At 64.1% G+C, this 57,671-nt stretch carries 49 protein-coding genes (2 of these 49 only partly in view); 19 read left to right on the top strand and 30 right to left on the bottom strand.

Translation table 11 applies throughout. From position 1 onward, the window contains the following. Together LMTR21_RS09920 and LMTR21_RS09915 are read left to right on the top strand one after the other, a co-directional pair. On the top strand, positions 1-256 hold the final stretch of the coding sequence (locus LMTR21_RS09920; protein WP_065756659.1) for an SUMF1/EgtB/PvdO family nonheme iron enzyme. Its footprint begins 1,364 nt before the window's first position; only the last 256 of its 1,620 coding nucleotides appear in the window; its start codon lies off the left edge, out of view; it ends in the stop codon at positions 254-256. 18 nt (positions 257-274) lie between these two features. Beyond that, positions 275-700 carry a DUF4399 domain-containing protein gene (locus tag LMTR21_RS09915; protein ID WP_065756660.1) on the top strand — a complete coding sequence of 142 codons (426 nt, stop codon included), beginning with the start codon at positions 275-277 and terminating at the stop codon, positions 698-700. Between the two features lie 18 nt (positions 701-718). Here the strand turns inward: LMTR21_RS09915 and LMTR21_RS09910 are convergent, their stop codons facing one another. Genes LMTR21_RS09910 through LMTR21_RS09900 form a run of 3 tightly spaced genes read right to left on the bottom strand, consistent with a single transcriptional unit; the run spans position 719 to position 3,078 of the window. Then, entirely contained in the window at positions 719-1,576 is an 858-nt protein-coding gene (locus LMTR21_RS09910; RefSeq protein ID WP_065756708.1) for a crotonase/enoyl-CoA hydratase family protein, read from the bottom strand. A gap of 10 nt (positions 1,577-1,586) precedes the next feature. Further along, entirely contained in the window at positions 1,587-2,399 is an 813-nt protein-coding gene (locus tag LMTR21_RS09905) for a crotonase/enoyl-CoA hydratase family protein (protein WP_065756661.1), read from the bottom strand. A gap of 13 nt (positions 2,400-2,412) precedes the next feature. Beyond that, positions 2,413-3,078, bottom strand: coding sequence for a TetR/AcrR family transcriptional regulator (locus LMTR21_RS09900; protein WP_065756662.1), 666 nt, complete (start codon positions 3,076-3,078; stop codon positions 2,413-2,415). Positions 3,079-3,169: 91 nt separating this feature from the next. Between LMTR21_RS09900 and LMTR21_RS09895 the strand changes: the two genes are divergently transcribed. The 5 genes from LMTR21_RS09895 (at position 3,170) to LMTR21_RS09875 (ending at position 8,566) form a co-directional block, all read left to right on the top strand. After that, positions 3,170-3,820 (top strand): TetR/AcrR family transcriptional regulator C-terminal domain-containing protein, encoded by a 651-nt coding sequence (locus LMTR21_RS09895; RefSeq protein ID WP_065756663.1) that lies wholly within the window; start codon positions 3,170-3,172, stop codon positions 3,818-3,820. Continuing rightward, the gene (locus LMTR21_RS09890; protein ID WP_141688659.1) at positions 3,813-5,462 is read left to right on the top strand and encodes an acyl-CoA dehydrogenase family protein; all 1,650 of its coding nucleotides are present in this window, start codon (positions 3,813-3,815) and stop codon (positions 5,460-5,462) included. Before LMTR21_RS09895 ends, LMTR21_RS09890 begins: the two co-directional genes overlap by 8 nt. 6 nt (positions 5,463-5,468) lie before the next feature. Continuing rightward, on the top strand, positions 5,469-6,284 hold the full coding sequence (locus LMTR21_RS09885; RefSeq protein WP_065756664.1) for an enoyl-CoA hydratase: 816 nt from the start codon (positions 5,469-5,471) through the stop codon (positions 6,282-6,284). Between the two features lie 213 nt (positions 6,285-6,497). Then, positions 6,498-7,898 (top strand): selenium-binding protein SBP56-related protein, encoded by a 1,401-nt coding sequence (locus LMTR21_RS09880; RefSeq protein ID WP_065756665.1) that lies wholly within the window; start codon positions 6,498-6,500, stop codon positions 7,896-7,898. Positions 7,899-7,900: 2 nt separating this feature from the next. Further along, positions 7,901-8,566, top strand: a complete 666-nt coding sequence (locus tag LMTR21_RS09875) for a hypothetical protein (protein ID WP_065756666.1) — start codon at positions 7,901-7,903, stop codon at positions 8,564-8,566. Positions 8,567-8,689: 123 nt separating this feature from the next. On the opposite strand, the gene LMTR21_RS09870 is transcribed toward LMTR21_RS09875, so the two are convergent. The 9 genes from LMTR21_RS09870 to LMTR21_RS09825 form a co-directional block, all read right to left on the bottom strand. Beyond that, entirely contained in the window at positions 8,690-9,061 is a 372-nt protein-coding gene (locus tag LMTR21_RS09870) for a hypothetical protein (RefSeq protein WP_246175426.1), read from the bottom strand. A gap of 249 nt (positions 9,062-9,310) precedes the next feature. Further along, positions 9,311-9,766 carry a MarR family winged helix-turn-helix transcriptional regulator gene (locus LMTR21_RS09860; RefSeq protein ID WP_065756667.1) on the bottom strand — a complete coding sequence of 152 codons (456 nt, stop codon included), beginning with the start codon at positions 9,764-9,766 and terminating at the stop codon, positions 9,311-9,313. A 28-nt stretch (positions 9,767-9,794) separates the two neighbouring features. Further along, positions 9,795-10,499, bottom strand: coding sequence for an ABC transporter ATP-binding protein (locus LMTR21_RS09855; RefSeq protein ID WP_065756668.1), 705 nt, complete (start codon positions 10,497-10,499; stop codon positions 9,795-9,797). Next, the gene (locus LMTR21_RS09850) at positions 10,496-11,287 is read right to left on the bottom strand and encodes an ABC transporter ATP-binding protein (RefSeq protein ID WP_065756669.1); all 792 of its coding nucleotides are present in this window, start codon (positions 11,285-11,287) and stop codon (positions 10,496-10,498) included. Before LMTR21_RS09850 ends, LMTR21_RS09855 begins: the two co-directional genes overlap by 4 nt. Continuing rightward, positions 11,284-13,173, bottom strand: coding sequence for an ABC transporter permease (locus LMTR21_RS09845; RefSeq protein WP_065756670.1), 1,890 nt, complete (start codon positions 13,171-13,173; stop codon positions 11,284-11,286). The genes LMTR21_RS09850 and LMTR21_RS09845 overlap by 4 nt, the downstream gene beginning before the upstream one ends. A 249-nt stretch (positions 13,174-13,422) precedes the next feature. After that, on the bottom strand, positions 13,423-14,625 hold the full coding sequence (locus LMTR21_RS09840) for an ABC transporter substrate-binding protein (protein WP_065756671.1): 1,203 nt from the start codon (positions 14,623-14,625) through the stop codon (positions 13,423-13,425). Between the two features lie 24 nt (positions 14,626-14,649). Then, a complete protein-coding gene (locus LMTR21_RS09835) occupies positions 14,650-15,234 on the bottom strand; it encodes an amino acid synthesis family protein (protein ID WP_057833511.1) in 585 nt (194 codons plus the stop codon). Between the two features lie 20 nt (positions 15,235-15,254). Further along, the gene (locus tag LMTR21_RS09830) at positions 15,255-16,163 is read right to left on the bottom strand and encodes a UPF0280 family protein (protein ID WP_065756672.1); all 909 of its coding nucleotides are present in this window, start codon (positions 16,161-16,163) and stop codon (positions 15,255-15,257) included. After that, complete coding sequence (locus LMTR21_RS09825; RefSeq protein ID WP_065756711.1) at positions 16,160-17,605, bottom strand: 6-hydroxynicotinate reductase; 1,446 nt, start codon at positions 17,603-17,605, stop codon at positions 16,160-16,162. The genes LMTR21_RS09830 and LMTR21_RS09825 overlap by 4 nt, the downstream gene beginning before the upstream one ends. A 287-nt stretch (positions 17,606-17,892) precedes the next feature. Here LMTR21_RS09825 and LMTR21_RS09820 point away from each other — a divergent pair, with 287 nt between their 5' ends. The 5 genes from LMTR21_RS09820 to LMTR21_RS09800 all read left to right on the top strand — a co-directional run bounded on the left by LMTR21_RS09820 (position 17,893) and on the right by LMTR21_RS09800 (position 25,412). Continuing rightward, on the top strand, positions 17,893-18,375 hold the full coding sequence (locus tag LMTR21_RS09820; RefSeq protein WP_065756673.1) for a (2Fe-2S)-binding protein: 483 nt from the start codon (positions 17,893-17,895) through the stop codon (positions 18,373-18,375). Continuing rightward, positions 18,375-21,920 (top strand): molybdopterin cofactor-binding domain-containing protein, encoded by a 3,546-nt coding sequence (locus LMTR21_RS09815; RefSeq protein ID WP_065756712.1) that lies wholly within the window; start codon positions 18,375-18,377, stop codon positions 21,918-21,920. Before LMTR21_RS09820 ends, LMTR21_RS09815 begins: the two co-directional genes overlap by 1 nt. Before the next feature lie 61 nt (positions 21,921-21,981). Then, positions 21,982-23,286, top strand: a complete 1,305-nt coding sequence (gene pncB, locus LMTR21_RS09810) for a nicotinate phosphoribosyltransferase (RefSeq protein ID WP_065756674.1) — start codon at positions 21,982-21,984, stop codon at positions 23,284-23,286. A 44-nt stretch (positions 23,287-23,330) separates the two neighbouring features. After that, on the top strand, positions 23,331-24,626 hold the full coding sequence (locus LMTR21_RS09805) for an O-acetylhomoserine aminocarboxypropyltransferase (protein ID WP_065756675.1): 1,296 nt from the start codon (positions 23,331-23,333) through the stop codon (positions 24,624-24,626). Positions 24,627-24,629: 3 nt separating this feature from the next. Beyond that, positions 24,630-25,412, top strand: a complete 783-nt coding sequence (locus LMTR21_RS09800; RefSeq protein ID WP_065756676.1) for an alpha/beta fold hydrolase — start codon at positions 24,630-24,632, stop codon at positions 25,410-25,412. Here LMTR21_RS09800 and LMTR21_RS09795 read toward each other — a convergent pair whose 3' ends face one another. The 4 genes from LMTR21_RS09795 to LMTR21_RS09780 form a co-directional block, all read right to left on the bottom strand. After that, positions 25,413-26,438 (bottom strand): S1C family serine protease, encoded by a 1,026-nt coding sequence (locus tag LMTR21_RS09795; RefSeq protein WP_065756677.1) that lies wholly within the window; start codon positions 26,436-26,438, stop codon positions 25,413-25,415. Positions 26,439-26,726: 288 nt separating this feature from the next. Next, positions 26,727-27,182 carry a hypothetical protein gene (locus tag LMTR21_RS09790; RefSeq protein ID WP_065756678.1) on the bottom strand — a complete coding sequence of 152 codons (456 nt, stop codon included), beginning with the start codon at positions 27,180-27,182 and terminating at the stop codon, positions 26,727-26,729. Positions 27,183-27,189: 7 nt separating this feature from the next. Beyond that, on the bottom strand, positions 27,190-28,791 hold the full coding sequence (locus tag LMTR21_RS09785) for a GMC family oxidoreductase (RefSeq protein ID WP_065756679.1): 1,602 nt from the start codon (positions 28,789-28,791) through the stop codon (positions 27,190-27,192). A 109-nt stretch (positions 28,792-28,900) separates the two neighbouring features. Next, complete coding sequence (locus tag LMTR21_RS09780; protein ID WP_065756680.1) at positions 28,901-30,124, bottom strand: cytochrome P450; 1,224 nt, start codon at positions 30,122-30,124, stop codon at positions 28,901-28,903. 166 nt (positions 30,125-30,290) lie between these two features. Here LMTR21_RS09780 and LMTR21_RS09775 point away from each other — a divergent pair, with 166 nt between their 5' ends. Both LMTR21_RS09775 and LMTR21_RS09770 read left to right on the top strand, forming a co-directional pair. After that, positions 30,291-31,919 (top strand): flavin-containing monooxygenase, encoded by a 1,629-nt coding sequence (locus tag LMTR21_RS09775; RefSeq protein ID WP_246175425.1) that lies wholly within the window; start codon positions 30,291-30,293, stop codon positions 31,917-31,919. 132 nt (positions 31,920-32,051) lie between these two features. Next, positions 32,052-33,212, top strand: a complete 1,161-nt coding sequence (locus LMTR21_RS09770) for an IS110 family RNA-guided transposase (RefSeq protein WP_148635948.1) — start codon at positions 32,052-32,054, stop codon at positions 33,210-33,212. A gap of 443 nt (positions 33,213-33,655) precedes the next feature. Here LMTR21_RS09770 and LMTR21_RS09765 read toward each other — a convergent pair whose 3' ends face one another. After that, complete coding sequence (locus LMTR21_RS09765) at positions 33,656-36,976, bottom strand: carboxyl transferase domain-containing protein (RefSeq protein WP_065756794.1); 3,321 nt, start codon at positions 36,974-36,976, stop codon at positions 33,656-33,658. Between the two features lie 226 nt (positions 36,977-37,202). On the opposite strand from LMTR21_RS09765, the gene LMTR21_RS09760 reads away from it, so the two are divergent. The 3 genes from LMTR21_RS09760 (at position 37,203) to LMTR21_RS40765 (ending at position 39,700) form a co-directional block, all read left to right on the top strand. Further along, positions 37,203-38,417 (top strand): mandelate racemase/muconate lactonizing enzyme family protein, encoded by a 1,215-nt coding sequence (locus LMTR21_RS09760; RefSeq protein ID WP_065756795.1) that lies wholly within the window; start codon positions 37,203-37,205, stop codon positions 38,415-38,417. A 303-nt stretch (positions 38,418-38,720) separates the two neighbouring features. Beyond that, positions 38,721-39,110 carry an IS110 family transposase gene (locus LMTR21_RS40770; RefSeq protein ID WP_246175424.1) on the top strand — a complete coding sequence of 130 codons (390 nt, stop codon included), beginning with the start codon at positions 38,721-38,723 and terminating at the stop codon, positions 39,108-39,110. A gap of 140 nt (positions 39,111-39,250) precedes the next feature. After that, entirely contained in the window at positions 39,251-39,700 is a 450-nt protein-coding gene (locus LMTR21_RS40765) for a transposase (RefSeq protein ID WP_246175423.1), read from the top strand. Positions 39,701-39,918: 218 nt separating this feature from the next. Here the strand turns inward: LMTR21_RS40765 and LMTR21_RS09750 are convergent, their stop codons facing one another. The 12 genes from LMTR21_RS09750 to LMTR21_RS09690 all read right to left on the bottom strand — a co-directional run bounded on the left by LMTR21_RS09750 (position 39,919) and on the right by LMTR21_RS09690 (position 55,499). Next, positions 39,919-41,148 (bottom strand): ABC transporter substrate-binding protein, encoded by a 1,230-nt coding sequence (locus LMTR21_RS09750; RefSeq protein ID WP_148635947.1) that lies wholly within the window; start codon positions 41,146-41,148, stop codon positions 39,919-39,921. Between the two features lie 810 nt (positions 41,149-41,958). Beyond that, a complete protein-coding gene (locus LMTR21_RS09740) occupies positions 41,959-44,001 on the bottom strand; it encodes a hydantoinase/oxoprolinase family protein (protein ID WP_065751189.1) in 2,043 nt (680 codons plus the stop codon). Between the two features lie 2 nt (positions 44,002-44,003). Next, the gene (locus LMTR21_RS09735; RefSeq protein ID WP_065751190.1) at positions 44,004-45,668 is read right to left on the bottom strand and encodes a hydantoinase B/oxoprolinase family protein; all 1,665 of its coding nucleotides are present in this window, start codon (positions 45,666-45,668) and stop codon (positions 44,004-44,006) included. A gap of 23 nt (positions 45,669-45,691) precedes the next feature. Beyond that, a complete protein-coding gene (locus tag LMTR21_RS09730) occupies positions 45,692-47,008 on the bottom strand; it encodes an aspartate aminotransferase family protein (protein WP_065751191.1) in 1,317 nt (438 codons plus the stop codon). Positions 47,009-47,028: 20 nt separating this feature from the next. Then, a complete protein-coding gene (locus tag LMTR21_RS09725; protein ID WP_065751192.1) occupies positions 47,029-48,261 on the bottom strand; it encodes an MFS transporter in 1,233 nt (410 codons plus the stop codon). Between the two features lie 66 nt (positions 48,262-48,327). Further along, positions 48,328-49,173, bottom strand: a complete 846-nt coding sequence (locus LMTR21_RS09720; RefSeq protein ID WP_065751193.1) for a CmcJ/NvfI family oxidoreductase — start codon at positions 49,171-49,173, stop codon at positions 48,328-48,330. Between the two features lie 192 nt (positions 49,174-49,365). After that, positions 49,366-50,307: an ABC transporter substrate-binding protein gene (locus LMTR21_RS09715; RefSeq protein WP_065751194.1), complete on the bottom strand. Its 942-nt coding sequence runs from the start codon at positions 50,305-50,307 to the stop codon at positions 49,366-49,368. Further along, the gene (locus tag LMTR21_RS09710; RefSeq protein ID WP_065751195.1) at positions 50,304-51,404 is read right to left on the bottom strand and encodes an LLM class flavin-dependent oxidoreductase; all 1,101 of its coding nucleotides are present in this window, start codon (positions 51,402-51,404) and stop codon (positions 50,304-50,306) included. Before LMTR21_RS09710 ends, LMTR21_RS09715 begins: the two co-directional genes overlap by 4 nt. 25 nt (positions 51,405-51,429) lie before the next feature. Further along, positions 51,430-52,614, bottom strand: coding sequence for an acyl-CoA dehydrogenase family protein (locus LMTR21_RS09705; RefSeq protein WP_065751196.1), 1,185 nt, complete (start codon positions 52,612-52,614; stop codon positions 51,430-51,432). After that, entirely contained in the window at positions 52,608-53,405 is a 798-nt protein-coding gene (locus LMTR21_RS09700; protein WP_065751197.1) for an ABC transporter ATP-binding protein, read from the bottom strand. Before LMTR21_RS09700 ends, LMTR21_RS09705 begins: the two co-directional genes overlap by 7 nt. Continuing rightward, on the bottom strand, positions 53,399-54,427 hold the full coding sequence (locus LMTR21_RS09695; protein WP_065751198.1) for an ABC transporter permease: 1,029 nt from the start codon (positions 54,425-54,427) through the stop codon (positions 53,399-53,401). Before LMTR21_RS09695 ends, LMTR21_RS09700 begins: the two co-directional genes overlap by 7 nt. Then, positions 54,405-55,499, bottom strand: a complete 1,095-nt coding sequence (locus LMTR21_RS09690; protein WP_065751199.1) for an ABC transporter substrate-binding protein — start codon at positions 55,497-55,499, stop codon at positions 54,405-54,407. The genes LMTR21_RS09695 and LMTR21_RS09690 overlap by 23 nt, the downstream gene beginning before the upstream one ends. Before the next feature lie 284 nt (positions 55,500-55,783). Between LMTR21_RS09690 and LMTR21_RS09685 the strand changes: the two genes are divergently transcribed. Further along, entirely contained in the window at positions 55,784-56,563 is a 780-nt protein-coding gene (locus LMTR21_RS09685) for an SDR family oxidoreductase (RefSeq protein ID WP_065751200.1), read from the top strand. Positions 56,564-56,814: 251 nt separating this feature from the next. On the opposite strand, the gene LMTR21_RS09675 is transcribed toward LMTR21_RS09685, so the two are convergent. Further along, positions 56,815-57,114 carry an HU family DNA-binding protein gene (locus LMTR21_RS09675; protein ID WP_028347431.1) on the bottom strand — a complete coding sequence of 100 codons (300 nt, stop codon included), beginning with the start codon at positions 57,112-57,114 and terminating at the stop codon, positions 56,815-56,817. A gap of 429 nt (positions 57,115-57,543) precedes the next feature. Between LMTR21_RS09675 and LMTR21_RS09670 the strand changes: the two genes are divergently transcribed. Then, positions 57,544-57,671, top strand: the start of a protein-coding gene (locus tag LMTR21_RS09670) for an ABC transporter substrate-binding protein (RefSeq protein ID WP_065751201.1). Its footprint extends 1,489 nt past the window's final position; only the first 128 of its 1,617 coding nucleotides appear in the window; its start codon is at positions 57,544-57,546; its stop codon lies off the right edge, out of view.

Here is a 57,671-nt window from a genome sequence, read left to right as displayed (position 1 = left end):
CCTGAAGCCAAATCCTTTTGGGCTGTTTGATATGGGCGGTGCCGTTGACCAATGGGTCGAGGATTGCTGGCACAAGAATTATCAGGGCGCGCCGGCCGACGGGTCAGCGTGGGTTGAGAATGATTGTGCCTCGCACGTCATTCGTTCCGGATCCTGGAGGAAAGACTCCAATTATGCCCGGACGTCAAACCGCGGCAGCTATGACACCAACGTGCGATATCCCACCCACGGATTCCGCGTTGCGCTATCCCAATGAGGAAGTTGCGAGGCAGTCATGAAGGTGTTGCAGTGGATCGCTCTGTCAGCAGCACTTACTTGCCTGCCGTTCGCCGCCTACGCTCAGGGAAAACCCGCCGCAAAGGACGCGCGTCTCTATTTCGTTTGGCCGCAGAACGGCGCCGTCATCAAGGGTGCATTCTGGTGTCGCTTTGGTCTGCGCAACATGGGCGTAACCCACGCGGGCGACAACTACCCGAACAGCGGCCATCATCATCTTCTGGTCGACGTGAATGAACCGATCAATCCGAACGAACCGATCCCGCAAGACAAGTCACATCTGCATTTCGGGGCGGGTCAGACCGAAGCCCGGATCGAACTTCCGCCCGGCAAGCACACGCTTCAGCTCGTGCTGGGCGACGCCGAGCACTATCCACATGTCCCTCCGGTCATCTCCGAAAAAATCACCGTGACGATCAAGTAGAACCCGCCGGCTTGCAGACTACCTGTTCTCAGTGATCGGCTGATTGGTGGTCCAGTCGAAAGTCCCTTGGTCGCGTTCGTCGACGGCGCGCTTCCAACCCATCTCTTCCGACCGCCGCTTGAAATTCAGTCCCTCGGGCGAATGCCGGGTGATGCCGTCGAAGATGGTTGCGATCATCTGCGTACCCATCAGGCCCATATTGTAGAGCGCCTGGTTCACCATCAGCTTTTGCATCATGAGCTGGTTCTGCGGCACGGTGGCAATCCGGTGCGCCAGCGCATCCACCTCCTCATCCAGCCTGTCGGCTGGAACGGCCTTCAGCACAAGGCCGAGCGCCGCCGCTTCGACGCCGGTGATCTTGTCGCCGGTAAACAACATGCGCTTGGCCTTCTCGGCACCGAGCCGATAGACCCACATGGCCGTCGTGGGGCAGCCCCAGACCCGGACCGGCGGATAGCCGATGCGTGCATCTTCGGCCATGACAATCATGTCCGAGCACAATGCAATGTCGGAGCCGCCGGCGACCGCAAAGCCCTGCACCTTGCAAATCACCGGCCGCTTCGAGCGGAACAGGCTCATGAACTTGCTGGTATTGTCGGACATCGCCGCATAGTCCTTCATCGGATCCCACGGCATTTCCTGCGTATAACGGTTGGCCTTGTCGCCGGAGGCGTAGGCGGTGAGGTCGTATCCGGCGCAGAAGGCGCGGCCGGCGCCGGCCAGCACGATGACATGCGCGCCGGGATCATTGTCGGCGCGCGCCACTGCCTCGGCAAGCGCGCCGGGCAACTCGTCGTCGATCGCATTCATGACTTCCGGCCGATTCAGCGTGATGCGCGCGATACGGCCGTCGCGTTCGTAGAGGACTTTGGCCATCATGAACTCCTCAGATTTTTGCAAAATCGCCGTGGCGGCCTCTGCCGCCCGCAAAGCGCGCGGCGCCGCTGGCGCCTTCCTTGAAAATCGCTTCGACACCGTTGGCCCATTCCTGCCGCAGGGCATCGCGGACCGGCAGGCCGTAGGTTTCCACCACCGAGCGACGGTCGGCCCGCACGGCCGCTTGCGGAAACCGCGCGATCTCCCGCGCCATCGCTTCGGCCGCGGCGCGCGCGGCGCCGCTCTCAACGACCTGCTCGCACATGCCGATGCGCAAGGCTTCGTCGGCCGGGACCTTGCGACCCGTCAGAATGATTTCCATCGCACGTCCCTGCCCGACCAGCCGCGCCAGACGTACGCTGCCGCCGTCCAGCAGCGGAATACCCCAGCGCCGGCAATAGACGCCGAAATAGGCGCTCTCCGCCATCACGCGGATATCGCACCACAGCGCCAGCTCCATGCCACCGGCCACCGCGGGCCCCTCTACCGCAGCAATCACCGGCTTCGACAATTCCAGCCGCGTCGGTCCGAGCGGGCCGCGCGGCGCGGGGTTTGCGCCGGTCGGGAACGCCAACCCATCGACGACGTGGCGCTGAAAGGCGTCGCGATCAGACAGCGTGCTGGCGAATTTGAGATCCCAGCCGGCGCAGAATGCGCCGCCCTCGCCCCAGAGTACCGCGACGCTTGCGCTGTCGTCGGCGTCAAATTCCTTGAAGGCTGCGACCAACGCTTCCGCACTGTCGGGGTCCATCGCGTTGCGTGCCTCGGCAAACCGGCTGTGAATCACGGTCCACACTGCATCCTGCTTTTCGATCCGAACCATTGCGCCTACTCCCTTACTGTTTCTTGTTGCGTGATACCTTCCTGCCCTTCGGCGCAGCACCATCAGGAAGGCATTGCGCCAGCATCATGCGAAGCAGCGTCTGCGCGCCGGTATCGAGAAAATCCAGCCGGCCGGCGATCTGCAGCACCAGCGCGCCAATCATCTGGCTGGTGAGCAGCGCGACCCACGGCCGAACCTCTGATGGCTTGAGGCCGCGCACGTCGGTCAGCGGCACCGCAATCCGCTCCAACACCTTCCAGAGCGCCTGGTCGAGTTCTTCATCCGATGGCTTGCCGACGCCGAGACGCTTGAGGCCGCGAAAGGCATAGAGGCCCAGATTTATCTCGAAGCGATGATCGAGATAGTAGTTCAGGAATGCTGCGCAGGCGGCCTGGACCCGGGCCTCCGGCGTGCGTGCAGCCGCCACGGCATCGGCAACGTAAGCATCGAGCGCGGTCAGCGACTGCTTCAGCAACTCGGCGTAAATCGCCTCCTTGCTGTCGAACAGCGGATAGATCGCGCCCGTCGTGCAGCCCGCGCGAACGGCGATGCCACGCATGGTGGCCCCTTCCAGCCCCTGTTCGGCAAATTCATCGCGCGCGGCGCGCAGCAGAAGCTCGCGCTTCGCGCCCCTGACGACGTCGGACCAGTCCTTGGCGGCGGTTGCGGGCTTGCTCATGATAACAATGTTATCAATCCATTTCTAACGGAGTCAATGGTAACAATAGTTTTTTGTTTGTGTCACAAAAAATAAGTATAGGCTCCGCGCCATGTCGATGCCCGAACGTGCTGTCCGCGCGGGTGCCCAGCACACCCGAAGAGAGATCCTTCTGACCGCAGCGCGCCTGTTCGCGGAGCGCGGCTTTGCCGAGGTCTCGGTGATTGAGGTCGCCGCGGCGGCGGCCGTCTTTCCCAACCAGGTGACGTATTATTTCGGCGGCAAGGACGGCCTGTTCGTCGAGGTCGCCGGCCGCCTGATCCTCGAGGCGGGCCAGGCGGCCGAGACCGAGGCGAGAAAGGCCAGATCGGTTCGCGAATACACGCGAATGCTGGCGGCCTCCGTGCTTGGCCCCGGCCTTCCCGCCGTCCTCGCTTTCATCGAAGCGATGCTGATCGCGCGGCGCCGCGCCGACCTGGCGCCGCAGATCAAGGCGACGCTCGAGCGGCTGCATGAGCAAGGCGCGCGGGCGACGTCAGAGATCACAGCGCAAAGGCGCTGGCAGATAATGACGAGCCCGCAAGTCGCCGCACAGAACTTCTGGGCCACCATCACCGGCGTGGCGCTGCAGATGGTCGCGAGCGGCACACGCGAAATCGGCAGCGGCGTCGACGCGCTGGCGCTGGTCGAACTCAATCTGGTCGACCGGCAAAATCCCGGCTGCAAGAATTCAAGGCCCAAACGGAGTACGCGTGATGAGTGAGTCCGCCGCCAGAATCCTGCCTACCCATGAAGTGACGAACCAGCCTCCCCCGCTGCCGTCCATCAACCTCTTCGAGGGCGACATCGCGCTGGTCGAGGCGGTCAGGCGCTCGGGCGCTGGCGGTGCGGAGCCGCACCTGAGAAACTCAGGCAGGCTTGCCGGCGACGAGCGCGTGCAGGATCTCGCGCGTCTCGCCCATCGCTATCAGCCGGAGCTGCGCGCGTTCGACCGGTTCGGCCATCGCAAGGACGCGATCGAGTTTCATCCGGCCTATCACGAGCTGATGCAGCTCGTGTTCGGCGATGGCGTCCATTCGCTCGCCTGGACCGCACGCGAAGGCGGTCATGCGGCGCGCACCGCACTGAGCTACGTCTGGAACCAGGCGGACCAGGGCGTGAACTGCCCGACCTCGATGACCTACGCCTCGGTGAAGGCCATTCGCAACAATCCCGCGCTGGCCTCGGCGCTCGAACCAAAGATCCTCGCCAACGCCTACGATCCGCGGCCGATCCATTTCAGGGACAAGAGCGCCATCACCATCGGCATGGCGATGACGGAAAAGCAGGGCGGCTCCGACCTGCGCGCCACGGCGACGGTCGCCGTGCCGGCCGGTGACGGCGAATTCGGCCCGGAATATCTGCTGACCGGCCATAAATGGTTTTGCTCGGCGCCGATGAGCGATGGATTCTTGACGCTCGCAAGAACCGAGGAGGGCGTGACCTGCTTCTTCCTGCTGCGCTCGCTGGCGGATGGAACGCGCAATCCCTTCTTCATTCAGCGCCTGAAGGACAAGCTCGGCAACCGCTCCAACGCTTCATCCGAAATCGAATACGCAGGCACGCGCGCCATTCAGATCGGCGAGGAAGGCCGTGGCATCCCGACCCTGATCGAGATGGCTCACCTGACGCGGCTGGAAACCGCGATCAGCTCTGCCGCGATCATTCGCCGGGCGCTGATCGAGGCCATCCACCACACACGCTATCGCCGCACGTTCCAGCGGCCGCTGGTCGATCAACCGATCATGCAGGGCGTGCTTGCCGACGTCGCCGCGGAGAGCGAGGCCCATCTCGCGCTGACGATGCGGGCGGCGCAGGCGCAGGACCTCGCCGCAACCGATGGCACCGAGGCCCTGCTCTCGCGCTTCCTCGTGCCGCTGGCAAAATTCTGGGTATGCAAGCGCACGCCGCCGCTGGTTGCGGAACTGCTCGAATGCTTCGGCGGCAACGGCTATGTCGAGGAAGGCCTGCTGGCCCGGCTCTACCGCGAAGCACCGTTGAACGGTATCTGGGAGGGTTCAGGCAACGTCATCTGCCTCGATCTCGTGCGCGTGCTCCGGCGCGAGCCGCAGGTACGCGATGCGCTGCGCGGTGAAATCCGCGTCGCGGGGTCTGCTGCGCTCAGCGCGCTGTGGAACGAAATCGATGGCCTGATCGACCAGGTGATCGCCGACGAACAGGGCGCAAGGTGGCTCGCCGAACAGATCGCGATTGCCGTGCAGTATTCGCTGCTGTTGCGCCATGCACCGGACTTCGTGTCGGACAGTTTTAGGGCAAGCAAGATCGACCGGCCGCATCTGGCGATGGGATCGCTCAAGGCCGGCGCCTCACTCCGCCGTGTCGTCGAACGCGCGGCGATCGGCTGACGCGGCATGGACGACGAGATCGCAGGTATAGAGGCGCGCCAGGTCTGCGTCACGCTCGACGACTTCAGGGAAGGCCAGGTCGCGACGGTTACGATCTGCAACGCCAGCCGGCTCAACACGATGAACAGTGCCATGATGGACGAGTTCATTGAAGAACTGGCGGCGCTGGCTGAGAACAATGAGCTGCGCGCCGTGGTTCTCACCGGCGACGGAGAGAAGGCCTTCATCGGTGGCGCCGATATCAAGGAGATGGCCGCCCTCCGCGATCCCTCTCGCGCACGTGCGTTCATTTCACGCGTGCACGCCTGCCTGGCGGCGGTGCGCGACATCCAGGTTCCGACCATTGCCCGCATCCAGGGCTACGCCTTCGGCGCGGGTCTGGAAATGGCGGCCGCCTGCGATTTCCGCGTGGTATCCGATAGCGCCGTGTTCGGCATGCCGGAAGTCAGACTAGGCATCCCCTCGGTCGCCGAGGCCGCGCTGCTTCCGATGCTGGTCGGCTGGGGCCGCACCCGCCAAATGCTGCTGCTTGGCGAGAGCTTTACAGCCGCGCAGGCCCTGGAATGGAAATTCGTCGAACAGGTGACGCCGCGCGACCAACTCGACGACGCGGTGCAAGCCCTCGTCCGTCAGGCGCTTGACTGCGCGCCGGCAGCGGTGCGCCTGCAGAAATCGCTGATCCGTGCCTGGGAAGACCTGCCGCGGCGTGCCGCCATCGCCGCCGGCATCGATACGTTCGCGAGCGCCTACAACACCGACGAGCCGCAATCGAGGATGCGCGAGTTTCTCGCCATGCAGGCACGGCGCAAGGCGCGCGGCTGATACGTCTGTGATTTCAAGGGCCGGCAGCGCGTGCCGCAGCCGAACCGGTAGCACCATCGTTATTTTCGCCGACCCTATTGCGGTGTATTGTCGGTGGCGCAACCCCCGGCCGGCGGCGCTCGCGAGAGGAACTCTACGAGCCGGGTGATTTCTTGCTGCTGCGTGCCGCTGAGCCGTGTCGCTGACCATCGAGGCAAACAGGGAGGCAGTACGATGAATATTCGGCCCGATCCCACGTTTCACGCTTCGCCAAAGCTTGCCATGGAAGCTCCGCCGGAGAGCTTCGCCTATACCGTGCTGCTCAGCCCGGACTTCTCAAAACCGGATGCGCTTGCCGTGATCGACGTCAAGCCTGGCTCGTCGAGCTACGGCCAGATCGTTCATACCGTGACGATGCCCAACAAGGGCGACGAGTTTCACCATTTCGGTTGGAACGCCTGCTCGTCATCGCTCTCGCCGCTGACCGGACACGCCTTCCTCGAGCGCCGCTATCTCATCATTCCCGGCATGCGCTCGTCCCGCATCTACATCGTCGATACCAAGCCGGATCCCACCAAGGCGGCGATCCACAAGATCATCGAGCCTGAAGAGATATTCAGGAAGACCGGTTACTCGCGGCCCCACACCGTTCATTGCGGGCCGGAAGGCATTTACATCTCAACACTCGGCGGCGGCGGCAAGAACGGCACCGACGGACCGCCCGGCGTCTTCATCATGGATTGCGAGACGTTCGAGGTGCTCGGCCGCTGGGAGCTCGATCGCGGGCCGCAAACATTGCATTATGATTTCTGGTGGAACCTGCCGCGCGATTACATGGTGACGAGCGAATGGGCGCTGCCGCCGCAGTTCGAGAACGGCATCGTGCCGGAAGATCTGCTCTCCAACAAATACGGCCACCGGATTCATTTCTGGGATCTGCGCGCCCGTCGCAATGTGCAGACCATCGATCTCGGCGCCAACCATCAGATGGCGCTGGAAGTGCGTCCTGCGCACGATCCTATCAGGGAATACGGCTTCCTCGGCGTCGTGGTCGACACCACCAACCTCGAAGGCTCGATCTGGACCTGGTGGCGCGAGGGCGGCAAGTTTCATATCGAGAAAACCGCGACGATCCCGCCCGAGCCCGCGGCGAAGGAGCAACTGCCGCCGCTGCTGCAGGGGTTCGGCGCCGTGCCGCCGCTGGTATCCGACATCGACCTGTCGATGGATGACAAGTTCCTCTACGTCGCCTGCTGGGGCACCGGCGAGATGCGTCAGTATGATGTCCGGGAGCCGCGAAAGCCGAAGCTGGCCGGCTCGGTGCACATTGGCGGCATTGCGCGCCGCACGAAGCACCCGAACGGCAAGGCCTTTGCCGGCGGTCCGCAGATGGTCGAGATCAGCCGCGACGGCAAGCGGGTGTACTGGACCAACTCGCTCTACTCGACCTGGGACAATCAGTTCTATCCCGATGGTGTCCCGGGAGCCATGGTGATGGCCAACGCGAAGCCGGACGGCGGCCTCGAACTGGCTGGGGATTACTGGGTGAATTTCCCCGACGGTTACCGCTCACATCAGGTCCGGCTCGATGGCGGCGATTGCTCGACGGATTCGTTCTGCTATCCGTCGGTCTGAAATTGAGCGCAGGAGACTGGACACTCGCCTCGCTCTGGCTGGCGGTGATCGCGAGCGGCCTCTATCACGGCGTCAACCCCGGTATGGGATGGCCGCTCGCCGTTTCGGCTGGATTGATGGAGAAGAGTCCGCGGGCGCTGGTGGCCGCGCTTGGGCCGCTCACGGCCGGCCATCTGCTCGCGATGCTGCTCGTGCTCCTTCCCTTCGCACTGCTCGTCGCCGTCGTCGAATGGCAGCGGACAATCCAGATCGGCGCCAGCCTCCTCGTCGTCGGCTTCGGTCTGTTCCGGCTGGCCAACCGGCGCCATCCAAGGGTTTTGGCGCGGATATCGCCGGCACAATTGGCGCTGTGGTCGTTTGCGGTAGCGCTTGCGCACGGCGCGGCGCTGATGCTGGTGCCGATCTATCTCGGGCTCTGCCGCGAAGCCGAGCTCGACAGCGGCCACGCCGCCGCGGGCGCCCTCATTAACACAAATCTCGGCATGGCCGTTCTGGTTGCCACCGTCCACGCCGCTGCGATGGTCGCCGCCGGCGGATGTTGCGCCTGGCTTGCCTATCGCTATCTCGGCCTCAAATTCATCTCGCAGAGCTGGTTCAACCTGGATACGGTCTGGGCGGTCAGCCTTGTTCTGGTGGGCGCAATCGCGCTGGCGCTCAGCCTGGTTTAGGACGTGTACTCATAGAGGTCAGACGTCGGCTCTGGGGGTCTTAAGCAGAAATTCTCCTCAATCAGGTGTAGCACCGGTTTTGACCCGTAGCGGCCACTTAAAGGCCTCCACGTTGCAACTCTTTCAACCTGCGAAGAGCAACCGGTAGACGGATTTGAATCGAAAGGATTGCTTGCCAGCTAGTGCCGTGGCTTCGAACTCGGCACCGTCATCCCAATAGGTCCCGGTAAATCCAATGGTAAGAACCTTTCGTGCCCATGGATACGTACCAGAAATAGGTGAATGCTCTCGGCTCGTCATTTCACCTTTCCACTTGCCGCCAGAACAGGTGTAGCTTCCGACGGTATAGTAGAATCCTCCGCCTCCGTGCATCGTGCCATCGTGCAGCACCATGACATGTCGGTTGTAGGCTTCCACGCCGTCCAGAAACCTTGTCTCAGCTAGATAAAGTCCGTTCTGAATCATGATTTGATGCCGCGCAATCGAGAGCATCATCAGGCCCAGACTGCCGGGAGGGGCCCCACGCAGACTAGACTGCGCGTCCTTCAGCGACTTTACAAGCCAGCAAAAACTGCGAACTGGCGGTCATTCTCCGGCGGCGTCGCTGGCTTCGCCAAAGGCGGAGCAAAGGTCGACTTGGCCGAAAAGGATGGCGGTACACTGCTGAGCTAGCGATGATGACAAACTACAAGGTGCTCTTTATCAGCGATGCAGGCGCAGGCTTTATGAGTATACGCCCGGCCCTCAACGCAGTCTGTCGAGCAGCGCAATCAGCGTCTCGCGCTCCTTGGCGTCCAGCGGCGCCAGCGTTTCCCTGGAGATCGCCAGCGCGTTCGGCGCGGCCTTCTCCGCCAGTTGCTGGCCGGCACGCGTGAGGCTCACGAGCAGGCGGCGGCCGTCCTCGGGGTCCGGGCTGGTCTCGGTCAGGCCCCGCGCGGTGAGGCGGTCGATCACGCCCTTGATGGTCGCGACATCCATCGCCGTCAATCGTCCAAGTAGATTCTGCGAGCACGGCCCGGTCTCGACGAGCTTCGAGACGGCCGCCCATTGCGTCGGCGTCAGATTGATGCCGATCTCGCGGGCGAAGATGGTGGCATGGCGCTGCCAGACCTGGCGCAGGACGAAGCCGATCTGCTCGTCGAGAATATAGGACGGCCGCGCCGGCTTGACGGCCCGTTTCGGCGAAACACTCCTTCCCATCTGCCTCCCCCGCCCTTTCCTTCGCCGATCACAACGACAAATGCGCGTCGCGGATGTCGGGCCGCGCGTCGAGTTCAGCCATCGTGCCGCCGAAGCAGATCTTGCCGCGTTCGATGATATAGGCGCGGTCCGAAATCAGCCGCGCGAAATGCAGGTTCTGCTCGGATACCACGATGCTGACGCCCTCTTTCTTCATTGCCAAAATGGCGTCGACCATCTGCTCGACGATTTTCGGCGACAGGCCTTCCGAGGGCTCGTCGAGCAGCACCAGCGACGGATTGCCCATCAGCGTTCGCGCGATGGTCAGCATCTGCTGCTCGCCGCCGCTCATGCGCCCGCCCGGGCGGTTGCGCATCTCGCCGAGATTCGGAAACAACGTGAACAGTTTTTCACGCGTCCAGTATGGTGCATTCGGCCGTTTCGGCTGGCGGCCGACTTCGAGATTTTCATCGACCGTCAGGTCCGTGAAGATGCGGCGCTCTTCCGGCACGTAACCGAGCCCGCCGCGCACGATCGCATGCGTCGGCTCGCGCGAGACGTCCTTGCCTTCGAACATGATCCGGCCCGAGCGGTTCTCGACCAGCCCGACAATGGAACGGAAGGTGGTCGACTTGCCGGCGCCGTTGCGCCCGAGCAAAGCTACCACTTCGCCCTCGCCGACCTCGAGCGCGATATCGAACAGGATATGCGCCGGGCCGTAAAAGCTGTTGAGATCGGCGACCTGCAATTTCATGCGCCGGCTCCCTCGCGATGACGCGCGTCGTAGACCAGGCCCTCGCCGAGATAGATCGCACGCACCTGCGGGTTGCCGCGAACTTCCTCGGGCGAGCCCTCGGCGATCAGGCTGCCGCGGTTCAGGACGAGGATGCGATCGGCATGTTCGAACACCACGTCCATGTCGTGCTCGGTGAAGAGCACGCCGATCGACTGTTCGCGGGCGATGCGTGCGGTGAGCCGCATCAGTTCGATCCGCTCGCGCGGCGCCATGCCGGCGGTCGGCTCGTCCATCAGCAATAGCCGGGGCTGGTTGGCGAGCGCGATCGCAAGCTCCAGCCGCTTGAGATCGCCATAGGCGAGTTCCCCGCACGGGCGCTCGGCATAGCCGCCCATGCCGACGAGATCGAGCAGCCGTCCCGCCTCATCGCGCGCGAACTGCGCGGTCGAGCCCCAGAGATTGAACAGTTGCCTGCCATACGACACCAGCGCCACCTGCACATTCTCGCGCACGGTCATGGTCGGGAACGTCGCGGTGATCTGAAACGTGCGCCCGACGCCGAGCCGCCAGATCGCGCGCGGCTTGCGGCCGATCGTGTCCTCGCCCAAGAGGGTGATGCGGCCGCTGTCCGGCGTGTTCTGGCCGTTGAGCATGTCGAAGCAGGTGCTTTTGCCGGCGCCGTTGGGCCCGATCAGCGCCAGGATTTCACCGGCGCGCAACTCGAACGACACCGCGCGCACGGCATGGACGCCGCCATAGGATTTGCTCAAGGCTTCGACCTTCAGCAATGTCGGAACCATGCTCATTCGGCTACCTCCACGCGGGAGGTGGCGAGCGCGGATTTCTTGTCTTCGGTGGACCGCCGGCGATTCCAGATCGTCTCCAGCGTGCCGACGATGCCCTTCGGGAATGCCACCACCATCAACACGATGAAGCCGCCCAGTACCAGTTTCGAGAGATCGGTCTGGCTGACCAGCCAGATATTCGCCGCCTTGAACACGATGGCGCCGATGACCGCGCCGGAAACCGTCTCGACGCCGCCGAGCAGCACCATCACCAGTGCGTCGACCGACAGCGAGATGCCGAGGCTATCGGGGAAGACACTCCCCTTCAGATAGGCGAACAACGCGCCGCCGATGCCCGCGACCGTGCCTGCTATGACGAAGGCCGTCCATTGCACGCGCTTGCCGTTGATACCGATCGCTTCACTGCGCAGCGGCGAATCTCGCGTCGCGCGCAGCGCAAAGCCGAACGGCGAGAATACGATCACCCGCAGCACGGTGACGGCGACTGCTGCGATTGCAAGCGACAGCCAATAGAATGCGGCCGGGCCCGCGGCCCACTTGTCCGGCCAGACACCCAGAATGCCGTTGTCGCCGCCAGTTACTGAGACCCACTGGAACGCGATCGACCAGACGATCTGCGCAAAGGCCAGCGTCAGCATGGCGAAATAGACGCCGGAGAGTTGCACGGCGAAGAAGCCGAACACGGCTGCGCCCAACAATCCCAGCACCGGGCCCAGCAGCAGCGAGATGATCATCGGCAGTCCCGCCGCCTTGGCAAGGAACGCGACGCCATAGGCGCCGAGCCCGAAATAGGCGGCGTGGCCGAACGAGGCCAGCCCGCCGACCGACATCAGGAAATGCAGACTGGCGGCGAAGATCACGAAGATCGCGATTTCCGAGCCGACGGTGAGCGCGTAATTGCCGGCGAACAGCGGCAGCATGGCCGCGAGCGCCAGCGCGCCGACCGACATCAGCCGCTCCGCCGAGGTCAGCGGCCGCCACGGGTTGACGGTCAGCCCCGGCGTACGGCGTGCAGCGGCCTCTGGCTTGCCGAACAGGCCCCAGGGACGCACGATCAGCACGACCGCCATCACCAGGAACACCAGGATGATGGAGATCTTCGGGAAAATGAGGATGCCGAACGCGTTGAGCTCGGACACCAGCACGGCGGCGACGAAGGCGCCAATGATGCTGCCGAGCCCGCCGATCACCACCACCACGAACACTTCGACGATGATGCGCAGGTCGAGCGCATGATGCACGGCATCGCGCGGGATCTGCAGCGCGCCGCCGAGCGCTGCGAGAAACACGCCGAGCGCAAACACGCTGGTGAACAGCCATTTCTGATTGACGCCGAGCGCCGCCACCATGTCGCGGTCCTGCGTCGCCGCGCGCACCAGCACGCCCCAGCGCGTGCGCTGGAACAACAGCCAGAGAATGCCGAGCACGACCGGGCTGAGCCCGATCAGGAACAGGTCATAGCTCGGGATGTTCTGGCCGAAGAAATCGACCGCGCCCCTGAAGCCGGGCGCGCGGCGGCCGAGCAGATCGTCCGGCCCCCAGATCATCACCACGATATCCTGAACCATCAGAGTGAGGCCGAACGTCGCCAGCAACTGGAACAGCTCCGGCGCGTGATAGATCCGCCGCAGCAGCACCATCTCAACCAGCACACCGACGACGGCTACGACCAGCGCCGCAACAACGATGCCTCCCCAGAACCCGAGCGCGCCGGAGAAGCGCTCGGTCAGCGTGAACGCGACATAGGCGCCGAGCATGTAGAACGCACCGTGCGCAAAGTTCACGATCCGCGTCACGCCGAAAATGATCGACAGGCCCGACGCGACCAGGAACAGCGACGCCGCGCTGGCGAGGCCGGTCAGGAACTGAACGAAATAGAAGGCCATGGGCGGTCCGGCGTTGGTGAAATATCGGGGCCTTCATCCTTCGAGACGGCGCTTCGCGCCTCCCTCAGGATGAGGGGCTTCGGTCTTTACCTCTCCCGCTTGCGGGGGGAGGTCGGATCGCCCTTGCGATCCGGGTGAGGGGGTACAGGTCCGTCAACTTGCGCAACTTGCGGAGAGAGCCCCTCACCCCAACCCTCTCCCCGCAAGAACGGGAGAGGGAGTGACAGAGCCCCTCTCCCGCAAGGTTCGTCAATCCTTCGGACGCAGCTTGGCCACTTCGGCATCGCTCGGGAGATAATCCGCGCCCTTGCGATAGACCGAACCAACCATCACGCCCTTGCCGTCCTTCAGCGCGGTCTTGCCGACAAAGGCGCCGAGCGTCGACTGATGGTCGATCTTGCGGAAGGTGATTTCGCCGAATGGCGACGGCATCGACAGGCCTTCAGTCGCCGCGATCAGCTTCTCCGGATCGGTCGAATTGGCCTTGGCCAGGATCGCGGCGGCCGCCTTGATGGTCTGGTAGCCGACGATCGAGCCGAGCCGCGGATAGTCATTGAACTTAGCCTGATACGCCTTCAGGAACTTGTCGTGATCCGGCGTCTTGATGTCGTACCAAGGATATCCCGTGACGATCCAACCTTCCGGCGTCTCATCCTTCAGCGGATCGAGATATTCCGGCTCGCCGGTCAGGAAGGAGACCACCGAGCGGTTCTTGAACAGGCCGCGGGTATTGCCTTCGCGCACAAGCTTTACCAAATCGGCGCCGAAAGTGACGTTGAGGATGGCTTCCGGATTGGCAGCGGCAACCGCCTGCACGACCGGACCGGCGTCGATCTTGCCTTGCGGCGGCCACTGCTCGTCGACCCACTGGATGTCCGGCCGCTTTTCCGACATCAGCTTCTTGAACACCGCGACCGCCGACTGGCCGTATTCATAGTTCGGCGCAATCGTCGCCCAACGCTTGGCCGGCAGTTTGGCGGCCTCTTCCACCAGCATCGCCGCCTGCATGTAGTTGGAGGGACGCAGGCGGAAGGTATAGCGGTTGCCCTTCGACCAGGTGATGGCGTCGGTCAAAGGCTCCGCCGCCAGGAAGAACACCTTCTTCTGATTGGCGAAGTCGGAGACGGCGAGACCGATATTGGACAGGAACGTGCCCGTCAGCATCGCGACGTTCTCGCTCGACACGAGCTCGTTGGCCGCCGTCGTCGCATCCGCCGGCTTGCCGCCGTCGTCCTTGGAGACGACGACGAGCTTCTTGCCGTTGATGCCGCCCGCCGCATTGATCTCCTCGACCGCGAGCTGCCAGCCCTTGCGATAGGGCTCGGTGAAGGCCGGCAACAGCGAATAGCTGTTGATCTCGCCGATCTTGATTTCGCTTTGTGCCATGGCGCTGCCCGCCATGCCGGCGACCGCGATCGCCAGCCCCGCGCCCAGTAAGTGTCTCCGTCGCATCCCTACCTCCAATGTGACTGTGAATTATCTCAAACCGTCTTCGCCTTTGACTTCCGAAACCGTCAATCCGCCGACGCGCGGCAACGGCCTGCCGCTGTCAGTAACCGCGACCGCGACCATGATCTCATTGGCGCGCGGCGCGTCGTTGATCTGCACTTCCATGCCGTCGAAATGGCTGCGCACAAACGCTGCATCCTTGTGGCCGAGTGGAATGTCGAGCGTTGTTCCCGGACCACTGCGTTTCTTCGACGACGGGATCAGCGCCGCGCCCTTGCTCAGGACCTTCCGCACCGGCGCGCCCATCTTCGGATGCAGGATCGCGGCCGCATGTTCGAGCTCGCCGTTCTCGCCGACCGCCGCGGCCTTGCCGTAACTGTGTGCCTTGGCGCCGTCGATGCCGAGTGCTGCCACCGCTCTTTTCGAAAGCAGGTCGCCGAGTTCCTCGCCGATTTCGATCAGCGGCGAGAGATCCTCGACGTACCGGCCAGCAAACGGATTCTCGATCACAGCGATTGCGGCGGCCCGCCGGGTCGGCGGCGCAACCTTCTGCCCCATCTCCAGATGGGTCTCCTCGACCACCGTGACGATCTTGCGAATGATCGCGCTCATTTTACTCGCCTCGCTCCCGATCAACCATGCGCCACACTCTCTATCGCGCTTCGATGAAGCGCTGGCAACGCTTCCGCCCTGCTCCCAATTGCTCCCACCATCACGGTCTCGCCAAGTAGACGCAAGGCCGCACCTTCGATCAATCCTGCCACAAGCAATTGCTGCGCCCGGCTCGCCCCGGCCTGCAGCGCATCGTCAACTTCACCTTCGTGCAGCGCGCCGACGTCACGGGTGACGAGGCGCGCGCCGAGGTCACTGTCAGGCTGCAACTCGTTCGCCGGACAACGGATAATGGCAGGATGGCCGGGCAGATCGACAGCATTAGCAATGATGGTCGCCGCCGCATCCGCCTGCGAGGCCGTTCGCGCCAGCACGGTGACGGCGTCCGCGATGCCAAGCGAAAAGCTGCGGCCGTGGCGACCGCTGGTGGCGATGCCTCGCGCGGGATCGTCGGCGTGAATGTTCATCGGTTGCATCAGGCCGTGACGATCGGGGCGGTCCATCAGACCGATAGTGAACTCCTCGCCATCGGCGAGATGCAGCGCGATGTCGCCGCCATTATTAACGTAAGCGCGGTCCAGTCTGGAAACCCGCAACATCGCGCCGAGAATTTCTTCCGCGACGCTGCCCGCCACCGCGGCCATGGGCGTGATGAACGCCTCGGCCGAGAACGGCGCCACTGCCGCATGCATGCGCCGCGCGACGACACCGTTCAGCGCACATCGAACCGGATCGGCGGCCGTTCGAAGTTCCACCAGTTCCGCGCAGAGTTCATCCAGCAGGCCGGTGAAGCGCTGCGCCGCAGCCTCATAAGCGGCACGCAGGTCACCTTCCCTACCCTTCGCCTCGACGATCAGATCGATCGGACCGTCCTGCAAATGCAGCCGCTTGCCGTCGGGAAGAAGCGCGATTTGCGGGAGTCGTTTCATGCGCGCCGTCCGGGGATGTAGGGCATCGGGCGGAAATCGCTGTTTTCCCGCAAGGACGCCAGCGGACGGACATGATCCATGTGGCCGCCGAGCGCTGCATAATCGGACAGTTTCAGCGTGAACTCGATCGGCGCCACCAGCGCCGGCGTCGGCACATAGCCGAACGCGCCCGCCGGCATCTGCGTAACATCGACCATGAAGGTGATGCCGCCGCCGGGCCAGACATAAACCGGGGCGCCGCCGCTGGTGACCCGCGTCAGCGCGTCCTTGACCGACCGCGTCAGCCGCACCGGATTGTCGGTGACGCCGGCGCGCAGCGAGCCACCGGCGCCGCCCATAAACAGCACCGTGCACAGCGCCGGCTCGCAATTCTCCTGGATGCGTTCGACAGAGAACTGCAGATCGGCCGGCATCTGCTTCTCGATCGGCCGCAACGCCTCATCGAGTTCGTAATAGGCGGCGTGCTCGCCGGTGGTCGAAACCATCAGCATGGTGAGGCCCGGCCGCGCTTCCTTTGGATTGAACGGTCCCAGCACCGACAGCGGATCGGAAATATTGGTGCCGCCCCATCCCGTCCCGGGATCGGCGACCTGGAAATAACGGCCAGGCGTCGAGCGCCGGCCCTTCATCTTGATCCCGGTATCGGGAATATCGAGCAGCTTGCCGGCCTGATGTTCCGAGAGCACGCCGGTAATATGGTCATCGACGACAACGACCTCGTCGACCTTGCCGTGCCACTGCTTGGCGAACATGCCGATGGTTGCCGAACCGCACCCCACCCGCATGCGCTCTTCAGCGATACCATTGACGATCGGCGGTCGTCCGGCCTGCACCACCACCGTGGCACCACCGTCGATCGTCAGTTCCACCGGCTTGCAGTTGGAAAGATCCATCAGCGCGTCGCAGGTGACGCGGCCCTCCTTCTTGGAGCCGCCGGTCAGATGATGCACACCCCCGAGCGACAGCATCTGCGAGCCGTATTCGCTGGTGGTCACATGACCGACCGCCTCGCCTTCCGCCCGAACGGTTGCCGTCTCGGGCCCGAGATAGCGGTCGGTGTCGATCTTCACCTTGACGCCGCAATAGCTGAAAATGCCTTCGGTCACGACCGTGACCATGTCGACGCCATCGACCTCGGACGACACGATGAAGGGCGCGGGCTTGTAATCGGGATAGGTCGTGCCGGCGCCGATCGCGGTGACGAACACGCTGGGCTCGTGGACCAGCTTGCCGTCCCAGTCACCGCCGGCCTGGAACGGCACCAGCCGCCCGCCATGCGATACCGTCCGCTCCAGCACGATGTGCGGATCGACGCGCACCAGCTCGCCATCATGATTGGCGTAACGATCGCACGCGCCTGCCGCGCCCGGCTTGATGTAGCACATCACCGGACAGGCATCGCAGCGGATCTTGTCGCCGGCGGCGACGGTCGCATCAGTCATGAACAAGCCTGCTCGTTCGAGGCGCCGATCATAGCCGAGTTTGCGCGGGCTCGACCATTTGTTCGTATACGAATGATGTTGCGCGCGGACCGGAACGCTGTCAAGCGGCCATCGCGGTCGAAAAGCGCAGTTGCCGTATAATACCGCATTTGCCTCGCCCGTTTGTTCATAAAGCGAGCAGCGCGCTGCAGCGCGGGACCGCACGGCTTGCACGTTTGTACACAAACGGTATCTTTCGCGAAGCATCCAGTGCGGGCTTTTGCAGCGCAACGAGGATTTGGGGGAGCATGACGCAGAGCACGATGCGGCTGACCGTCAACGGCAAAGCGTACGATGTCGGCGCCGCTCCGGACACCGCATTGCTTTACGTGCTCCGCAACGACCTCGAATTGAACGGACCGAAATATGGCTGTGGCCTCGGCGAATGCGGCGCGTGCGCCGTGCTGATCGACGGTGTCGCCGCGCGCTCCTGCGTGATCCCGATCGAGGGCTGTACCGGGCGCGACATCGTGACGCTCGAAGGTCTCGGCACGCGCGAGCATCCCGATCCGGTGCAGCAGGCCTTCATCGACGAACAGGCCGCGCAATGCGGCTATTGCCTCAACGGCATGATCATCGCGACAAAAGCGCTGTTGCTGCGCTCCCCTCACCCGTCGGAGGATGAAGTACTGGAAGCATTGCGCCATCATCTCTGCCGCTGTGGCGCGCATGTCGAGATCATGTGCGCCGCGATGCGCGCTGCCGGTCATGTCGTTGAGGCGCAGGCGTGATGGCTAAATCTGACACGCCCGAGCGTTCGCAAGGCACGCTCACCGTCGTTCGCGCGGCATCGCCGGTCGAGGCCGTCAAGTTCGAGACTTTCATCAGGATCACATCAGACGGATCGGTCACAGCTTACAACGGCCATGTCGATCTCGGCACCGGCATCCGCACCGCGCTCGGCCAGATCGTCGCCGAAGAGCTCGACGTGTCCTTTGCGCGTGTCGTGGTCGTGCTGGGCGACACGGCGCTGGTGCCCAATCAGGGCGCGACAATCGCGAGCGAGACGATCCAGATTACCGCCGTGCCGTTGCGGAAGGCGGCGGCGCAAGCGCGGCAGTTTCTGGTCACGCGCGCGGCGGCGCGGCTGGAACTCGCGATCGAGGATCTCGTCATCGAGGACGGCTTGATCCGCGGCAAGGACAATCGCAGCGTCAGCTATGGCGAACTGATCGCAGGCGAGACCATTCGCCTCGAACTTGCCGATGACGTTCCGGTGAAGGACGTCAGCGCCTACAGCATCGTCGGCCAATCCGTTCCGCGCGTCGATCTGCCGGCGAAGGCGACCGGCGAACTGGTTTATGTGCATGACGTCCGCATCCCCGGCATGCTGCACGGCCGTGTGGTGCGCCCACCCTACGCCGGCGTCGATGTCGGCGACTTCATCGGCAACAGCCTGATTGCCGTCGACGAAAGTTCGGTCAGCGATATTCCAGGCCTCGTCGCCGTCGTTCATATCGGCGATTTCGTCGGCGTCGTCGCCGAGCGCGAGGAGAATGCGATCAAGGCTGCCGCGCAGCTCAAGCTGAGCTGGAAGCCGGTGCCGACGCTGCCTAATCTGAAGGATGTCGAGACGGCACTGCGCGCCAATCCGTCAACACCGCGCAAGCTGATCGACAGGGGCGATGTCGAGGCGGCGATCGCGGGCGCGGCAAAGCCGATGCCGCGAACCTATGTCTGGCCGTACCAGATGCACGCCTCGATCGGACCGTCCTGCGCGGTCGCGGACTATCAGGAGGATGTGACACGGGTCTGGTCCGGCACGCAGAACCCGCATCATCTGCGCACCGATCTGGCGCGGCTGATCCACCGGCGCGAAGCCGAGATCGAGGTGATCCGGCTGGAAGCCGCCGGCTGCTACGGTCGCAACTGCGCCGATGACGTTTCTGCCGATGCGGTTCTGCTGTCGCGTGCCGTCGGCCGCCCCGTCCGCGTGCAGTTGACGCGCGAACAGGAGCACGCATGGGAGCCGAAGGGCGCCGCGCAATTGATGGATGTCAATGGCGGCCTGAATGCCGACGGCAGCGTCGCCGGTTACGACTTTGCGACCCGCTATCCCTCGAACGGCGCGCCGACACTGGCGCTGCTGCTGACCGGCGCCGTCCCGCACACGCCTGCAATCTTCGAGATGGGCGACCGCACCGCGATCCCGCCCTATGATTACGAGAACCTGCGCGTGGTGGCGAACGACATGCCGCCGATCGTGCGCGCCGCGTGGCTGCGCGGCGTCTCGGCGCTGCCGAACACGTTTGCCCATGAATCCTGGATCGACGAATGCGCATCTGAAGCCGGCGTCGATCCGATCGAATATCGCCTGCGTTACCTGAAGGACCCCCGCGCCGTCGATCTCGTCAACGCCGTGTCCGAACGCGCCGGCTGGAAGCCGCGGCCGGTGCGCGAGGAGAAGCACGCCGAAGGCGATATCGTGCGCGGGCGCGGCTTTGCCTATGCTCTCTATGTGCACAGCAAGTTTCCCGGCTACGGCGCGGCGTGGTCGGCATGGATCGCCGAAGTCGCGGTGAACAAGGCGACCGGCGACGTCAGTGTCACGCGCGTCGTGGCAGGTCAGGACTCCGGCCTGATGATCAATCCGGATGGCGTTCGTCACCAGATCCACGGCAATGTGATTCAGTCGACCAGCCGTGCGCTGATGGAAGAAGTGTCGTTCGACCGCACCTCGGTAACGGCGCGCGAATGGGGCGCCTACCCCATCATCAAGTTTCCCGAGTTGCCCGACATCGACGTGCTGATGTTGCCACGTCAGGACCAGCCGCCGCTCGGCGTCGGCGAATCCGCTTCGGTGCCCAGCGCGGCGGCCATCGCCAACGCGATCTATGACGCAACCGGCGTCCGCTTCCGCGAATTGCCGTTCACGCCGGAACGCATTTTACGCGGGCTGCGCGGCGAGGCGCAGACGACGCCGGAAGCGTTGCCCGCACCGCCCCAACCGGCCACCGCGCGCGCGTGGCAGAATCCATTCACTGGACGTGGCATGTTTGCAACGGCCGCGGCCCTGTGCGCCGCCGCGATCGGCATCGGCGCCGCGGCGCTGCCGTGGCGCGCAATCGCACCGATCGCGCGGCCGGATGCCTCGGTCTATTCGGCCGCGACCATCGCGCGCGGCCAGCAACTCGCCGCGCTCGGCGATTGCGCGGTCTGCCACACCGCAACAAGCGGCATCCTCAATGCCGGCGGCAAGCCGCTGCCCACGCCGTTCGGCACGATCTATTCGACCAACATCACACCCGACGTCGAGACCGGCATCGGCGCATGGTCCTATCCCGCCTTCGAACGCGCGATGCGCGAGGGCATCCATCGCGATGGCCGGCATCTCTATCCTGCATTCCCCTACGCCCATTTCGCAAAAACGACCGACGCCGACATGCAGGCGCTCTACGCCTATCTGATGGCGCAGCCGCCGGTGCGCGCGGAGACGCCGCCGAATGCGCTGGCGTTTCCGTTTAACGTTCGCCCGCTGATGGCGGGATGGAACGCGCTGTTCCACAAACCCGCGTTGTTCCAATCTGATCCGGCCAAGTCCGAGATCTGGAATCGTGGCGCCTATCTCGTCGAAGGCCTCGGCCATTGCGGTGCGTGCCATTCACCGCGCAATGCGCTCGGCGCGGAGATGGCTGGTGCTCATCTTGCCGGAGGATTCGCCGAGGGCTGGGAAGCGCCGGCGCTGACATCGCTGTCGCAGGCGCCGATCCCATGGAGCGAGGACGAGTTGTACGCTTACTTGAGAATCGGCGAGTCCCGTTTTCACGGCGTCGCTGCGGGACCGATGGCGCCGGTGGTGACGGAGCTTGCCGCATTGCCGGATTCCGATATCCGCGCCATGGCGGTCTATCTCGCTTCGTTCAACGCGACATCGATGGATCGATCGGCGCAGGAGGCGCTTGCCGTGAGACTGGAAGCCTCGACCCTCACGCGCGCGTCGGCCGCATCCAGCGTCGGCGCCCGCATCTACCAGGGCGCCTGCGCGGTCTGTCACGAGGTCGGCGGCGCGCCGCTGTTCGGCAGCCGGCCGTCGCTGGCGCTGAACAGCAACCTGCACAGCGCCGCGCCTGACAATCTGATCCAGGTCATCCTGCATGGCATCGCCAAGCCAGCCGTGACCGACCTCGGCTACATGCCGGCCTTCAGGGACAGCCTGACCGACGGCCAGGTCGCTGAACTCGTCGTCTATCTCAGGCAACAATTTGCCCCGGACAGGCCGGGTTGGAAGGATATTCATGCTGCGATTAACCGTATCCGGCGGGAACATGCGCGCTGAGCTGCCATGTTGGGGGCAAAACCCACTGGTTGGCCGGCCCCCGGCACGGTAGAGTTCCGCCATGGCAGTTACCGATATTGCATCCCGAACCTATAACCACGGCTGGCGGCTCGACCCGATCGTGCGCAGCCTGCTGGATACCGATTTCTACAAGCTGCTGATGCTGCAGATGATCAGGGATCTCTACCCGGCTCAGCGCGTCACCTTTTCCGTCATCAATCGCAGCAAGCACGTCCGTCTCGCCGAGATCATCGACGAGGGCGAGCTGCGCGCGCAGCTCGACCATGCGCGCACCATTCGGTTCACCAAAAAGGAGTTGATCTGGCTCGCCGGTAATACGTTCTACGGCAAGACCCAGATGTTCTCGCCGGACTTCATCCACTGGCTCGCCAACTTCCGCCTGCCCGAGTACGAGCTGAACAAGGTCGACGGTCAATACGAGCTGCATTTCCATGGGCCATGGACCCACACCACGATGTGGGAAATCCCGGCGCTTGCGATCATGAACGAGCTGCGCTCGCGGCAGGCGACCAAGGGACAGGGACGCTTCGTGCTCGACGTGCTCTATGCGCGCGCCAAGGCCAAGCTGTGGTCCAAGGTCGAGCGGCTGCGCAAGCTCGAAGGCCTGCGGTTGTCCGACTTCGGCACCCGCCGCCGCCATGGGCATCTCTGGCAGCGCTGGTGCGTCGAGGCGGTCAAGGAGGGTCTTGGCCCTTCCTTCACCGGCACTTCCAACGTGTTGCTCGCGATGGACAACGATCTCGAAGCGATCGGCACCAATGCGCATGAATTGCCGATGGTAGCAGCCGCGCTCGCCAATTCCGACGAGGAGTTGCGCTGGGCGCCTTATCGCATCCTCGACCAATGGCGCCATACCTACGGCGGCAACCTCTTGATCGCGTTGCCCGACGCCTTCGGCACCAAGCCGTTCCTGCGCGACGCGCCGGACTGGGTCGCCGACTGGACGGGCTTCCGCCCGGACAGCGCGCCGCCGATTGCGGCCGGCGAGGACATCATCAAGTGGTGGAAGCAGAAGGGCCGCGATCCCAAGGAGAAACTGCTGGTGTTCTCCGACGGCATGGATGTCGATTCGATCGAGGAGACCTATCGTCACTTCGCCGGACGCGTCCGCATCTCCTTCGGCTGGGGCACCAACCTCACCAATGATTTCGTCGGCTGCGCACCCGATGGTTCCGCCGATCTCGACCCGATCTCGCTGGTCTGCAAGGTGACGTCGGTCGATGGACGGCCGGCGGTCAAGCTCTCAGACAATCCCGAAAAGGCCACCGGCACGCCGTCCGAGATCGAACGTTACTTGCGCGTGTTCGGCAATGCCGGCCGCGTCCGCACAGCCGTGCACGTCTGAGCTATCGAATACCTTCCCGCCACCAATGATCTGACGAGCCCCGCATGCCCGCACCCAAGCCGCCTGCCTTTGAAACCCTGAGCCTGCATGCCGGCCAGCGCCCGGACCCCGCAACCGGCGCCCGCGCCGTTCCGGTCTACCAGACCACGTCCTACGTGTTCCAGGATTCCGACCACGCCGCGGCGCTGTTCAACCTGGAGCGCGCCGGCCACATCTATACCCGCATCTCCAATCCGACGACCGCCGTCCTCGAAGAGCGGTTGGCCGCGCTGGAAGCCGGCGTCGGCGCGATCTGCACGGCGAGCGGCATGGCCGCGCTGCATCTGGCGATCGCAACCATCCTCAACGCCGGCGACCACATCGTCGCCTCCTCCTCGCTCTATGGCGGCACGATCAATCTCTTGGCGCACACGCTGCCGCGCTTCGGCATCACGACCACCTTCGTCAAGCCACGCGCGCTCGACGAATTTCGTGCCGCGATCAAGCCGAACACGCGGCTCATCATCGGCGAGACCATCGGCAATCCCGGGATGGAAGTCCTCGACATTCCGGAAGTCGCGCAGATCGCGCATGACGCCAAGATTCCGCTTCTGATCGACAACACCTTTGCGACGCCCTTCCTCAGCCGCCCGATCGAACTCGGCGCCGATATCGTGATGAACTCGGCGACCAAATGGATCGGCGGCCACGGCATCGCGATCGGCGGCGTCATCGTCGATGGCGGGCACTTCGACTGGCATGCTTCCGGCAAGTTTCCGCAGCTCACCGAGCCCTATGCCGGCTATCATGGCATCGTTTTCGACGAGCAGTTCGGACAGGCGGCCTTCATCATGCGCGCCCGTACCGAGGGCCTGCGCGACTTCGGCGCCTGCCTGTCGCCGACCAATGCGTTCCAACTGCTGCAGGGCGTGGAGACTCTGGGCGTGCGCATGGAGCGCCACATGAGCAACACGCTTGCGGTGCTGGAAGCGCTGACCGCCAACAAGGCGGTCGACTGGGTGCTGCATCCGGCGCTGGAGAATCATCCCGACCATCAGCTCGCGAAGCGGCTGTTGCCACGCGGCGCGGGCTCGATCGTCTCTTTCGGCATCAAGGGCGGCCGGGCGGCGGGCAAGAAATTCATCGAGTCGCTCAGGATGATCAGCCACCTCGCCAATGTCGGCGACGCCAAGACACTGGTGATCCATCCCGCCAGCACCACGCATCAACAGATGGATGCAGACCAGCTCAAGGCTGCAGGAATCGGCGAGGAGCTGGTGCGGCTGTCGGTCGGCATCGAAACCGTGTCCGACATCATCGACGATCTCGGCCAGGCGCTCCGCGCATCGCAGAAGGTTTGAACCATGCAGCTCTCCGTCAATGGCGTTGATACGTTCGTTGCGACCGGCGGCCGTCCGTTCGATCCGTCGCTGCCTGCGGTCGTGATGCTACATGGCGCCGGCTTCGATCGTTCGACCTGGGCGCTGCACAGCCGCTGGTTCGCACATCATGACTATTCGGTGCTCGCGCCCGATCTGCCCGGACACGGCCGCTCGGGCGGCAGCCCGCTGCCAACCATCGCCGACATGGCCGACTGGACCGCCGCGCTGCTCGATGCCGCCGGTGCGCCGAAGGCGAAGCTGATCGGGCACTCGATGGGCTCGTTGATCGCACTGGAGATGTCCGCGCGACATCCCGACAAGGTGTCCGGCCTGAGCCTGATCGGAACTGCCGCGACGATGACCGTCGGCCCCGACCTGCTCAAGGCCGCCGAGGTCAACAATCCCGATGCCATCGACATGGTCTCGATCTGGGGCCTCGGCTTCAAGGCCGAACTCGGCGGCAGCCTCGCGCCGGGACTGTGGATGCATCAGGGCGCGCAGCGCGTGCTGCAGCAGACCCGGCCGGGCGTGCTGTACAGCGATCTCAACGCCTGCAACACTTATCAGAACGCGCTTGCGGCCGCAGCGCAAGTCAAGGTGCCCGCGACCTTCATTCTCGGCGAGCGCGACATGATGACGCCTGCGAAGGCCGGCAAGACGCTCGCGGCGGCGACGCCGAATTCACGCACCGTGATTGTGCCGGGCGCCGGCCACATGATCATGACTGAGGCGCCCGACGAGTTGCTGGCGGCGTTGCGGCAATAACTACTGCCTCGCAGCCGGCTTCCGCTCGACCGGATGAATATCGACCCCGCGCAACCGTCCCATCCGCAACACATCCATCGCGAGCGTGCGGCCGATGCGGTCGCGGTCGAGGGCGCGGATCAGATCGTCGACGCCGTTGATCTCGACGCCGTCGAGCTTGATCACGACATCGCCGGGCAGCAACCCCGCCTGCGCGGCCGGACTGTCCGGCTCGATCTGCGCCAGCAATGCGCCCATCTTGTTGTCGACACCGGCGACCACGGCATGACGCCGCGGGATCGGCGCGGTCTGGCCGGCGACGCCGATATAGGCGCGCCGGACGTAGCCGTGGCGGATGATCTCGGACAGCACGAACTGCGCAGTGTTGCTGGCGACCGCAAAGCAGATGCCCTGCGCGCCATTGATGATCGCGGTGTTGATGCCGATCACCTCCGATGCCGACGACACCAGCGGCCCGCCGGAATTGCCGGGATTGAGCGCGGCGTCGGTCTGGATCACGTCCTCGATGGTCCGCCCGCTCACCGAGCGGATCGAGCGGCCGAGCGCCGACACGACGCCGGCGGTGACCGTCGATTCGAAACCGAGCGGATTGCCGATCGCGACCACGAGCTGGCCGCGGCGCAGGCTCTTGGAATTGCCGAGTGAGGCGTAGCGCAGATCGCGCGCGCCATCGGCGCGCAACAGCGCCAGATCGGTGTCGGGATCGACGCCGAGCACATGCGCGTCGGTGACGAAGCCTTCGGTATCGCGCAGGCGGATCTCTTTCGATGAACCGACCACATGGCTGTTGGTCAGCACGAGGCCATCGGGCGAGATGACGATGCCGGAGCCAAGCCCGCCGCGCTCGCGCGCGCTGCGCACCTTCGGCCCGGTTTCGACGCGCACGACCGCGGGACCAACGCGTTCGGTCACGTCGATCACAGCATTGGAATAGGCATCGAGCAGAACCCGGTCGTTATCGCGGGCAGGCTCGGCCGTCCGCGATGACAGCCCGTCATCGGCGATATCTGAGGTAAAATCCAGCATGGCGAGATTCCTTCGGCTTCCTCAGATGGTGGCCGGGAACCGCTTGCGCAAGGTGTCTGCGACGGGCGCAGGGCTGGCCTGCTAGAGCATGATGATCTTTGGGTTAGACCATGTTCGCCGCAGAGGGCTTTACCTCTCCCGCTTGCGGGGGAGGTCGGCGCGAAGTGTCGGGTGGGGGCTCTCTCCACTCGGGCAGTATCGCCCGCGGAGGCACCCCCACCCCAGCCCTCCCCCGCAAGCGGGAGAGGGAGCGCACCTCCTTCGTGGTCGCGATTCAATCTAATTCCATCATGCTTTAGGCGCCCGCCTCAGCTTCCCTGCGCGCGCCTTGACGGGATCGAGCAGCGCCCAGTTGCCCTGCTCCAGCGTGTAGCCCTTCGGGAACGGCGCGCGCAGCTCCAGCCCGAGCGAGCGCAGCACACGGTCGTCGCGGTAATAGCATTGCAGCACGACGCGGACGAGCGTTGCCGCCGCAGCGCCGCCGGTAGCGCGGAACTCGGTCGCGACGGCATCGCGCCTGGCCGCATCGAGTTCGGCCAGCGGTTGGCCGGCGAGGCGCGCAAGATGATCGAGCGCTTGCGCGACCAGCGCGGTGTCGCGGCCGAGCGTCGCCAGCATGTCGGCCTGGATCGTGGGATCGTCAGCGCCGGGCACCTTGTACTCATCGCTGGCGGGGATGATCATCGCAGCGACGGTACGGAGATCGTCGCGCTGGGCCGAAGTCAGTTCATATGTTGCGAGCATGGCGGTCTCAATCGAAGAGGTTGGCAAGGCGTTGCTTCATTTGGTCGGCGACGTAGAGCGCAATCGCCTGGATGGTCGAGGTCGGATTGACGCCGCCGGAGGTGACGAACACGCTGCCGTCGACGATGAAAAGGTTTTTGACGTCGTGCGACCGCCCCCATTCATTGACCACCGAGCGCGCCGGATCGGTGCCCATCCGCGCGGTGCCCTGCAGGTGCCAGCCGCCCCAGGGAATCGGATTGTTGATGCAGATATCGGTGGCATCAGCGGCTTCGAGAATCTCCCGGCCCCGCGCCAGCCCATGGTCCATCATCTTCCGGCTGTTTTCGCTGATCGTATAATCGATCTTCGGCGCGGGGATGCCGTGGCTGTCTTTCAGAACAGGATCAAGCGTGACGCGGTTGTGCTCCTCGGGCAGATCCTCGCAGATCGCTGATACCGCGAGCCGATGGCCATTCAGCTTGCGGAACACGCGGTGATGATCTGCGCCCCACGGCAGAATACCCTTCTGCTCGCTCGCAACAGCTTCGAACACCGGCCCGGCGCCACGGCCGAACTGGATGCCGTAACCGCGAACAAAACCGCGCGAGAGATCGGTGTCGTAAAATTCCTTGCTCCAGAGGCAGGTCGGCGGCGCGCGGTTGGAGTCGGTCGGCTCCTTCACGAAGCCATAGATCTGCGCATAGGGATGGAACATCAGGTTCTTGCCGACCAGGCCGGATGAGTTGGCAAGCCCGTTCGGGAAGCGGCCGGACACCGAGTTCAACAGCAGCCGCGGCGTGCCGACGCCGTTGCAGGCGATTATGACGACCTCGGCCGGCTGAAACTGCTCGACGCCATCCTGGTCGTAGTAGACGACGCCGGAAGCCATACCGTGCTCGTTGGTCAGGATCTCACGCACGCGGCAATGCGTCTTGAGCTCGACGCCGGCGCGGATCGCCTGCGGCCAATAGGTGATGTCGGTCGAGGCCTTTGCGCCCTGCGCGCAGGCCGGCGTGCAATGGCCGAGATTGATGCAGCGCGCCCTGCCCTCGTAATCCATCGTCGCCACGGTCGTGTCCGACGGCCACCAGTGCCAGCCGAGCTTGTTCATGGCCTTGCCGATCAGCGGGCCGGAGAGCCCGAGCGGCTGCGGCGGCATCGGCGGGTGCGTCAACGGCGACAGCGGATCACCCGACAGGCCCGAGACGCCCATCATCCGGTCGTTCTCTTCGAAGAACGGGGTGAGTGCGTCGTAATCGATCGGCCAGTCATCGGCGACGCCATCCAGCGTCTTCACCTTGAAGTCGGACGGATGCAGCCGCGGCCAGTGCGCGGTGTACATCACCGTCGAGCCGCCGACGCCGTTGAAGTTCACGACCTTGATCGGCGAGTTGTCGTCGTTGATCGGATAGTCCTCCGGCCGGCCGCGGATGTTCGGACTGGTCGACCACTCGCCGTAGAATTTTGCCTCCCAGTCGCGCCCGGTGCTCGGATATTCCGACGGTTTCATCCAGCCGCCCTGATCGAGGCAGAGGATGTGCATCTTGGTTTCGGCGAGACTCCACGCCACCGCCGCACCGGATGCGCCGGCGCCGATGATGAGGACGTCAACGGGATCGTTCTTCATTATTTTTCCTCAGGCTTTCATTCCGTCATTCCGGGGCGCGAAGCGAACCCGGAATCTCGAGATTCCGGGTCTGGTCCTTCGGACCATCCCGGAATGACGACGTAAATCATCAATTCACAATCCTCACCGGCAGCGAGCGGATGCCGCGGATGAAATTTGAATAGAGACGCTGCGGCGAGCCCATGATTTCAAAACGAAGGTCTCTTGCCAATATTTCCTCCCAGAGGATGCGGATTTGCTGTTCGGCGAGGCGGTCGCCGACGCAGCGGTGGATGCCGGCGCCAAAGGAAAGATGCTGGCGCGGCTTGGGGCGGTCGATGATGAATTCGTCGGCGCGGTCGATCTTGCTCTCGTCGCGGTTGCCGGAGATGTACCACATCACGACCTTCTCGCCCTTGGCGATACTGCGGCCGGCGAGTTTGACGTCGTTGCGCGCGGTGCGGCGCATGTGCAGCACCGGCGTGTGGTAGCGGATGATTTCGGAGACGAGGTTCGGGATCAATTCGCGCCGGGCGCGGACCAGTTCGAACTGCTCGGGATTCTCGCAAAGCGCCATCAACCCGCCGCTCATCGAATTGCGCGTGGTGTCGTTGCCGCCGACGATCAGAAGCGCCATCGTGCCGATGAATTCGCGCGGTTGCAGGTTTCGTGTCGCCTCCGAATGCGCCAGCATCGAGATCAGGTCGAAGGTCGGCGACGCCTCGGCACGCGCGTCCCACAATTTCCGGAAATACTCTCCCATCCTGGCCAGTTCATCGTAACGCTCGGCTTCCGAATGCACCACGGCATCAGGCGAATCGACATTGGCGATCGCGACATCCGACCACCAGGTCAGCTTCATGCGATCTTCCCAGGGAAAATCGAACAGCGTCGCCAGCATCATGTTGGTGAGATCGGTCGAGACCCGCTCGACCCAGTCGAAGGTCTCGTTGCGCGGCAGCGCATCCAGCACGTCCGAGGTCCGCTTGCGGATCAGCGGCTCGAAATTGGCGAGATTCGACGGCGCCACGATCGGCGCGACGGTGCGTCGCTGCGCGGTGTGACCGGGCGGGTCCATCCGGATGAAATTGGAGATCTCCCGGCCCTTGGGCTGGTCGGCCACCTGAATACCGCCGAGCTCCGAACTCGACGAATAATTCTCGTGATCGAGCTCGACTGCAAAAATGTCGTCGTAGCGCGTCACCGACCAATACGGCCCGAACGGCGAGGCCTCGCAATAATGCACGGGATCGTCGCGGCGCAATTGCGCGAACAGCGGGCGCCAAATGTCGTCCTGATAGAGGTGGGGATCGCTGACGTCGATCGAGGCCAGCTTGCGCAGCGCCTCAGCCATCGTTTCCCTCCCCTCCTGCCGTCGGCGCTTGCCGGGCGCTCCATACCTCTGACGATAGGGGCAGATGCGGTCGCGAGTAAAGCCGACGGGGGCCGGCTGGCGGCAAACCAGCAACCCTGCCACGCGTCCATGCGGGGTTTGTCCGCGAGCGCGGGAGCGGATAGCCTTGGCGCAAACGATCAACACGGGAGCGACGCCGATTCCGGATTTCGACGCCATCATCATCGGTGCGGGCATGTCGGGCCTGTACCAGCTCTATCGCTTGCGCGAACGGGGTTTGCGCGTGCGGGTGTTCGAGGCCGGCACCGAGGTCGGCGGCACCTGGTACTGGAACCGCTATCCCGGCGCGCGCTTCGATTCCGAGAGCTATTCCTACGGCTACTCGTTCTCCAAGGAGCTGCTGCAAGAATGGGAGTGGTCGGAGCACTTTGCCGGCCAGCCGGAAACGCTGCGCTACCTCAATCATGTCGCCGACAAGTTCGACCTGCGCCGCGATATCCAGTTGCGCAGCCGGGTGACGACCGCGGTGTACGCGGAGGAAACACAGAGCTGGACCATCACACTGGAGGATGGCGCCAGGCACAGCGCGCGCTTCCTGATCACGGCGATCGGGCCATTGTCGACGCCGACGCTGCCGCGGATCGAGGGCCGCGACGATTTCAGGGGTGCCTCGTTCCACACCGCGCGATGGCCGAAGCAGCCGGTGGACTTTTCCGGCAAGCGCGTCGCCGTAATCGGCACCGGCGCCACCGGCGTGCAGACCATCCAGACCATTGCCGGACAGGTCGGCCATCTCACCGTGTTCCAGCGCACGCCGAACTGGTGCGCGCCGCTGCACAACGGCAAGATCGACGCCGAGACGCAGGCGAAGATCAAGGCGGGCTATCCGGAAATGTTCGCGCGCTGCAAGGAGACCTTTGCCTGCTTCCTGCACACGCCCGATCCGCGCGGCGCGTTCGAGGTGTCGGACGAGGAGCGCGAAGCGTTTTACGAGAAGCTTTACGGCGAACGCGGTTTCGGCATCTGGCAGGGCAATTTCAGGGACATACTGATCGACCGCAAGGCGAACGCGACGATCTCCGACTTCGTTGCGCGCAAGATTCGCCAGAGGGTAAAGAATCAGGCGGTGGCGGAAAAGCTGATCCCCAGGAATCACGGTTTCGGCACGCGCCGGCTGCCGCTCGAGACTTTCTATTACGAGGTCTACAACCAGGACAATGTCGAGCTGGTCGATATCAACGAAACGCCGATCGAACGGATCACGCCGGACGGAATCAGGACGAGCGATCGGGAGTACGAGTTCGACATCATCATCTACGCGACCGGCTTCGATGCCATCACCGGCAGCTTCGACAAGATCGATTTTCGCGGCGCAGATGGCGCGCGGCTGAAGGACAAGTGGAAGCGCGGGCCTGAAACCTATCTTGGCATCATGGTGCATGAGTTTCCGAACATGTTGATGCTGATGGGGCCGCACACGGCACTCGGCAACATTCCGCGCAGCATCGAATACAGCGTCGACTGGGTGACCGGGCTGATCGTGTTCGCGACGGAAAAGGGACTGACGCGGCTGGAGGCGACGCCGGAGGGCGTGAAATCCTGGACCGACCACGTCAAGGCGCTCGGCGAAGGCCTGCTGTCCAACGAGGTCAATTCCTGGATGACCGGCATCAATTCCAACGTCGAAGGCAAGCAGACCCGCATCGTCGCCCGCTACAGCGGCAGTGCGCCGGCGTACCGTGCCAGGTGCGACGAGGTGGCGGCGAAGGGATATGATGAGTTGAGGTTGGGATAGCGTTTTCTTGCGGCGAGCGTCAAACCGTCCACCGTCATTGCGAGCACCGCAGTCCGTAGATTCCATGAGGCGGTGAGCGTGGCCTTTCCGATAAGGTTTGGGTTTCCACACTCGAACCCCTCGGAGAGTCAGATGCAAGCATCCACCGTAGCCACGCCCACCGCCGGCCATATTGGCACAATTTTCGTTGCAATCGAACTGAGCCAGCGGAGCTGGCGGGTCGCGCTGCACAGCCCGGACAAGGACAAGATATCGCACCACAAGCTGGAGGGTGGCGATCATGCCGAGCTGTTGGCGTTGGTGGGTCGGGTTCGGGAGCGGGCGGCTCGAGCGCTGGGAGGCGTTCCGGCGGTGGCGAGCTGCTACGAGGCGGGCCACGACGGGTTCTGGCTGCACCGGCTGCTGCTGGCGGCCGGCATCACGAACTACGTGTTTGATCCCGCCAGCATTGCGGTGGACCAGCGGGCGCGGCGGGTGAAGACCGACCGGATCGATGGCGAGCGGATGCTGCGCACGCTGATGGCGTATCTGCGCGGCGAGCCGCGGGTGGTGCGGATCGTCCGGGTGCCTGCAGCCGAACAGGAGGACGCGCGCCGCGGCAGCCGCGAACGCGACCGGCTGATCAAGGAGCAAACCGCTCACACCAACCGGATCAAGGCACTGCTGCGGCTGCGGGGCATGGCGGTCGGGAACCCGCGGCGGCGCGACTGGCTGAGCTGGCTGGCAACGCAGCGGGATTGGCAAGGCCAGGCGGTGCCGCCGCGGATGCTGAGCGAGATCCGACACGAGCACGCGCGGCTGATGCTGGTGCGCGATCGGCTCGATGCGCTCGCGCAGGAGGCGGCCGCAGCGGAGCCAATGCCTGCGGAAGCCGAGATGACCCGGCGCAGCGAACTGCTGCGCCGGCTCAAATGTCTCGGCCCGGCGTTCGCGACGACGCTGACCAGCGAGGTGTTCTACAAGGACTTCCGCAATCGCCGCGAGGTCGGGAGCTATTTCGGGCTGACGCCCAGTCCGTGGCGGAGCGGCGGCATCGACCGCGACCAGGGCATCAGCAAGGCGGGCAATCCGCGCGCCCGCTGTGCCGCGATCGAACTGGCCTGGCTGTGGCTGCGGCATCAGCCGGACAGCAAGCTGACCCTGGAGTACCGCAAGCGCACGCTCGATGCCGGCAAGCGCATCAAGCGCGTCGCCATCGTCGCCCTGGCGCGCAAGCTGATGGTGGCGCTGTGGCGCTACCTCACGACCGGTCTCGTGCCGGAAGGCGCGGTGCTCAAGGCTGTAAAGATCTAAACACTTTCAACGAACGCGTCAGCGTCGCGGCATCTGCCGCGGTCAGCGCGGGATGGATGGTGACCGTGCCACCCTTGGGCCAGCAAACAGGCTGTTTCGTAGATGGGTCTCATCCTCGTGGCTTCCTCGCCGCATGCATGCGGAATGTGGGTGCGGATCACAGCGGTCCGACCGGATATGAGGTGATGCAGTGAGCAACTGCATAAATCGCCGGAAGCCAGTCCCTGAGCGCACCGACCGCGGCGGCACGCTGCGCTACGCATGGCTCCGCGCGCCGCCGCTCCACCGAACGTAAAAATCACATCCAAGCCCTGTCGGGATGCTTGACTCAAAAGGCCTCATATGAGGGTGGGCAAAGCGATAGCGTGCCCACCATCAAAAAGCGTGCTCGACGATAGATGGTGGGCACGGCGCTATTGCGCCTTTGCCCACCCTACGAAGAGCTACCACGCGTCGATGCACGGCCGCTTCTTCGCCGCGCGGCTATCCGGCTTCGGCACCGAGCGCAGGCCCGCCATGATCCACTGCCGCGTGTCGGCGGGGTCGATCACCTCGTCGATCTCCAGCACCGAGGCGATCGAGACTGCCTTGCCGTTGGCGTAGAGTTCGGCGACCTTGGACTTGTAATAGTCCTCGCGCTCGGCCGGGTCCTCGATCGCTTCCATCTCCTTGCGGAAGCCGAGGCGCACATAACCCTCCAGCCCCATGCCGCCGAACTCGCCGGTCGGCCAGGCCACCGTGAAGAACGAGGCGTGGAAGCCGCCGCCGATCATGGATTGCGCACCCAGGCCATAACCCTTGCGCAGCACGATGCCGAACAGCGGCACGGTCAGGCTCGCGCCGGTCACAAACATGCGCGCGACATGGCGCACGATCGCGGTCTTCTCGGCTTCGGGCCCGACCATGAAGCCCGGCGTGTCGCATAGCGAGACGATCGGGATATCGAAGGCATCGCAAAGTTGCATGAAGCGCGCGGCCTTGTCGCCGGCCGGCGCATCGATCGCGCCGCCGAGATGCTTTGGATTGTTGGCGATCAGGCCGAACGGTCTGCCTTCGATGCGAATGAATGCGGTGATCATGCCGACGCCGAAATCCCGGCGGATTTCCAGCACCGAGCCTTCGTCGGCGAGAAGATCGATGACATTGCGGATGTCGTAGACGCGCAGGCGGTTCTCCGGGATCGCGCGGCGCAACAGGCGCTGGTCCGGCGCCTTCCAGTCGGCGACCGCGCCCTGAAAATACGACAGGTACTTTTGCGCCGCGCTCGTCGCTTCCGCCTCGTCCTCGACAAGGATGTCGATCACACCGTTCGGCGACTGGAACGACACCGGCCCGACCTCGGCCGGATGATAGACGCCAAGGCCACCGCCCTCGATCATCGCAGGTCCCCCCATCCCGATCGAGGCGTTGTTCGTGGCGATGATGACGTCGCAGCAACCGAGCATCGCGGCATTGCCGGCAAAACAATAGCCGGAAACGATGCCGATCACCGGCACGAGACCTGAGAGTTTTGCGAACTGCACGAAGGACGGCCCATCGAGACCGGTCATGCCGAGCCGGTCGGTGTCGCCGGGTCGGCCGCCGCCACCCTCGGCGTAAAACACCAGCGGCAACCGCCATTGCTCGGCCAGGCTGAGCATGCGGTCGATCTTCTTGTGGTTCATATGTCCCTGGGTGCCGGCGAGCACGGTGTAGTCGTAGGCGATCACCATGCAGCGGGCGGCATCCGCGCCGAATTTTTCGGCGTTCACGGTGGCGACGCCGGAGATCAGGCCGTCGGCCGGCGTGTTGCGGATGAGATCATCGACCGTGCGGCGGCGGCGCTGCGCAGCGATGGCGAGCGAGCCATATTCGACAAAGGAGCCTTCGTCGACGAGATGGGCGACGTTTTCGCGCGCCGTGCGCTGGTCGGTCTTGCGGCGGCGTTCGACCGACGCCGGACGGTTCTCGTCCAGCGTGATGGCGTGACGCTCGATCAGTTCAGCGAGATCCGGACGAATGTGATCGAGGTCGAAATCCTCATCCTCCGCGATATCATGGGCGTCGAGTTCGGCCGGTTCGAGATAGAGGATCGCCTCGTCCTGCATCAGCGTCACGCCGGCGCCGGCTGCGATCTGCAACACCCGGCCGCCATGCGGCGCCGTGACCAGATGCTCCATCTTCATGGATTCGAGCACGGCGATCTGCTGGCCGGGGCGAACGAGGTCTCCCTCCTCGACGTCAACAGCGACGATCGTGCCTTGCAGCGGCGCCGGCACCGCGACCGAACCTGCCGGGCCGGTTGCCGATGCGGCCACCGCGGCCGCGAGCGTCTCGTCATCGGCAGCGCTGCCGGATTCGACCAGTTCCGTCTCCGCCGTCGTGTTGGCCTCGCCGACCAGGGCGGCGACATGCTTGTCGATGAAGCCGGTGCTGAGACGGTTCTCGGCAAAATCCGGATGCGCCAAAATCGCCGCGAGGAAGGGGATGTTGGTGGCGACGCCATCGATCCGGAACTCGCGCAGCGTGCGCGTGGCCTTGTGCACCACGTCGGTCCAGTTACCTCCAGGCGAATGCACGATCACCTTGGCGAGCAGCGAGTCAAAGGCGGCGCTGGTGCGGTAACCGGAGTAGCCAAACGTATCGACGCGAACGCCCGGACCGGACGGCAAGTCGAATACGTCCAGCCTACCACCGGTCGGTTTCGTCCCGCCGGTCTCGTCCATCGCCTCCATGTTGACGCGGAGCTGCATCGCAAAGCCGCGCGGGCGCGGGATATAGCCCTGCGCGAGGCCGAGCGAGCCGAGTGTCGCGCCGGCCGCGACCGCAAGCTGCGACTGCACGAGATCCAGCCCGAGCACCTCCTCGGTGACGGTATGCTCGACCTGCAGCCGCGGATTGGCCTCGATGAAGGCGAACGCCTTGTCGCTGCCCCGGGCATCGTTGTCGACGAGGAATTCGAAAGTGCCGAGATTGTCGTAATTGGCGGCGGCCGCGAGGTCCTTGGCGGCGTCGATGATGCGCGTGCGCAAGGCATCGTTCAGCGACGGGCTCGGCGCGACCTCAATGAGCTTCTGGTTACGGCGCTGGATGGTGCATTCGCGCTCCCACAAATGGCTGATCGCGCCGTGGTGATCGCAGATGATCTGCACCTCGATATGACGGGCATTGCGAATGAGACGCTCGACATAGACGCCGTCACTGCCGAAGGCAGCCTTGGCCTCGGACTGGCAGCGCACATAGGCCTCCTCCAGCCGCGCCGGATCGTCGACGATCCGCATGCCGCGGCCGCCGCCGCCGGCGATCGCCTTGATCATGACGGCACCGCCGGCGCCCAACGACTGCAGGAAGGCTTTGGCCTCCTCCAGGCTGGTCGGCCCGCTGGTGCCCTCGATAACAGGCACGCCACATTGCCTGGCCAGCGCCTTGGCCTGCGCCTTGTCGCCGAACAGCTCCAGCGCCTCGGGCGACGGCCCGACGAAAACGATGGTCTCCTCGATGCAGCGCCGGGCGAGCGCAGCATTCTCGCTGAGGAAGCCATAGCCCGGATGAATGGCGTCGCATCCGGTCGCCTTGGCGGCCGCAATCACCGCCTCGATATCGAGATAGGCCCGCGCGCCGCGCCCGGGGATTTCGCAGGCCGCATCGGCGGCGCGGATATGGAGCGATTGCGCATCGTCGGCGGAATGGATCGCCACCGTGGCGAGCCCGGCGTCGCCCGCCGCACGCGCGATGCGGATAGCGATCTCGCCGCGGTTGGCGATCAGCAGCTTGTGGAAAGACATGGACGTTCCCGGTGCCCCTCGCGTTCGTGCCTGAAGTTCTCCGGCGCAAAATCGCTGTCAGTTCAGATTCTTGTTGCCGAACATGACAGCCTTGCGCGAAATCCGATGCAAGTGGAATTTTGTTCCGCGCAACGGGAAATCACCGGAAGTCTCACGTCATTGACGCTTCGCGCCATCCGTTGTTGGTATCAACCAACAACAACAACAAGCCCCGGGGCAGGAAATCATGAAAAAGGCCACGACCGTACGCAGCGTCGAAACGCTCGCCTGTGACGCCGGATGGCGGAACTACCACTTCGTCAAGATCACGACCGAGGACGGCATCGTCGGCTGGAGCGAGTATGACGAGGGCTTTGGCGCGCCTGGCGTGACCACGGCAATCGAGCGGCTTGGCGCACGCGTCGTCGGCAAGAATGCCTTCCAGCACGAGCGGATCTACGTGGAGTTGTTTGCGGCGACGCGGCCGGCCGCGGGCGGCGTGGTCGCGCTGGCACTGGGCGCGATCGAGAACGCGCTGCTCGACGTCAAGGCCAAGGCGCTGGGCGTGCCCTGCTACGAGCTGCTCGGCGGCAAGATCCGCGACCGCATCCGCGTCTACTGGTCGCACTGTGCGACCTGGCGCATCAATCATCCCGACTGGTTCAAGCCGGCCATCACCAGCCTCGACGGCGTCAAATCGATCGGCCACGAAGTGCGCGAAAAAGGCTTTACGGCGATGAAGACCAATATCTTCGTCTACACCGAAGGCAAGCCGCAGGGCTGGCGGCCCGGCTTCGGCTCGCCGTTCGAGCCCGAGCTCAACGTCGATCGCACCGTGTTGCGAAACCTCTGCATGCATCTCGAAGCAATCCGCGACGGCGCCGGCCCTGATGTCGATCTGCTGCTCGACCTCAACTTCAACGCCAAGACCGAAGGCTATTTGAAGATACTGCGCGCCATCAAGGACATGGATCTGTTCTGGGTGGAGATCGATACCTTCAACCCGCAGGCGCTCGGCTATATCCGCCGCCAGAGCCCGCACCCGGTGTCATCCTGCGAGACGCTCCTGGGCCTGCGCGAGTTCCTGCCCTATTTCAACGAACAGGCAATGGACGTCGCGATCGTCGACACGCCCTGGAACGGCGTCTGGCAATCGATGAAGATCGCCGCCGCCGCCGAACATTTCGAGGTCAACGTCGCCCCGCATAATTTCTACGGCCATCTCTGTACCATGATGAACGCGCATTTCTCCGCCGCGGTGCCGAATTTGCGCATTATGGAAACAGACATCGATCGTCTCGCCTGGGACCATGAGCTGTTCACCCATGTGCCCGAGATCGTCGACGGTCATCTCATTATGCCGGATCGTCCGGGCTGGGGCACCGAGCCCAACGAGGAAGGCCTGCGCGCCCATCCGCCGAAGAGCAAGGGCGGGCTGTTGAATTACGGGCAGAAGAAGTAGGCGCAGCTTCGTAGGGTGAGCAAAGCGCAAGCGTGCCCACCATTTAATTCGTGCGTATGGCGAGATGGTGGGCACGCTTCGCTTTGCCCACCCTTGTATTAGCGCGAAGGATTAAAGTGGTCTCGTTCCGTGAGGAATGGCCCAGCCGGGGTGGCCACCCTGGCTGGGCCGCCGATTGATCGGATCGATGCCCACCGAAGCCTAGAGGGCTGTCTTACGTAGCAAGATCGCAATCGGCACTTCATCGGGACCCGGATGGTTGAAGGAACTTTAGGTTCGCATCACAAGGGAGGGTCGACGAAGATGGCCAAGCGTACCACAATCTGCGCCGGGATCGATACCGGCAAACGGAAGCTAGACGTGGCGATCGATGGCAACTCCTTGCAGCTGCAAGTCGAGAACACGGCTGAAGGCCACAAGGCGCTGTTGGAGTGGTTGCGGCGCCACAAGGTCAAGCGCATTGGGATCGAGGCGAGTGGCGGCTATGAACTCCCAGTCGTCAGCGAGCTACGGCGCAAGCGGTTCATTGTGGTGGTGTTTCAGCCGGCACAAGTGCGGGCCTATGCCAAGTTCCACTTGCAGCGCGCCAAGAACGACAAGATCGATGCCGCGCTGATTGCCGCCTGCACTGCTGCGGTCAAGAAGATCCACGCCGCCCCCGATCCCGGCTGCAGCCGTTTGCCGAACATCTGACGCTGATCGAACAGATCGGAGAGGACATTACGCTGTACAAAAACCGGCTCGAGGCCTGCCGCGATCCGCGCATCCAGAAGGTCTGGAAGGACGAGATCGCCCGCCTGGCCAAGCGCGAGAGGGTCGAACTCAAGGCCTTGGTGGCCGCGATCCGCGAGCATCGCGACCTCGCCCAGCGGCTCGATCTGATCTACAGCGTGGGCGGCGCCGGGATGCCGACCGCAGTCGCGGTCCTGATACGCATGCCCGAGATCGGCCAGCTCAGCCGCGAGCAAGCCGCCGCTCTCGCCGGCCTTGCGCCCTATGACGATGACAGCGGCGAGCACAGCGGCGCCCGTCACGTCGACGGCGGACGCAAGAGGCTGCGTCGGGCGCTCTATACGGCGGCGCTGCCGGCATCCTTTCGCTGGAATCCGCAGCTTATCGCCCTTTACAGCCGGCTGAGGGCCGCTGGAAAAGAGCACAAGCAAGCGCTCATCGCCTGCGCCAGGAAGCTGCTCATCTTCATCAACACTGTCGTGGCACGTGGCACGCCTTGGCAAGACCAGCCCCCCTTGGCTGCAACGATGGGCGCCTCGCCAGCAAGCTAATCCAAGTTTCTTGGTTCGACCGCAGCACCGTTTCTTCGTCCCGACCTGCCATCCCAACGACGTCGCGCGCAGCCGTCGTCAAGGATGGCCGTCGCTCCAATCTCTCGCCACCCACAGCCGCCGCCAGGCCACGCCTTGACGGCGGCGAGCACGGCGTCATGCTCAGCGGAAACGGACAATCAATCGCGCACAATCAATCCGTTTAATGGTTGCTACGTTCATTTATCACTAGGCCTTGCCGCGAACGCGCTCTCGATCACGTCGCCGATCGGCTGCCAGGAATTACCGTCGAACTGCACCAGCCGCATCTGCTTGATCGGCTGGAAATCGGTCGGCCCGGTATTGATCGCGATGCCCGGAAATGCGATCGGGCTCTGATATCCCTTCAGCGACGCCGCCTGCCGCATGATGTTCTCGCGCGACAGGTCGTCGCCGCACTGGATCAGGACCTGCGCCAGGGTTGCTGCCGCCGCGTAGCCGAAAATGGCGTTGCCGTCTTCCTTGTCGCCATCGGGATAATACTTGTCCATGAACGCAAGCCAGTCCCTGATGGCGACATCTTCCTTCCAGGTGGCGTCACCGGCGTCCTTCAGGAACGAGGTGGAGATCACGCCGACGGAATTTTGCAGCCCCGCCGGCCGCAACGCGTTCGCGATCGAGGCCGCCGCATTGACCAGCACGAGCTGCGGATGCCAGCCCAGTTCGGCCGCCCTACGGATAGCGCGCGCCGAGATCGGCGGCGCGCAGTTGAGCACCAGCACCTCAGCGCCGGAGTTCTTCAGGATTTCGACCTGGGTGTCGATCGACATATCCGCCTCGATGGCGATGTCGGCTACGATCATGTTGGCGGTGAAGCCGAGCCCTTCCTGCAATCCCCGGAACAGATCACGGCCGAACTGGTCGTTCTGCCAAAGCACGGCGATCTTCCGGCTCGGATAGGTAGCCTGGATGTAGTTGGCGTAGATCCGCCCCTCGGAGCGGAACGTCGGCTGCCAGCCCATCGTCCACGGAAACCGCTTCGGATGCGCCCACTCCTCATCGCCGGAAGCGACGAAGAGCTGCGGGATGCTTCTCTCGTTGAGATAGGTTCGTGTCGCCAGATTGCTCGGCGTGCCGAATGAACCGAACATCAGGTGCACGCGCTCCTGCTCGACCAGCTCATGGGTCTGCTCGACCGCGGTTCTCGGATTCGAGCTGTCATCGCGCGAGATGAATTTGATCTTGCGCCCGTTGATACCGCCGCGCTCGTTGATCATGTCGAAATAAGCGGCCTCCGCCCGGCCGATCGAAGCGAACGCGGCGAGCGGCCCGGTGTACGGCATGATGTTGCCAATGCGGATTTCGGTGTCGGTCACGCCGGCGGCTCTGGCCGGCTGCGGGGCGGGAGCAACTGCCATCATTGCGACGACGAGATACAGCGCAGTTGCCGCTTTTGTTATTATTTGCATCAACATGCCCTCGAACGCCCAGCTACCAAGAGCTCGTGACGCCACCCAGCGATGGCGATGATAGCGCGGGAGATCAGATTGTTGAATTGAAATGTTGGCTGCGCCGCCCGCATGAGCGAAGCCGCATGGTAGCTTTGACGCCTTCGCCCATCCGGGCTGCGGGCGCTCCAGTAACGCACGCCGCCGTTTTCATAAAATGAGACGTTGCGGTTCCGGTGTCTTTGATGTCCGATATACGCTCAACAGCGGCGCGAACTCGAACGTCGCAGGATATCCGAGTTGCGTCCAGGCTGTGTGTGGCAAGGAGGTCGATGCATGAGGATACCGATCGTAGCTTTGGGGACGGCCCTGGTCCTGTGTAACGTAGGCGCGTTTAGTGTCGCAGCGCTTGCGCAGACGGCCCAAGTCGTTCGTGAACCACGCGAAAGGCCCATCATCAGGGTGCCTATCGTAAGACCAGCTCCCTACTGGGACTACAATATCGTTCCACGATATCGTTATCGCCCTGAGGACGACCGGGTCGATCCATGCGGCGGACCTGTAGTGCCAGTGATACGCTTTGGACCTCAAGAGGAAACCGTTCCGTTGTGGCTGGCGAACCAATTGGGTCTTGGCCGTATTCATGGTCGAGATTGGCCGTGTAGGGGCCGGAACCGGTAATGCACGGATTGAGCACCAACGTAGCCGCGTAGGCAAAGGCGCTTTTGCGCCGTGCCCACCATCGGACAGCATCGGTAGCATAATGGTGGGCACGCGGAGCCTGTCATCGGGCGCGCATTCGCGCGACCCGTTGGCTTTGCCCACCCTACGTCAGCGCAATTCGATATCCAGCCAGCCCAGCGCATTGACCGTGACGCGGTCGCCGGTGTCGACGAGCACGGTCGTGGTCTCGGCTTCGATGATCGCAGGGCCCATCAAGGTGTGGCTAGGTTGCAGGTCATCGAGCGCGAAAACCGGAACCTCGCGCCAGCCGCCGAAGAAGGCTTGGCGCCGGCTGCGCGGCGTGCAGGTCACCGACGATGACGCCGGCTTTGCATCCGAATCCAGCCGCGAGACTTCACCTACCGCCGCGACGCGGGCGTTGACGAAGACGACTTCCTGGCCGCGCGAGGCGTAGGTGTATAATTCCTCGTGCCTGACGTGAAAGCGGTCCTCGATCTTCTCGACGAGGTCGGCGGCGTTCCAATCGAGGCCGTCGAGCGAGACATCGATTTCAAAGATCTGCTCGCCGTAGCGCATCTCGGCGGAGCGTTCGATGGCGATCTTCCCGTTGAACCATGAGCGCAATCGGCCGGCGGCTTGCTGCTCGAGCCCGGCAAAGAGCTCGCGCACTTCGTCGGCTCTGATGCGTGCGCCGGCGCCATAATGGGTGCGGCTGACTTCGTAGCGGAGATCGCTGGTCAGCATGCCCCAGGCTGACAGCACCGAAGCCACCGTCGGCACGATGATGCGCTTGATTTCGAGTTCGCGCGCCACTTCCGCCGCATGCAGGCCGGCCGCGCCGCCGAAACTCAACAGCGCGAAGCGTCTGGGATCGACGCCGCGGCGCAGCGTCATCAGGCGGATGCCGTCGGCCATGTTGAGGTTGATCATGCGATAGATGCCGGCGGCGGCCTCGATGCGCGACAGCTCCATCGCGCCGGCGATACGATCGACCGCCGCTTCCGACGCGGCGCGGTCGAGCGGCCGCTTGCCGCCCATGAAGGCTGAGGCATCGAGATAGCCGAGCACGACATTGGCGTCGGTGACGGTCGCGGCCTCCCCGCCATTGCCATAGCAGGCCGGGCCCGGCACCGAGCCCGCGCTCTCCGGCCCGACTCGCAGCGTGCGGCTGCCGTCGACGCTGGCGATCGAACCGCCGCCCGCCGCGATGCTGGCAATATCAAGGCTGCGCAGTGCGATGCGTTGGCCAGCCAGCATGCCGTCGGCGGACAATGACGCCTGCCCGCCTGAGATCAGCGAGATGTCGGTCGACGTGCCGCCCATGTCGAACGGCACCAGATCGGGAATGCCGACCAGATCAGAACAGCGCCGCCCGCCGGACATGCCGCCGGCCGGCCCTGAGAGCACAGTACCTACAGCGAGCCGCGAGGCTTCCTCCACCGGCGCCATGCCGCCATGCGAAAGCACGACAAACAGGCTGCCCTTGAAGCCGGCCTCGCCGAGCCGCGTTTCGAGATTGGTCAGATAGCGCCGCACGATCGGCTCGACATAGGCGTTCACGATCGTGGTCGAGACGCGCTCATATTCCTTGATCTGCGGCAGCACATCGCTGGAGCGGGAGATGCTGATGCCAGGAAGCGCCTGCTTCAAGCGCTCGACAGCGGCGAGTTCATGCACCGGATTGAGATAGGAATGCAGGAAGCAGACGGCGACCGAGGTCGCGCCTGATCGCTTGATGGCGGCAATGGCGTCGTGGAGCGAGTTCGCATCGAGCGGGATCAGAACGTCGCCGTTGGCCCTGAGCCGTTCCCTCACGCCGAACCGCAAATCACGCGGCACCAGCGGCGCCGGAGGTGGCGAGCGCAAATCGTAACGGTCGGGCTTCAGGCCCTCGCGCATCTCGATGACGTCGCGATGGCCTTCCGTGGTGATGAGCGCGACCTTGGCGCCCTTGCGCTCCAGCAGCGCATTGGTCGCAACCGTCGTGCCGTGCACGAGGCGGTCGGTCGCGGCGAGCATTTGCGCGCGCGTGACATTCAGGCGTCGCGCCAGTTCCTCGAGTCCCGCCATCACGCCGATGGATTGATCCGCCGGGGTAGACGGGGATTTTGCAAACACGGTTCGTCCGCTCTCGTCGGTAGCCACGAGATCGGTGTAGGTCCCGCCGACATCAACGCCAATTCTGAACATGACTAGCTACGCTGCTCCGCCGGGACTTCCGTCATGCCCTGCTCGCGGTCGCGGCGGCGGGCTTCATCCGATCGCTTTTCAGGCGGCCCCCAGCCGCCGCCGCCGGAGGATCGTATCTCCAGGCAATCGCCGGGATGCAGCTCGATGCCGACTTCCTTGGTGCGCAACACGCGCGGCTCGCGGCCCTCGGACAAGAGACGATAATGATGCGGCTTGCCGTCCTCGCCGCCGAGCATGCCGCAGGGACCATGGCGCGCGCCGTCGCCGGCGGTGTTGCCCTTGGCGGGCTTTGCCGTTTCCAGCACCAGATCGAGCGACACGCCGAGTCCGCCGCGATGCTGGCCGTCGCCGCCGGAGCCTGGGCGGAATTCATGCGTGCGGAAATGCAGGGGGAAGCGCACTTCGGCGACTTCGAGGCTGCCGAATTTGAGCCCGCCGACCGAGTGCCACTCGCCGATTGACGACCAGCCGTCGCCGCCCGATGACGCGCCGCCGCCGGGCCGCGCCTGGAACAGGTGCCAGATGAAATTCTTTCCGGTGCGCGGATCTTCGCCCTGGATCGCGATCCGGAATCTGCGGCTCCAGCCCGCCATCGCGCGCTCCGGGCACGATGCTGACAACGCCTTGACGATCGCCTCGACGATTTCGTTCGAGGGATGGCTGGTACACAGCGTCACCGGCCGGCCGGGATCGGCCCACACCACCGTGCCCTGCTTTGCGATCACCTTCAGCGGCCGCAGCGCGCCGGTGTTTTTTGGGATCTCGGCGTCGATCAGATAGGCGAACGCCATTGCGACGGCGGCCTGCATATTGGCGTGGGAAGAGTTCACAAAGCTGGTCGACTGGGGATCGGAGTCGGACAGATCGACCTCGACGTCGCTACCCTTCTTGGTCACCTTCGCGGCGATGCGGAGATCGGTGCGGCCATGGCCGTCGTCATCGAGGAACGCCTCGCCGTAGAACACGCCGTCCTTCCACGTCGAGACCACCGCCCTCGTCTGCTGTTCCGTCGCGTCGAGGATCGCCTCAACGGCGGCTTCAACCACCGGCGCCCCGAATTCGGCGAACAAACGCGACAGCCGCCGCTCGCCGAGATGCGCCGCGCCGAGCATCGCGGCGAGATCGCCACGGAATTCACGGGGGTTGCGGATGTTCAACGCCAGGAGATCAAGCAGATCGTCGCGCAGTCTGCCGGCTTCATAGAGTTTGATCGGCGGAACGCGCAGCCCCTCCTGAAAGATCTCGGTGGCGCCGGGATTATAGGCGCCATGGGTGGCGCCGCCGATATCACTTTGGTGCGCGCGCACGATGGTCCAGAGCAAACGCTTGCCGTCGGCGAACACCGGAACGAAGGCGGTCAGATCGGGCAGATGGCTGCCGCCAAAATAGGGATCATTGAGCAGGATGACGTCGCCCTGCGCAACGTCCTTGAACCGCTCCTCGACCGCGAGCGTCGCCCAGGGCAGCGCGCCGACATGGACCGGCAAGTGATCGGCCTGCGCGATCAGTCGTGCGCGCGTGTCGCAGATCGCCAGCGAAAAATCGCGGCTGGAATTGAGGATCTGCGAATAGGAGGTGCGAAGCATGGCTTCGCCCATCTCTTTCACGATCGAACTGAGGCGATGCTGGACGACGGAGCGCGTGATGGGATCGATCTTGGCGGACATTGAACCCGTTCTTGCTGTGCTGGTCAAAGCGTGCCTGCGACTTCCTCGAGCGCACCCGATGCCGCATCGATAATCGCATGGATATCGGCATCCGTCATCGGGGTCGACAACGCCATCAGCCCGTTGCCCGCAGCCAGCACGCCGCGATTGAGCAGTGCGCGCGAGAACACCGTCTGCCGACGCCCCTCTTCCTCGCTCAGATAGGCCGAGCGATAATCGCGGACCGGACGGTCGGCGAAATGAATCTTCAGGAGCGAGCCGAGGCCGACAGTGCCGCCGGGCACGCCATGGCGCCGAAACGCTTCGTTGATGCCGGAGCGAACCGCCTCACCCATCGCGTCGAGCCGCGCAAAGGCGGCGTCGTCGAGCAGTTCCATCGCGGCGATCCCGGCGCGCATCGTCACCGGATTGGCGGAGAACGTGCCACCATGCGGCAGCGCCGGCTTGCCCGGGCGCGGGTCGAACACCGCCATGACATCCCTGCGGCCGCCGATGGCGCCGACCGGAAAGCCGCCGCCGATGATCTTGCCGAGCGTGGTGAGATCCGGATCGATGTTCCAGATTCCCTGCGCGCCGCGAAAGCCAAGCCGAAACGTGATGACCTCATCGAAGATCAGGAGAGCGCCGACCTCGCGCGTCACCTGGCGCAGCGCTTCCAGATAGGCCCGATCGGCCGGCGCGAGACCGGCGCGATTGGGCATGGGATCGACCAGCACGCAGGCGAGTTCGCGCCCATGCTCGCGGATCAGGCTGACGGCGGCCTCCAGGTCGTTGAAGGGAATGGTGACGACATCGGCCAGCACATTGTCGGGCGTGCCCTTGGCATAGGCAACCGAGACCGGCGCGTTGCGGCCCCAGGCTTCCGGCGTCGGATCGAGGCTCACCTCGGCATAATCATAGGAGCCGTGATAGGCGCCCTCGCATTTGGCGATCTTGGGACGGCCGGTATGCGCGCGCGCAGCCTTCAGCGCCATCATCACCGCCTCGGTGCCGGAATTGGCAAACCGCACCTGATCGACCGACGGCAATCGCGACGCTAGCAACTCGGCGAGATCGACCTCGGACGCGGTCGGCAGGCCGAACGCCGAACCCAGCGCCAGCTGTGCGGTCGCCGCCTTGATCAATGTGGGATGGGCGTGGCCGTGAATCTGCGAGGTGAAATTGTTGATGCAGTCGATATAGACATCGCCGTCGAGATCCCAGACCCGGCAACCCTCCCCGCGCGCGGCATAGATTGGATAGGGCTTCATGTACACGGTGGTGCGGGTATTGCCGCCGGGCAGGCTCGCCAGCGCCCGATCGTACATTTTCTGCGACGACGAGTTTGGATCGGGGTACATTGCGCCGTTCCCTGCAAAGGTCAGGTGTACATCAAAAACACAATCGTCCCGATGATCAAGGTCGCGGCCATGAATAGCAGCACTGCAGGAAGGCCGAAGATCGTCGCCACCACGCCGGTGGCCGATTGCATCAGCGCGGCGCCGAGGAAGAACGCGAGGTTCATGCCGGAGAGCGCCTTGCCGGCATTCTGCGCGCCCGCCAATTGCCGTGTCATGCCGAAGAGCAGCGGTTGCGCCGATATGGCTATACCGATCAGCACCAGCAGCATGCTGTCAAACCACGGCGGCATCGCGGCCACCCCGAACAGATTCGACAACGGATAATGCGGCGCCCCCGCCGCCATGACCGCAAGCAACAGGGCGACAAAGGAATGCGTGGCAGCCAGCACTTCGCGGCGATGGCCGATGCTGCGGTCGACAATGCCCATCAGCACCGGCCCGCCAATCAGCGCCAGCGTGAACAGGCCAAGCGCATTGCCGGCTTCGATGCGGCCGAGCGCTTTGATCTCCATCAGCCACGGACCGCCCCACAACCCGCGCAGCACCAGTGAGGCCGCCAGGGAAACCAGCCCCAGCGCGATCAGACCGCGAAGCGGCCGCGACAGCCCGATACGCAGCACCTCGGCCATCTGCGAGAGCGGCGAAGAATCATCGGCATGCTCGGCCGCTTGCTTCGGAACCAGCAGGAACACTGCAATCGCCACTACCGCGCCAAAGCCCGCGGAGATCCAGAACCCCGACCGCCAGCCAAAATGCTCGACGACGAAAGCCAGCGGGCTCGCCGACAGCAGCATGCCGATATTGCCGATCGAGAGGATGATGCCGGACCACAGGCCGAATCGCGCCGCCGACATCTGCTTCGCCGCCAGTGTCATCGGGCACATCAGCATGCCCGAGGTGGCGACGCCGAGCAGGAACTGGCCGAACAGAAAGCCTTCCGGCCCCGTCGCCAGTCCCGAAGCCAGCGCGCCGATGATGGTTCCCACGAGCAGGCTCAAGGCGACCGGGCGGACGCCAAAACGGTCCATCGCGGCGCCGACCGGGATCTGCGAGGCAGCGAAGGCGAAATGATAGATCGAGGTGAGGCTCGCCAGCGTCTGCGGCGGGGTTTTGAAATCGGCGGCCATCACGTCGAGGCTGATGGCCGGAATGGTCCGCAGCAGCGTCGACAGCATGTGGCCGCAGGCCAGTGCCAGCAGCGCAAAAATCAGGGCGCGGAAGTTGCCATCCGCGCTATCGGCCTTGCCGTCCATGAGCTGTCTCGCCCCAAAACTGTTTGGGGCGAGGTATCACCAATATCGCGGGAACGCGAATCCGGCTCAGTTTCTGTGGAACACCAGCGTCCGCAGCTCGATGCTCTCGCGCGGCGGCGCATCGGCAGGCGTGGTCGGATCGATAAAGGCGGTGTGCGGCCCGAATCGGGTGCGGCCGTCGGTTGCAGAATCGTAGCACTTCAGGAGCAGCGCCTCGTCGGCCCGCATTTCCGGGATGTAGTACCAGCGATGGTTCGGGTTGTATTTCACCGAATAGGTTTCGCCGCTGCGGTTCGGATAGATCAGATCGGAGGCGACGAGGTCGCCCGGCTCGACAGTCTGGCCATCGCACATCGCGAGCGGCGCATCGCGCAACGGCCCGCGGATCGGCCGCCACACGTTGATCACCTGCACGCGTCCCTTTAGAAGCTCCTCGGCCTCATCAGGCAGATGTTCGCGAACGCGGTTGGCGCCTGATTTGTCGGTCTGGTCGACATGGACGCGCGTGGCCGGCTGGCGCGGCCCGGCGCCCCGGATGTCCGCCGCGCCCTCGACGCGCTTGCGCACGGTGTGATCGAAGATGACGACGCGGTCAGCCTTCAGCGTTGCCTTCAGGAAGGCTTCGACGGCGGGATAGTAGACGTCACGCACTTCCTTGTCGTTGTAGAAATCCTTGACGATGGTGGGATGGCGGACCAGCGAAAATCCTTCGCGGTCGAGCGAAAGATTGGCGGCGATCAGACGCGCGTCGAAGATCGGAACGTTGTGCGGTTCGGGCAGCGCGGTGGATTTGGGTTCACCCGGCGGCGGATCGAAGGCGTAGGTACGCGGCTTTCCCGCTACAGGAGCGAGATAGTTCAGTTCGGCAGTGACGAACGGAAGCGATTCGAGTTTGGCTTGCTGCAGGCCCATGGTGTTCTCCTGGACTCCATTGTTGTTCTGTTTGATCTTGGGCCGGTCGCCGAGCCCGACAAGACGATCTGGAAAATAGCAACATTGCCATTGCCGGCGCCCACGAAAGGGGAAAATCCTTGTCTGAAGCGCCGGCCGGACCGGACAGTATTTTCGTCGCTCACGCGTTCGTCATCACGCGCGAACTCCGCGTTACAGCCCGGCCCCCTTGCCGATGGCCTCGGAAAACGACCGGTCGACGATATCGGCCGCATTGAGGTTCTGCTTGATCAGCCCCGAGCGGAAATAGAGATCGATGGTCTTCTGCTCGTCCACGACAACGGCGTCATCGATCGGCGTGATCCTGATCTTCGCCCGCGTCAGCCAGTTCAGCGGCACCGAGGTGGGAATGTTCATCAGCTTGCCCCAGGTCTCGGCGTAGCTGGCGACGTTGCCGGCGGACCACGCCCGGGCCGCGGCCAGGCGGCGCACGAAGTCCTCAAGCTCCGGGCGCTTGTCCCTGATGGCATTGGGCGTCGCGACCTGGAAGCCGAGGCCCGGCGTCAGCCCCTCTCCCGTGATGATGCGGCGGGATTTGAACAGCACCTCTTCCTGGCTCACGTAAGGCTCCCAGGTTGACCAGGCGTCGACCGACCCTTGCGTGTAGGCGACCTTGGCGTCCGACGGCGCGAGGAAAGCGATCTGGACATCGTCCGGCTTCCATCCCCTCGCCTCCAGCGCCGCGAGGATCAACTGATGGCCGATCGAACCACGGCCGGTTGCGATCTTCTTGCCGCGCAGATCATCAAAGCTCTTGATCTTCGATTGCTCCGGCACCAGCACCGCCAGCCCATCCCGCGACTGGCGGACGGCGGCGATCGCTTTCACCGGCACGTTGGTGGCCGCGGCAAAGGTGAATGGCGCGTCGCCGACCAGCCCGGTCTCGATCGCGCCGGCGCCAAGCGCTTCCAGTAGCGGCGCTGCGGCAGGAAACTCCTTCCACTCGATCTTGTAAGGAACATCCTTCAGCACGCCGGCCGCTTCCATCACGGCCTGCGAATTGCCCTTCTGGTCGCCGACCCGAAGCGTGGTCTGCGCGGAAGCGAGGACGGCGGAGCCGAGCAGCAGCCCGGCAGCAAGAGCAAGACGGATCATTGTGCGGCCACTCCCTGCGTCGCCTGTCGCTGGGCAATCAGTTTTCGCGTCAGCGGAATCAGCTCGCGGCCATATTCGATGGCGTCGATCAGCGGATCGAAGCCGCGAATGAGAAAGTGGCTGATGCCGAGATCATGATAGTCGCCGAACACTTCGGCGACCTGCTCGGGCGTGCCAACCAGCGCCGTGGAATTACTGTTGGCGCCGGTCAGCTTGGCGATCTCGGTCCATAGCCGCTTGTCGATCCGCGTGCCCTGGTCTGCCAGCGCCAGCAGACGCCGCGCACCCGCGGTCGCGTGACCGTCGGCGGGCTTGCGATAGCCGGTCTTGTCCTGCAGCGTGGTGGCGCGGGCGAGAATGTCATTGGCCTTGGCCCAGGCTTTTTCCTCCGTGTCGGCCAGGATCGGCCGTACCGACAGGCTGAAGCGGGGCGTCGGCCGGCTGTGCCGCGCCGCGGCGGCGCGCACGCGCGCGGTGACGTCGCGGACCTGCGCATAGGATTCACCCCACAGGGCAAACGTATCGGCGTGCTTGCCGGCAACCTCGATCGCCGCATCCGAGCCGCCGCCTACGAAGGTGTAGATGCCGCCGGGACGCGAGGGCTTCACCTGCGAAAAGCCCTTCTCGACCTTGTAATATTTGCCCTCGTAGTCGAACGGCTGTTCGCTGGTCCATTCGGCGCGGACGATATCGAGGAACTCGCTGGTCCGCGCGTAACGCGCGTCCTTGTCGTCGAGCGTGTTGCCGTCCTGGCGCAGTTCGGTGGCGTTGCCGCCGGTGATGACGTGCAGCGAGACGCGACCACCGGAAAGCTGATCCAGCGTCGCAAGCTGGCGCGCCAGCAGCGTCGGCGCGGTAAAGCCGGGCCGCTGCGCGATCATGACCTTGAGCTTTCGGGTAATGCCGAGAACATGCTGACCGATCTGCAGCGCGTCCGGCGTGGTCGAGTGAAACGCCAGCAGCGCGCGGTCGAAGCCAGCAAGCTCGTGCGCCTTGGCCACCGTCTCGATGTGGTTCACATCGAGGACGGGGCCGGACCGCACGATGGTTTCTGAGGAATTGTTGGTCGAGATAAATCCGATGAACTCGACGGACATGATGGGACTCCAGTTTAGGGAAGGTTCAGAGGCCGAGCGCGAGACGGCCGGCGGCAATTCGGGTGGTGTCGTCCTGCGGCGTGTGGACACGACCGCACAGGACGTCGCGATAGTGCCGCTCCAGCGGGTTTCCTCGCGACAGGCCGTGATTGCCGGCCAGCGACAAGGCATCCTCGACAACCGTGACGGCGTTGTTCGTCACCGTAAGCTTGATGATGCTCGACTCGATCGCGCTCAGCGGAAGGCTCTTATCGAAATCATCGGCGAAACTGCCGATCAGCCGGGCATTCACCGCAAGCCGGGCCTCGATGCCGCCGAGCACTTCCTGCGCCCGCGGCAAGGTCGCGAGCGGCGCGCCGAGATTGGCCGGAACGCGCTCCCTGAGAAAACCGATCAGCCAGTCGCGGGCCGCGCGGACGACGCCATCATAAATGGCAGCAATGAAAATGGCGCCGATGGTCGCGTGGGTGACGTCGGGCGCCCGCCACTCGTCCGGCCGGCGCACGTCGATCTCGTGGTCGAGCGGAAAGACGACGTCTTCGAAAATAACGTCATGGCTGCCGCTGGCGCGCAGGCCGAGATGATCCCAGGTTTCGACGATGCGCGTACCCGGAAGACCGGCCGGAACAAGAAAGAATCCGACGCGCGTCTCCGCTTCGTCGGTCCTGGCCCAGACGGCGTACCATTTCAGGATCGGCGCGCCGGTCGAGTAGATCTTGCGGCCGCTCAGCCGCCAGCCGGTTTCGGTACGGCGGGCAATCGTCGCCGGCAGCCCTCCCCGCGCCGGCGATCCGAGGTCCGGCTCGACGCGAAGCGCATTGACCAGCGCGACACCCTCGACCGTCTCCCGCGCAAGCTTGCGCGACAGGCGGGCAGGCCAGCGCGAACTGCGCGACATGACGAGGTGCTGGATGTAATGCATCGACAGTACCAGCGCGGTCGACGGATCGGCCTTGCCGACAATGCCGAGGATGCGCGCTGCCTCCGCGGCACCCGCGCCTCCTCCGCCAAGCACTGAAGGCACCGTCAGCGCCAGCAGGCCGGCCTCCGACAGATCCTCGAAATTCCGGAACGGAAAGCTGCCGTCGCGGTCGTGGACCGGCGCCCGCTCCGCGAACACCTTCGCCAGCACTACGGCACGCGCGACGTGGTCAGGCCCGGCCTGCGGCGCCGACTCTCTCGCTGCAATATGGCTGGAAGCCGTCACCATGTGGCGTCCAGTCCCAGCAAGCCGAGGATCTGCTTGCGGAGGTCCGCAAGGTAGGGATCGCCGCGATGACGCGGATAAGGGCGTTCCACCGCGATATCCGCCTTCACGCGCGCCGGACGGTCGCTGAGTACGATGACGCGGTTGGCGAGGAACAGCGCCTCCTCCGCGTCGTGGGTAACGAGCAGCGTCGTAAAGCGCTTGCGCTGCCACAGCGAGACGATTTCGGCCTGCATGGTGATCCGCGTCAGCGAGTCGAGCTTGCCGAGCGGCTCGTCGAGCACGAGGATTTTTGGATCGTTGACCAGCGCCCGCGCCAGTGCAACCCGCTGGGCCATGCCGCCCGAGAGCTGATGCGGATAGGCGTTGCGAAAGCCCGACAGCCCGACCAGATCGATCGCCGCATCGACGCGCTGGCGCTGGCTTTTCAAAATGCCCTGCGCCTCGAGACCCAGCGCGACATTGTCCCAGACCGAGCGCCATGGGAACAGCGTGGGATCCTGGAATACGACGACCCGCGACGGATGCGGCCCCTTGATGCGGATATCGTCCTCGCGCAGGACGCCGGCGCGCGGCGTTTCCAGTCCGGCGACCAGCCGCAGCAAGGTCGACTTGCCGCAACCGGAAGGACCGAGCAGCGCGACGAATTCGCCCGGTTGGATCGAGAGACTGACGTCTTCCAGCACGGGCAGCGCGACACCGTCGATATCGAAGGCGTGGCTGACATGCTCGATATCGAGTTCGGCACCGGCCGCGGGATATGCGACCACCTCGGCCGTAGCATGCGCTACCATTTGACGACTCCCTTCTGCCAGACCAGCAGGCGATCCCGCGTCCTGAACAGCAGCGTGATCGCGCCGGAGCACAACAGCGACATCACGATCAGCGCCGCATACATGTTGGCGTACGCCGCCCAACCCTGCGCCCATTGCAGGTACCAGCCGAGGCCTGCCTTGACGCCGATCATTTCCGCCACCACCAGCACGGCAAAGGACGATCCGAGCCCCATGAACAGGCCGACGAACACATGCGGCAGCGCCGCCGGGATCGCGACCTTGAGCACGAGGAAAGACGGCTTCGCCCCGAGCGTGCGCGCGACGTCGTAATAGGCGTTGCTCACGCTCGCGACGCCCGACCAGGTGAGCACGGTGACGGGAAAGCCGGTCGCGAGCGCGATCAGGAAGGTGCTGGCGCTCCAGCTCGACGGAAACGTGAAGAAGGCGATCGGAAGCCAGGCGGTCGCCGGCAGCGGGCCGATGAAGCGCAGTACCGGATGCACCCAGTAGCCGACGCTTCGCGACCAGCCGATCGAAACGCCGGTCAGGAAGCCGATCGTCGCGCCGATGACGTAGCCGCCGAGTTGCAGCTTGACCGACGCGAAGACGCTGTCGAGCAGCTTTGGCAGATCGTCCGTATAGACTTCGAGGATCGCCTGCGGCGGCGGGAAGAACGGTAGCGGCAGCCACGCGAACTTCGCGGTCGCAACCTCCCACAGCGTCAGGAACAGGCCGAGCGCGACCAGCCACGGCGCGCGGCGGCGCAGCGCCGGACCAGCGGGCCCCAGAAAATCGGCGCTCAGCGTGCCGAACAGCACGAACGCTGCGACCACGAATGCGGCAATCCCAAGCGCATAGGTCCGCGACCAGTCGCCGACGTCGGGCCACCACAGTGAGGACAGGCCGAAGGCGATCCAGGCAACCGCGGCCGCGCCCCCTATGCCGGAACTTTTCAGCCACTCGCCGATCGCCGCCGCCCGAGAACCTGCGGCCTGCGAGCCCTCGACAGCGATCCCGTCAGACACTGAATAGGTCGACATAGATCTTCTCCGCGAATTTGGCCGTGTCGGTGCTCGGCTTGAAGACGGATACGGTCTTCAAGCCGTCGGCATAGGCTTTCAGTTCGCGCTTGAGCACATCGCCGACGGGATGGTGGTGGTGGGTGTGATAGCGCGCCATGGCTTCGAGATCGGCCAGCGTCGCCGTCTTCGGCGCGTAGGGCTGGAACGATTTGGCGGCCTTGTCCGGATTCTGCGAGGTGAACATCGCAGCATCCAGCAGCGCGCGCGTCAGCGCCCGGGCGACGTGCGGCTCCTCGCGGATCAGGCTGCCGCGAATGCCGACGATGCAGCAGCTCTTGTCGCGATACTCGCCATCCAGGTTGGATGCGACCTCCTTGTACTGGCTGTCCTTGAGCCAGAGATGGGCGAGCGGGTCGGACGCCAGGAAGGCCTGAACCTCGCCCTTCTCGACCGCGAGATTGAGGAGATTGCCGGGATAAGGCCGCCAGTCGACGTCCTTGTTGGGATCGATGCCGAGCTTGGCAAGCTGGATCGAGAAGAAGTTCTTGTCGGGTCCGGCGAGATCGCCGACGGCGACGATCTTGCCCTTGAGATCGGCGAGCTTGTCGACGCCTGAATTGGTGCGCGTCAGCACGCGCATGCAGCCACCATGCGTGCCGGCCGCGATCTTGACGTCAAACCCCTGTTCGAGCGGCTTGAGCCAGCGCAACGCCATGCCGAGGCCGGCATCGGACTTGCCGGTTGCGATGGCTTCCAGCAACTGGTCGGTCGAGCCGCTGTAGTTGATGAGTTCGATGTCGAGATTGTGCTTCTGGAAGAAACCGTAATCGATCGCGACCGGAACCGGCGCCAGGCAGACGGCGCCGGCATTCCACGACAGCTTCAGCTTGCGCGGCGCGCCCGAAAGCGGCGTATCGGATGCCGTCCTGCAGATGGGAAATTCCGATAAATCGATCGCCGGTGCGGGGCGAAACGGGAAGGCCTGCGCGCCGAAGACGCCGACCGGGGCCGCCAGTGCGGCGGCTGCACCCGAGCGCAACAGGGTACGCCGATCGAGCAATTGTCTGCCGCGCGGCTTGTCTTCTGACATTCTTCTTCTCCTTTGCAAGCACGCGACCACGTTCGCGCAACGCGGGAAGCGTTGCCGCCTGGCACCGTGAATGGTTGAAAATTCGTTTCAGTCTCGACGAGAGTTTCGGTTTCTCGTTCCGCCGAAGTTGACGCTCGAGATGATGCGCGGCAACAATGGGATCGTCAATAAAATGGAATTTTGAATGTTGAAACGGACGGAGAGTTTATCTCCCTGTTCGTTCCCTTCGACGGTCGAACGATTTTCGCGCGACCAGTTCCGGCTCAAATCACAGGCAGAACAACATGCAAGTCACGATGAAGGACAGAGTCGCCGTCGTTACCGGCGGCAGCAAGGGAATTGGTCTCGCCGTCTCAAGGCAATTCGCCGCCTCCGGCGCCAGGGTCGCGATCCTCGCGCGCGGCGCGGCCGACCTGAAGGCGGCGCGGGAACTGCTCGCCAAGGAAGGTCTCGCGGTGCGCGACTATGTCTGCGACGTTGCGAAGGCATCAGACATCGCGAAGGCGCATGAGAAGATCGTCGCTGATCTCGGCCCGGTCGACATACTCATCAACAATGCCGGCACCGCGCGGACCATAGCGTTCGAGAACATCTCGGATGAGGCGTGGCAGGAAGACCTCGACCTCAAACTGTTCGCCGCGATCCGTTTCAGCCGACTGGTCTGGCCCGGCATGAAGGCGCGCAGATGGGGCCGCATCATCAACGTACTCAATACCTACGCCAAGGCGCCGGCGGCGTCCTCGGCCCCCACCTCGGTATCGCGGGCGGCCGGCATGGCGCTGACCAAGGTGATGGCGAGCGAAGGCGGCGAGCACAACATCCTGGTGAACGCCATGCTGGTCGGCCTGATCATGAGCGATCAATGGGTGAAGCGGCACGCGGCGCAAGCACCGGACACGGATTTCGAGGTGTTTGCCAAGAACCTCGCCAAGGGCACACCCTTGGGACGCATCGGCACGGCGGAGGAATTTGCGAACCTCGCCTGCTTCCTTGCCTCCGAGCAGGGATCGTTCATCACCGGTACCGCCATCAATGTCGATGGCGGCCGGTCGCCGGTGGTGTGAGCGGGACGCTAATGCAGCCGTGTCTCCCTCGCCCCGCTCTTGCGGGGCCGAGACAAGCGAAGCTCGCTCTTGGAGCGCTGGGGTGAGGGGCTCTCACCACGAGCCGTGACGGTCGTGAGACCTGTACCCCCTCACCCGGATCGCACCGGACGATGCTTCGCATCGCCGAGGCGATCCGACCTCTCCCCGCAAGCGGGGAGAGGTTAAAACAAACAAAAAGGCCCCCGTCGCCGGAGGCCTTTTCGCTTTTCTTAGACCGCGTCCTTGGCGGCCTTGACCGGGCGGGCCCGGACGATCTTGCGGGCCGGCTTGGCCTTGAACATCATTTCCTCGCCCGTGAAGGGGTTGGTGCCCTTACGAGCCTTGGTCGCCGGCTTCTTAACCACGACGAACTTCGCGAAGCCAGGAACGAGGAACAGCCCGTTCTTCTTGAGCTCCTTGTGACCGACGTCAACGAGCGTGTCCATCACGTTCTTGACCTCTTTCTTCGAAAGCTCGGTGGTGGTCGCGATCTTCTCGATCAGCTGCGACTTAGACATTTGGGTGGCCATGGTTGCTCCATTGATTCTGGCACAGGGCGACGATATGGCGAAAAACGCCTAGAAAATAGGGCTTTCGACAATCTGCACAACTATCTCGCTAGTCGAGTTGCAGTGATTCGTCCAATTTTTCCGGGGTTTTTAACATCAGAAGCCCTCCGAAGCCTATTTTTAGGGGGATTCTGCACGCCCCGATGCCCCATTTCCGGACAATCCCGGGCTGCGCGCCAGTCTCCGCCTCTATCGGAGCGAGCCGCGATTTGCCTTCTGACCGGACAAAATGCGCAGGTTGATCGGCCGGCAAGCACGTTGTTTTCAGGAAGGATTTTCCGCCCTGTGCGTTGAAATGAAAATGACTCGCGTTGGCGTTCCATCGTAAAATCGCCCCCTAAGGCGGACGCGTGAACGGTTCGCCATCAATTATGTGTTCGGAGACTTCGCATGGATTTGACGCGCCTTGAGATCAATCGCCGCACCGCACTGCTGACGTCGGCGGCCATCGCGGCCAACGTCATCAATCCGATGCGGGCCTTCGCGCAGGAAACCCCGCGCAAAGGCGGCGTGTTCAA

The sequence above is a fragment of the Bradyrhizobium paxllaeri genome (assembly GCF_001693515.2).
Lineage (GTDB): Bacteria > Pseudomonadota > Alphaproteobacteria > Rhizobiales > Xanthobacteraceae > Bradyrhizobium > Bradyrhizobium paxllaeri.
Note: the sequence above shows the minus strand (reverse complement) of the source record. Positions and strands in the feature narration are given on the sequence as shown.

Bases quoted from the DNA above. Each gene is read 5' to 3' on its own strand.
- LMTR21_RS09855 (WP_065756668.1), bottom strand. From the start codon at position 10,499: ATGAAATTGCAGGTCGCCGATCTCAACAGCTTTTACGGCCCGGCGCAT.
- LMTR21_RS09870 (WP_246175426.1), bottom strand. From the start codon at position 9,061: ATGATGCTCTCGATTGCGCGGCATCAAATCATGATTCAGAACGGACTT.
- LMTR21_RS09695 (WP_065751198.1), bottom strand. From the start codon at position 54,427: ATGTCGACCTATTCAGTGTCTGACGGGATCGCTGTCGAGGGCTCGCAG.
- LMTR21_RS09890 (WP_141688659.1), top strand. From the start codon at position 3,813: ATGAGTGAGTCCGCCGCCAGAATCCTGCCTACCCATGAAGTGACGAAC.
- LMTR21_RS09845 (WP_065756670.1), bottom strand. From the start codon at position 13,173: ATGGCCTTCTATTTCGTTCAGTTCCTGACCGGCCTCGCCAGCGCGGCG.
- LMTR21_RS09750 (WP_148635947.1), bottom strand. From the start codon at position 41,148: ATGCAAATAATAACAAAAGCGGCAACTGCGCTGTATCTCGTCGTCGCA.
- LMTR21_RS09825 (WP_065756711.1), bottom strand. From the start codon at position 17,605: ATGACTGATGCGACCGTCGCCGCCGGCGACAAGATCCGCTGCGATGCC.
- LMTR21_RS09910 (WP_065756708.1), bottom strand. From the start codon at position 1,576: ATGGCCAAAGTCCTCTACGAACGCGACGGCCGTATCGCGCGCATCACG.
- LMTR21_RS09860 (WP_065756667.1), bottom strand. From the start codon at position 9,766: ATGGGAAGGAGTGTTTCGCCGAAACGGGCCGTCAAGCCGGCGCGGCCG.
- LMTR21_RS09900 (WP_065756662.1), bottom strand. From the start codon at position 3,078: ATGAGCAAGCCCGCAACCGCCGCCAAGGACTGGTCCGACGTCGTCAGG.
- LMTR21_RS09780 (WP_065756680.1), bottom strand. From the start codon at position 30,124: ATGGCTGAGGCGCTGCGCAAGCTGGCCTCGATCGACGTCAGCGATCCC.
- LMTR21_RS09905 (WP_065756661.1), bottom strand. From the start codon at position 2,399: ATGGTTCGGATCGAAAAGCAGGATGCAGTGTGGACCGTGATTCACAGC.
- LMTR21_RS09830 (WP_065756672.1), bottom strand. From the start codon at position 16,163: ATGAAACGACTCCCGCAAATCGCGCTTCTTCCCGACGGCAAGCGGCTG.
- LMTR21_RS09820 (WP_065756673.1), top strand. From the start codon at position 17,893: ATGACGCAGAGCACGATGCGGCTGACCGTCAACGGCAAAGCGTACGAT.
- LMTR21_RS09800 (WP_065756676.1), top strand. From the start codon at position 24,630: ATGCAGCTCTCCGTCAATGGCGTTGATACGTTCGTTGCGACCGGCGGC.
- LMTR21_RS40770 (WP_246175424.1), top strand. From the start codon at position 38,721: ATGGCCAAGCGTACCACAATCTGCGCCGGGATCGATACCGGCAAACGG.
- LMTR21_RS09840 (WP_065756671.1), bottom strand. From the start codon at position 14,625: ATGCGACGGAGACACTTACTGGGCGCGGGGCTGGCGATCGCGGTCGCC.
- LMTR21_RS09835 (WP_057833511.1), bottom strand. From the start codon at position 15,234: ATGAGCGCGATCATTCGCAAGATCGTCACGGTGGTCGAGGAGACCCAT.
- LMTR21_RS09760 (WP_065756795.1), top strand. From the start codon at position 37,203: ATGAAAAAGGCCACGACCGTACGCAGCGTCGAAACGCTCGCCTGTGAC.
- LMTR21_RS09730 (WP_065751191.1), bottom strand. From the start codon at position 47,008: ATGTACCCCGATCCAAACTCGTCGTCGCAGAAAATGTACGATCGGGCG.
- LMTR21_RS09895 (WP_065756663.1), top strand. From the start codon at position 3,170: ATGTCGATGCCCGAACGTGCTGTCCGCGCGGGTGCCCAGCACACCCGA.
- LMTR21_RS09700 (WP_065751197.1), bottom strand. From the start codon at position 53,405: ATGGTAGCGCATGCTACGGCCGAGGTGGTCGCATATCCCGCGGCCGGT.
- LMTR21_RS09720 (WP_065751193.1), bottom strand. From the start codon at position 49,173: ATGGGCCTGCAGCAAGCCAAACTCGAATCGCTTCCGTTCGTCACTGCC.
- LMTR21_RS09690 (WP_065751199.1), bottom strand. From the start codon at position 55,499: ATGTCAGAAGACAAGCCGCGCGGCAGACAATTGCTCGATCGGCGTACC.
- LMTR21_RS09765 (WP_065756794.1), bottom strand. From the start codon at position 36,976: ATGTCTTTCCACAAGCTGCTGATCGCCAACCGCGGCGAGATCGCTATC.
- LMTR21_RS09885 (WP_065756664.1), top strand. From the start codon at position 5,469: ATGGACGACGAGATCGCAGGTATAGAGGCGCGCCAGGTCTGCGTCACG.
- LMTR21_RS09725 (WP_065751192.1), bottom strand. From the start codon at position 48,261: ATGGACGGCAAGGCCGATAGCGCGGATGGCAACTTCCGCGCCCTGATT.
- LMTR21_RS09850 (WP_065756669.1), bottom strand. From the start codon at position 11,287: ATGAGCATGGTTCCGACATTGCTGAAGGTCGAAGCCTTGAGCAAATCC.
- LMTR21_RS09710 (WP_065751195.1), bottom strand. From the start codon at position 51,404: ATGTCCGTCGAGTTCATCGGATTTATCTCGACCAACAATTCCTCAGAA.
- LMTR21_RS09815 (WP_065756712.1), top strand. From the start codon at position 18,375: ATGGCTAAATCTGACACGCCCGAGCGTTCGCAAGGCACGCTCACCGTC.
- LMTR21_RS09785 (WP_065756679.1), bottom strand. From the start codon at position 28,791: ATGAAGAACGATCCCGTTGACGTCCTCATCATCGGCGCCGGCGCATCC.
- pncB (WP_065756674.1), top strand. From the start codon at position 21,982: ATGGCAGTTACCGATATTGCATCCCGAACCTATAACCACGGCTGGCGG.
- LMTR21_RS09915 (WP_065756660.1), top strand. From the start codon at position 275: ATGAAGGTGTTGCAGTGGATCGCTCTGTCAGCAGCACTTACTTGCCTG.
- LMTR21_RS09685 (WP_065751200.1), top strand. From the start codon at position 55,784: ATGCAAGTCACGATGAAGGACAGAGTCGCCGTCGTTACCGGCGGCAGC.
- LMTR21_RS09715 (WP_065751194.1), bottom strand. From the start codon at position 50,307: ATGATCCGTCTTGCTCTTGCTGCCGGGCTGCTGCTCGGCTCCGCCGTC.
- LMTR21_RS09705 (WP_065751196.1), bottom strand. From the start codon at position 52,614: ATGGTGACGGCTTCCAGCCATATTGCAGCGAGAGAGTCGGCGCCGCAG.
- LMTR21_RS09880 (WP_065756665.1), top strand. From the start codon at position 6,498: ATGAATATTCGGCCCGATCCCACGTTTCACGCTTCGCCAAAGCTTGCC.
- LMTR21_RS09675 (WP_028347431.1), bottom strand. From the start codon at position 57,114: ATGGCCACCCAAATGTCTAAGTCGCAGCTGATCGAGAAGATCGCGACC.
- LMTR21_RS09795 (WP_065756677.1), bottom strand. From the start codon at position 26,438: ATGCTGGATTTTACCTCAGATATCGCCGATGACGGGCTGTCATCGCGG.
- LMTR21_RS09770 (WP_148635948.1), top strand. From the start codon at position 32,052: ATGCAAGCATCCACCGTAGCCACGCCCACCGCCGGCCATATTGGCACA.
- LMTR21_RS09805 (WP_065756675.1), top strand. From the start codon at position 23,331: ATGCCCGCACCCAAGCCGCCTGCCTTTGAAACCCTGAGCCTGCATGCC.
- LMTR21_RS09740 (WP_065751189.1), bottom strand. From the start codon at position 44,001: ATGTTCAGAATTGGCGTTGATGTCGGCGGGACCTACACCGATCTCGTG.
- LMTR21_RS09735 (WP_065751190.1), bottom strand. From the start codon at position 45,668: ATGTCCGCCAAGATCGATCCCATCACGCGCTCCGTCGTCCAGCATCGC.
- LMTR21_RS09790 (WP_065756678.1), bottom strand. From the start codon at position 27,182: ATGCTCGCAACATATGAACTGACTTCGGCCCAGCGCGACGATCTCCGT.